This is a genomic window from Caulobacter sp. DWP3-1-3b2 (assembly GCF_049896325.1).
Taxonomy (GTDB): Bacteria; Pseudomonadota; Alphaproteobacteria; order Caulobacterales; family Caulobacteraceae; genus Caulobacter.
The window spans coordinates 1-56,083 of record NZ_JAFCUB010000021.1 but is presented as its reverse complement, the minus strand read 5'-3'; the positions used below and the strand labels follow the sequence as shown (position 1 = coordinate 56,083).

The window sequence follows — 56,083 nt, the reverse complement described above, 5'->3', positions numbered from 1 at the left end:
CGGTTCGCTCGGTCCGGACCATGCCGTATAGGCTTTCACCAGACGTTCCCGGCGGAAGGCCTGGGGAGTCTGGGCGCGCCAAAGGTTGTCACGCGGTTTCGTGACAAGACCAGCGTCGAGCGCCGCGCTTTTCAGCGTATCGGCCACCGGCAAGGCTGGAATCGCGCCGTCGGCGGTCGCGACGGCGGTGAGGAGCGCGGCGATTGTTGCGGCGCCGAGGAAGGGACGGGCGGCGTCGTGGATCAGGACGGGCTCATCGGCCGGGCGGTCGGCCAACAGGGCCAGCCCGGCTTGGACGGAAAGGGCGCGCGTCGCGCCGCCGGCCGTCGTCGTCCAACCTGAAAGGCCGTGTAACGCATCACTCAAAGCTTCGCGCGCGCCCGGATCGGCCACGATCACAAGGCTTTGCGCACCCGCGTTCAGCAACGCTTGGGCCGACCAACGCAACACGGGCTTGCCCGCCACGATACGCCACTGTTTGGCTTGGCCGGGGCCGGCGCGGGTCCCGGAGCCAGCGGCGACGATGACGGCGGAGAAGGTCATTGTGGCTGTTTAGCCGCATGCGGAAACTTGTCCAGCGATGTGGGCTTTACTGCGCCGCACAATATGCCTAAAAACAGTGCGGTGGGGATGCGTATAAAATGAGCAACACTCTCGCGGTCGGCAAGGTCGAGGTACCCGGACGCGTATGGATCGCGCCGATGACGGGTGTCTCGGATCTGCCTTTCAGGGAAACCGCCACCCGCCTCGGCGCGGCCTATGTGGCGACGGAAATGGTCGCCTGCGCGGAATTCGCGAGAGGTCGGCCCGACGCCGTGCGCCGCGCGGCGGTAGGTAAGGGCCTGCCGCTGATGGTCGTCCAACTGGTTGGCCGTGACCCCGTCTTCATGGGCCAGGGCGCGCGGTTGGCCGCCGACGCCGGCGCCCAGATCATCGACCTCAATTTCGGCTGTCCCTCCAAACAGGTCACCGGCGGCGTCGCCTCGGGCTCGGCCCTGATGCGCGAGCCCGACCTGGCCGAGGCCCTGGTGGCCGCCGCCGTTAAGGCCGTGGACGTGCCAGTTACCGTCAAGATGCGCCTGGGCTGGGATGACCACAGCCGCAACGCCGCCGACATCGCCCGCCGGGCGGTGGACGCCGGCGCCCAGGCCATCACCGTTCACGGGCGCACCCGCTGCCAGTTCTACAAGGGCGAGGCCGACTGGCAGGCTGTCGCGGCGGTCAAGGCTGCGGTCGGCGTGCCGGTGCTGGTCAATGGCGACATCGTCGACGGCGACACCGCCCGCCGGGCGCTCGAACAGTCCGGCGCCGACGGCGTGATGATCGGGCGCGGCGTTTATGGCCGTCCGTGGATCGCCCAGGCCATCGAGGCGGCCTTGCGCGGCGAAGGCTTCCGCGAACCGGATGCTGACGAGCGCCTGGCCATCGCCGTCACCCATTTCCGCCGCAGCCTGGACTTCTACGGCCAGAGCGTCGGCCTGAAGATGTTCCGCAAGCACCTTGCCTCCTACATCGAGGCCGCGCCGTGGCCCGACAGCGAGGAAGCGCGCCGGATCGCCCGCTCGGCCCTGTGCCGGCTGGAAGATCCCGCCGCGATCGAGGATGGCCTGGCCAACCTGTGGCTGGGCGACCGGAGGCTCGCCGCATGACCGATCATGCCCGCGTCGTCCCCACCAAGATCGCCGACAGCCTGAAGATCGCGGCCTTCGACCTCAGCCCCGAACCCGCCTTGGTCGTCGACCGGGAAGGCGCCTTGGTGGCGGTCAACGAGGCCGCCGAGGCGCTGTTTGGCCAAGGCCTGTCGCTGCTGGCCCGCGGCCGGTTCCGCGCCGCCCTGCCGCCGGGCTCGGTGCTGGTCTCGATGATGGACCGCGCCCTGTTCGAAGAGGCGCTGGTCCGCGAGCACGGCGTCGAGGTCAACCTGTTCGGCCAGCCGCCGTTCGAGGCGGACGGCGCCGCTGCGCCGCTGGGCGACGGCTCGGTGATGCTGACCCTGCACGTCAAGGGCGTGCTCGGGGTCGAGCGGGCCTCGGACGCCGCGGGTTTGCGCTCGGTCGTCGGCCTGGGTCGCATGCTGGCCCACGAGATCAAGAACCCCCTGGCCGGCATTCGCGGCGCGGCCCAACTGCTGAAGACCGGCGCCAGCGCCGCCGACCAGCCCCTGGCCCAGCTGATCGTCGACGAGACTGACCGCATCCGCCGCCTGGTCGATCGCATGGAGGCCTTCTCCGACGAGGTTCCCAGCCCCCGCGAGGCCGTCAATATCCACCAGGTTCTGGACCGCGTCCGCGCCCTGGTCGTCAACGGCGTCGCCGACGGCTTGGCGCTGGAGGAATATTATGATCCGTCGCTGCCGGATGTCTGGGGCGACGAGGACCACCTGATCCAGGTATTCCTGAACCTGGTCAAGAACGCCGCCGAAGCCGCCCACATGCGCGGCGACGGCCTGGGCATCCTGTCGATCCAGACCGCCTGGCGTCCCGGCGTCCGGGTGCGCGGCGCCGACGGCAAGGCCTCGGCGGGCGCGCCGATCGAAATCCGCGTCCAGGACAACGGTCCCGGTGTGCCCGACAGCCTGCGCGACCACCTGTTCCAGCCGTTCGTCACAACCAAGGCCAACGGCACGGGCCTGGGCCTGGCGCTGGTCACCAAGCTGGTGACCAGCCACGGCGGACTGATCGATTTCGAATCCGAGCCCGGCCGCACGGTGTTCCGCGTGCTGCTGCCCATGGCCACCGGAAAGCTTGCTTCCTCCACTGGAGACGCCCACGCATGAACGCCGCCAGCAAGAAAATCCTGATCGCCGACGACGACAGCTCGGTGCGTCTGGTGCTCAGCCAGGCCTTCACCCGGCTGGGCTATCAGGTCCGGGCGACGGGCAACGCCACCACGTTGCTGAAATGGGTGATGGACGGCGAGGGCGACCTGATCGTCACCGACGTGATGATGCCCGACGAGAACGTGTTCGACGTTCTGCCGCGCATCCGCAAGGAACGGCCCAAGCTGCCGATCATCGTGATGAGCGCCCAGAACACCCTGCTGACGGCGGTCAACGCCGCCGACGCGGGCGCGTTCGAATACATCTCCAAGCCCTTCGATCTGGACGACGTCACGTCCGCCGCCCGCCGCGCCCTGTCGCGTCCGGCCGACGCGGAGGCCTCCAAGGCCCAGGCCCGGGCCATGCGCGACGAGCGCCTGCCGCTGATCGGCCGCTCGGCCCCGATGCAGGAGGTCTATCGCACGATCGCCCGGCTGGTCGGCGCCGATCTGACGGTGCTGATTCTCGGCGAAAGCGGCACAGGCAAGGAACTGGTGGCCCGCGCCCTGCACGAACTGGGTCGCCGCCGCGACGGCAAGTTCGTGGTCATCAACCTGGCCGCCGTGCCGCGCGAGCGGGTCGAGACCGAACTTTTCGGACGCGGCGAGGGCGACCAGGGCCGGCTGATCGAGGCCGATGGCGGCACGCTGTTCCTCGACGAGATCGGCGACATGCCGCTGGACGCCCAGACACGCCTGCTGCGGGTGATCGACGGCACTGAGCCGGTGCTCAACCCCAAGACCGGCCGTCGGCCCAATGTACGGATCATCGCCGCCACCAACCGAGACCTGCGCGGCCTGATCCAACAGGGGCTTTTCCGGGAAGACTTGTTCTTCCGCCTCAACGTGGCCCCCGTGCGCCTGCCGCCGCTGCGCGACCGCACCGAGGACATTCCGGACCTGGCCCGCACCTTCCTGCTGCGCGCCGCCCGCGAGGGGCTGCCCTCCAAGACCATCGACTCCAGCGCCCTGGACCGCATGAAGACCCACGCCTGGCCGGGCAATGTGCGCGAGCTGGAAAACCTGATCCGCCGGATGTGCGCCCTCTATGCCGAGGAGCTGATCACCGCCCGCATCGTCGATCGCGAGCTGCAGGATCACACCCCCACCGCCCATGCCGACGAGGGCCCCGTCACCCTGGCCAGCCTGGTGGAGCGCCACCTGTCGTCGCACTTCGCCGATCAGCCGGATGGCGTGCCGGCGGCCGGGCTATATGACCGCGTGCTGCAGGAGGTCGAACGACCGCTGATCCAGCTGACCCTGTCGGCCACGCGCGGCAACCAAGTGCGCGCCGCGGAAATCCTCGGCCTCAACCGCAACACTCTGCGCAAGAAGATCCAGGATTTGGGCGTCGAGATGACGCGCGGGCGGCGATAGGCGCGCGTCACCCGCGTAATTCCGCGGAAAGCCGCTCTATCTGAAGCTTAATTGGCACATACCTGTTGAGTTTGGGGCACACCTCCCCTTAAACTTGTTGAATGGCGTCCGTTCCATCCGTGCTGGAGTTCGAAGGACCGCCGACCCGGTTCAGCCGGGCCTGGTGGCGCGAGCTGCTGCGATCGCGCTTTACGCTCGGCGGGGCCTACGGGCTGGCCGTCGCCCTGACCGCAACAGCGGTGGGGCTGGCCTCGTCGCCGCCGACCACCGGGCCGATCGGACCGGCCACCACGGTCATCCTGGCGGTGCTGGGCTTCAACCTCGCCTTGATCCTCTGCGTGGCCGGCATTGTCGGCTGGCGGCTCCTGGACCTGGTTGATGCGCGAGCCAGCGACGCTGGCGCGCGATTGCATCTGCGCTTCGTCGGCCTGTTCTCCGTCGCGGCCGTCGCCCCGGCCGTCATCGTGGCCCTGTTCTTCGGCGTGCTGGTCAACCGCGGCGTCGACGCCTGGTTCAGCCAGCGCGTGCGCACGGTGGTCGAAAACTCCGCCACCGTGGCCCGCTCCTATGTCGCCGAGCAGATCACCTATATCAGCCAGCATGTCGGGCCGATGGCCGGCACGCTGAACGAGGCGGCGCCGACCCTGGCCGACTCGCCTGTCGCCTTCGGCCACTTCCTGCGCAGCCTGGCGGACGACAACGGCTTCTCGGCCGCCTATGTGCTGGACCGCGACGGCCGCATCCTGGCGCGCGCCGAGAGCGATGACGCGCCGCCGTTCCTGGCCCCGCCACCGTCGAGCTTCAAATGGACGGACACCGGCGAGATCACCTCACAGCGCTTTGTCACGGAGGATCTGTTCCGGGCGCTTTACCGCCTCAAGGGCTTTCCCGACGCCTATCTCTACGTGGCCCGGCCGATCGACAAGGGCATCCTGGCCCACCTGATCGAGTCCGAGGAGTCGCTGATTTCCTATCGCGAGGCGGCGAAGAACCAGGATCGCATCCAGGTGATCTTCGGGCTCAGCTATATCGAGACCGCGCTTTTGGTCCTGGTCGCCGCCGTCTGGGTCGGCATCGCGGCCGCCAACTCGATCGCGGCCCCGGTTTCCGGCCTGGTACAGGCCGCTGGACGGGTGTCGGCGGGGGATCTGGACGCCCGGGTCGATGTCGAGATCGGGCCCGAGGAAATCCGCGCCCTGTCCGTGGCCTTCAACATGATGACCACTGACCTGCAGGCGCAGCAGGCGGCGCTGCGCGTCGCCAGCCTGGACGCCGAGTCGCGCCGGCAGTTCATCGAGACCGTGCTTTCAGGCGTCAGCGCCGGCGTGGTGGGCCTGGACGCCGAGGGGCGGATCACCGCCTTGAACCGCCGGGCCGGCGACCTTCTGGCGCTCGACGACAGCGCCGTGGGCCAATCCCTGGCCGAGGTTGCGGCGGAGCTGGAGCCGGTCGTGCAGGAGATCAGCGGGGGGCGCCCCAATGCCGAGGTCGAGATCGACGTGATCCGCGGCGGTGAGACCCGACGCCTGCGCTTCCGGGGGGCCGGCCACGCGGCCGAGAGCCTGGTGCTGACCTTCGACGACATCACCCGCCTGGTGGCCGCCCAACGCAACGCCGCGTGGAAGGACGTGGCCCGGCGCATCGCCCACGAGATCAAGAACCCGCTGACCCCGATCCAGCTGTCAGCCGAGCGCATTCGCCGCAAGTATCGCAAGGACATCACCAGCGATCTCGAGACCTTCGACCGCTGCACCGAGACCATCATCCGTCAGGTCGGTGACATCGGCAGGATGGTCGACGAGTTTTCGGCCTTCGCCCGCATGCCGGCCCCGCGCTTCGCGCCGGCCAATCTGGCCGAGATGCTGCGCCAGGCGGTGTTCGCCCAGCGCATCGTCGATAACGAGACCGACGTGATGATCGAGGAGCCGGGCGAGGACGTCTGGATCAGCTGCGACGCGCGGATGGTGGGTCAGGCCCTGACCAACATTCTCAAGAACGCCGGCGAGGCGGTTGGGGCGCGTCGTCTGGTGACGCCAGAGCCGGGCGGGCGGATCGTCGCCAGCCTGATCTCCGATGACGAGCATCTCTGCCTGGTGGTCGAGGACAACGGCGTGGGCCTGCCGGCCCGCGACCGCGATCGGCTGACCGAACCCTATGTCACGACCCGCGAGAAGGGCACAGGCCTTGGCCTGGCGATCGTCAAGCGGATCATGGAGGACCACGAGGGTGAGCTGGTCCTGACCGACGCGCTGCATGGAACCGGCGCCCGGGTCATACTGAGGTTCCCCACCACCGCGCGGCTCGCCGCCGCCAACGCACTGAGTGGCGTAGAGGAGATGATATGAGCGCTGACGTGCTTGTGGTCGACGACGAGGTCGATATCCGCGAACTGGTGGCCGGCATTCTCGAGGACGAGGGCTACGCCGTCCGCGTGGCCGCTGACAGCGACCAGGCCCTGGCCGCGCTACGGGCTCGCAAACCCGCTCTGCTGGTGCTCGACATCTGGATGCAGGGCGGGGGCATGGACGGGCTGGAACTGCTCGACATGGTCAAGGGCCTGGATCCCGACCTGCCGGTGATCATGATCTCGGGTCACGGCAACATCGAGACCGCCGTCAGCGCCATCAAGCGCGGCGCCTATGAGTTCCTGGAAAAGCCGTTCAAGTCCGACCGCCTGTTGCTGGTGGTGGAGCGGGCGCTGGAGGCGGCCAACCTCAAGCGCGAGAACCGCCGTCTGCGGGTGCAGAGCTTCAGCTCCGATGGCCTGATGGGCAAGTCGACGGCGGCCCAGGCCCTGCGCCAGCTGATCGCCAAGGTCGCCCCGGCCAACAGCCGGGTGCTGGTCTCGGGCCCGCCCGGCTCCGGCAAGGAGCTGGTGGCGCGGTTGATCCACGGCTCCAGCGCGCGACTACGCAACGAGTTCGTGGCGGTCAGCGCCGCGGGCATGGCGCCCGAACGTCTCGACGTCGAGCTGTTCGGCGAGGAAGGCGAGGGCGGTCGGCCGCGCAAGATCGGCGTGTTCGAGCGAGCCCACGGCGGAACGCTCTATCTCGACGAGGTGGCCGACATGCCGCGCGAGACCCAGAGCCGCATCCTGCGGGTGCTGGTCGAGCAGCGCTTCCGCCGGGTCGGCGGCGACACCGACGTGCAGGTGGATGTGCGGGTCATTTCATCGACCTCCCGCGAGCTGCGCGAGGAGATCGCCGCCGGACGGTTCCGCGAGGACCTGTTCCACCGCCTGAACGTGGTGCCGGTGCGCGTGCCGGGTCTATCGGAGCGTCGCGAAGACATCCCCGAGCTGATCGCCTATTTCGTCGAGCGCATCGCCGAGGCCACCGGCATGCAACGTCGCAAGCTGGGCGAGGACGCCCTGGCGACCCTGCAGGTCCAGGCCTGGCCGGGCAATGTCCGCCAGCTGCGCAACAATGTCGAGCGCATGCTGATCCTGGCGTCAGGCGAGCCGGGCGACCTGATCACCGCCGAGATGCTCAACACCCACGAGCAGCCGACGGGCGGCAATGCCGGGGCCATCGGGGCCGAGCGGATCATCGCCCTGCCGCTGCGCGAGGCCCGCGAGCTATTCGAGAGGGAATATCTGAACGCCCAGATCCTGCGGTTCGGCGGCAATATCTCGCGGACCGCCAACTTCATCGGCATGGAGCGCTCGGCCCTGCACCGGAAACTCAAATCTCTCGGTGTCGCGGGCGCACGGGTGGAAGAGGAAGAATAGGGCAGATGTCGCGCTTCGCCTATGTCAATGGCCGGTTCGTGCGTCACGGCGAGGCCGTCGTGCATATCGAGGATCGCGGCTATCAGCTGGCCGACGGCGTCTACGAGGTGTGGGCGGTGTTCGGCGGCAAGCTGGCCGACGCGGCGGGCCATTTCACCCGTCTCTGGCGCAGCCTGGACGCGCTTCAGATCTCCCGTCCGATGAGCGAGGCGGCCCTGACCGTCGTGCTGCGCGAGGCTATCCGCCGCAACCGGGTGGTCGAGGGCATGGTCTATCTGCAGGTCAGTCGCGGCGTCGCCTCGCGCGACCACGCCTTCCCCAATCCCGCCGTGCCGCCGGCCGTGGTGATCACCGCCAAGCGCGTCGACCGCGTGGCGGCCGAGGCCAAGGCCGCCAAAGGCCAGTCGGTGGTCACCGTCGCCGAGAACCGCTGGGGCCGCTGTGACATCAAGTCGATCGGACTGCTGCCCAACGCCCTGGCCAAGCAGGCGGCCCGCGAGCGTGGCGCGGTCGAGGCCTGGTTCGTCGACGAGCTGGGCCTGGTGACCGAGGGGGCCTCATCCAACGCCTGGATCGTCGACGCCGAGGGCCGCCTGCGGACCCGCGACACCCAGGCCAACATCCTGCGCGGGATCACCAGATCGACCCTGCTGGAGGTGATCGCCGACGCGGGCCTGCCGATCGCAGAGCAGCCGTTCACGGTGGAAGAGGCCAAGGCCGCCCGCGAGGCGTTCATCACCGGCGCTGGCACGCTTGTCCTGCCGATCGTCAGCGTCGATGGCGCGCAAATTGGCGATGGAAAGCCCGGCCCCATAGCAACGCGGTTGCGGCGTCTCTATATCGAGCGCGCCAAGGCTGCGGCGATCTAGATTTGAAATCTAGCTTTCGGGGCGTTAGCGCGCTTTCTTCGCGGATTGGTCATACCAACCGGCGAAAAATGCTCTAGTCTGAACTTGTTTGTGTGGGGGGCGCTTTGCCCTCCGAAACAATAAGAGGGGAATCCCCATGTCGACCGAGAAAAAACAAAACCTTCAAGACACGTTCCTGAACAGCGTGCGCAAGTCTAAGACGCCGCTGACCATCTTCCTGGTGAACGGCGTGAAGCTGCAGGGCGTTGTCAGCTGGTTCGATAACTTCTGCGTTCTGCTCCGCCGCGATGGCCAGTCTCAACTGGTTTACAAGCACGCCATTTCGACAATCATGCCGGCCCAGCCCGTGCAATTGTACGAGCCGAGCGCTGATCAAGACGACTGATACCCGGAGCGTGGCCCGCCGCGCTCCAATATTTGATTTAGGACCGTTTGACCAAATCCACCACCAAATCCATCGACCACGCGACGCCTGTCCTCAGGGCGTTCGTCATCCATCCCGTGCGTCCGACGCGCGGCCAGTCGGCTCTCGAGGCGCGCGATCCGAACGTGCGCCTCGAGGAGGCCGTCGGCCTGGCGCTGGCGCTGGACCTCAACGTCGTCGAGACGATGATCGCGCCCCTGCGCCTGGTCACCCCCGCCACCCTGTTCGGCAAGGGCAAGATCGAGGAGTTCGCGGCGATCTGCGAGGTCGAGAAGATCGACGTTGCGGTGTTCGACGACCAGCTGACACCCGTCCAGCAACGCAATCTGGAGCGGTCGCTCAACGTCAAGGTCGTGGACCGCACGGGCCTGATCCTCGAGATCTTCGCCCGCCGGGCGCGCACCCGCGAGGGCAAGCTGCAGGTCGAACTGGCCCGGCTGGACTACGAGCGCTCGCGCCTGGTCCGCACCTGGACCCACCTTGAGCGCCAGCGCGGCGGCACCGGCAACACCGGCGGCCCCGGCGAGACCCAGATCGAGCTCGACCGTCGTCTGATCAAGGACAACATCATCAAGCTGAAGCGCGAGCTGGACGAGGTGCGTCGCACCCGCACCCTGCACCGCTCTCAGCGCAAGAAGGTCCCGTATCCGACCGTAGCCCTGGTTGGTTACACCAACGCCGGCAAGTCGACCCTGTTCAACCGCTTGACCCATGCCACCGTCGTGGCCGAGGACATGCTGTTCGCGACGCTGGATCCCACCCTGCGCAACGTCAAGCTTCCCGACGGCCGGCCGGCGATCCTCTCCGACACCGTCGGTTTCATCTCAGACCTGCCGCATGAGCTGGTCGAAGCCTTCCGCGCCACCCTTGAGGAGGTGCAGCAGGCCGACGTGGTTCTGCACGTGCGCGATGTGGCTAGTCCCGACACCGACGCCCAGGCCCGCGACGTCCAGGCGGTGCTGGCCGAGCTGAAAGTCACGGCCGAGGACGGCAAGACCATCATCGAGGTCTGGAACAAGATCGACCTGGTCGACGGCGAGTCTCGCGAGATCCTCGATGGCCAGGCGCGCCGCGTCGGCGCTTCGGCGGTTTCGGCCGTCACCGGGGAAGGCTGCGCCGAACTGCTCAAGCGGATCGGAACCCTGATCGACGACACGCCGCCCGTCGCGGTGCGACTGGCGGCGGCGGACGGCGAAGCCCTGGCCTGGATCTATCGCAATGGCCGGGTCGAGAGCCGCGAGGACGAGTCTGAGGGTGGCGTGCGCCTGATCGCGCGTCTCGACGCCCAGGCCCTGGGTCGTTTCGAGCGTCAGTTTCCCGACGTCTGGATCATGGCCACCAGCGACTAATCGCCGAACGCCGTTCTTCCGGGGCTTGCCTGTCTCGCGGTCTCGGTGAAAGCTCTGCGCTTTGCAATCGAGAGGCGAGTCATGAGCACGAATTGGGATGGGGTGTCGGTGCCGGATGCGGCGACCGTGGTGGTCAAGAAGATCGAGGGTTTCGTCGCCCACCCCTATGACGACAACGGCGCGATCGCCGGGGGCACCTGGACGATAGGCTATGGCTCTATCCGGGACGGCGCCAACAAGCCGGTGACGCCCACCACCCCGAACATCACCGAGGCCCAGGCGGTCAAGCTGCTGCTGCGCGACATGACGGGCGCGGCCAAGGACGTTCACAATCGGGTCAAGGTGGATCTGCTGGTCTGGGAGGCTGCGGGCCTGATCTCCTGGACCTATAATCTGGGCGGCGGCAATCTCGGGGCCTCGACCATGCTGCGCAAGATCAACGCCGGCGACAAGGCCGCCGTGCCGCTGGAAATGCGCAAATGGATCAACCAGGAGGGCAAGCCCTTGGTCGGCCTGCTGCGTCGCCGCTGGGCAGAGGCGGCGATCTTCCTGGGCAAGGATCCGGTCAACGCCATCGTCCGCGCCTGGCGCGAGATCGACTCGCTGGACGACTGGCCGGCGTTCTGATCCATGCTCCCGCGAGTCGGGCTTGCAAAAGATTACGCTTGTGATCTTTAGAGTCTGTGTCGCGTGGGAGGATAGGCGTTGATCGTTGAAGGCAAGGCCTGGGGCTCGACGCCGCCGCCGAAGCGCGGCTGGGTGTTGTTTCGCTGGCTGGTGGTGGGTCTGTTGCTAGCCATTCCGCTGGTGTTGGGCGGCTTGGCCCTGAAGGATCATTTCGACCAGGCCAAGGCTCGGCCGATCCTGCAAGCCGATTGGGGGGCCGTCCATCACGCCCTGACCGCCAGGCTGCGTCAGGCGGGACCGATCGAGGTCGGGCAGGTCTGGGCCACCCATGATCGCCAGCTGTGCGGCGTGGTCAACGGCAAGAGCAGCTTCGGCGGCAAGACCGGCATGGTCCGGTTCTACGCCGTTGATCGCCAGCCGGTCCTGAAGTTCGAGGCCGGCGTAACGGGCTTCGAAGAGGCCTTCGAGCCCTGCATGAAGGACCACTGGCTGGTGGTGAAGGAAGGCTCGCAGGAGACCGGCTTTTGCGCGACCAAGGAAGGCGACAAGGTCTGCAATCGGATCAGGTTCTAGGACGCGGAGCTCCAGCTCATCCGCGCGTGGCCTTCTCCGCCGCCTTGGCCGCGTCCCACAACCCGTCCATCTCCGCCAGGTCCGACTGATCCGGCGCGCGGCCATCCTTGGCCAGCTCGGCCTCGATGAATCCAAAGCGGCGGACAAACTTGGCGTTGGTGGCGCGCAGGGCGTCCTCGGGCTCGATGTCCAGCTTGCGGGCCAGGTTGGCGATGACGAACAGGATGTCGCCCAGTTCCTCGCGGGCCTTGGCCTTGTCGCCGGCGGCGATCTCGACCTTCAGCTCGGCGACCTCTTCGGCCAGCTTGTCGAGCACCTCGTCGGTGGACGGCCAGTCGAAACCGACGCGAGCGGCGCGCTTGGTCAGCTTCACGGCTCGGGTCAGGGCAGGGAGCCCGGCTGGCACGTCGTCCAGCACGCCACCCTTGGCCTTGGCCTGGCGCTCCTGGGCCTTCAAAGCCTCCCAGCCGGCGTTCTGGTCGGCCTTGTCGGCATAGGCATGGTCGCCGAAGACGTGGGGGTGTCGGCGGATCATCTTGTCATTGATCGCCGTGGCCACGCCGGCCAGGTCGAAGGCGCCTTGCTCCTGGGCCATGCGCGAGTGGAACACCACCTGTAGCAGCAGGTCGCCCAGCTCTTCCTTCAGGTCGGCCAAGTCGCCGCGCTCGATGGCGTCGGCCACCTCATAGGCTTCTTCCACCGTATAGGGCGCGACGGTGGCGAAGGTCTGCTCCTGGTCCCACGGACAGCCGCCGTCGGGATCGCGCAGCTTGGCCATGATGTCGATCAGGGTGAAGAGCGGGTGCCCCTGATCCCGCGGCGAGTCATTCAGCGGCGGGCTTGGGCGCGAGGAGGGGTGAGACATGCGGTTCCGGGCTCGGGCTGGGGAGGGGCTCGGCCGCGTCCCGTTCGTCGAGCTGACGGCGGATCTCGGCATGGGCGGTCGCGTCCAGGCGATAGCGCAGGATGATCGCGCACACCAGCAGGGCCAGCACCGCCGGCACGAAGCCAAAGAGACCGATGAGCGCCGCATCGCCTTGGGCGCTGGGAGCCTTGGGGTCGAACCCGAGTTGGGCCAGCAACAGGAACACGCCGATCGCCAGGGCGTGGCCCAGCTTCACGGTGCCGTTGACGACGGCGTAGAGCAGGCCCGTGCGGTCGACGCCGCTGGCCAGCCGCTCCTCGTCGCCGATGTCGGCCATCATCGAACGCACCAGCAGCGGCGCGGCCGAATAGGGCAGGCCGGCCAGGATCAGCGACACCACGCCGATCACGCTGAAGCCGCGGGGGATGAACACCGAAGCCACCTGGAAGACGGCGTAGACCACGGCGGCGATGGCCAGGGCTCGGTGCTTGCCAAGCCTCTTGGCGACGGCCGGCCAGATCGGCGAGCCACCCAAGGCGGCGACGAAATAGACCAGCAGCATGATGCCGGCCGTCGCCTTGTCGAACCCCTTGATGCGCTCAAAGAAGAAGAAGAACAGCGCGCCGCTGATACCGGGCGCCAAGCCCATCAGCAGGTCGGCGAGCAGCAGTTTCTGCACCGACGGGCGCTTGATCAGGCCCAGATACTGCTTGAAGCCGGCCTCGTGCTTGACCGGCGGAACGTTCTTCTCGCCGACCACGGTCATGGCCAGCACGAAGGTCAGGGGCAGCAGGACAATGATGAACCAGCCCATGGCATGGATGCCGGCCGCATGGTCGCCCTTGAAGGCGATCGCCAGCAGTGGCGGCAACAGCAGCACCAGGATCATGCCGACCACATTGCCGGCGCTCCACCAACCATAGACTCGCGAGCGTTGCTGATAGTCGGGCGACAGCACCGCGCCCCAGGCGGTGTGCGACAGCACGGCCATGGAATAGCCGAGATAGCAGACCAGCAGGCTAAGCCACAGATAGAGCGGCCCGACCCCCGGCTTGGCCATGAACAGAGCGAAGGCGGCGATCATCAGCACCGGCGCGCCGGCCGCCAGCCAGGGCCTGAAGCGCCCGATGCGCGTGCGCGTGCGGTCCATCATCCCGCCAAGGATCGGGTCCAGGATGATGTCGGCCAGCCGCACCAGCAGGAAGGCCGAGCCCACCACCGACAGCGATAGGCCAAGCTCGCTGACATAGTATTCGGGCAGGTAGACCACCAGCGGCAGGCCCAGGGCCGCCAGCGGCAGGCAGGGCGCGGCGAAGGCCGCCAGGGTCCAGGATGAGCGCCGTCCGGTCATGCTTCCTCGCCACGCAGCGGGTTTGGCCCCGCGTTTATGATCGCCGATCAGACGCCGTGTCGGCGCCCCTGGCAAGTCGCGTGTGAAACGGGCGTTTCAGCGCACTTCACCGAACTGATCCTTGGAAAGACGCACGGCCGGCCTGTCGAAGGCTGTCTCTGCGTCCCGCCATGTTCCGCCATAGCGCGACCAGCGGATGTCGCCTTCGTGCCAGTCATAGGCGATCGGCGTGCGCCCGCCGGCCGGATCGACATCCTCGCCGGAGATGGGTCTTAGCCCCGCGTGTCGTCGGCCGCGGGCTTGCGGGCGAGGCTGAACATCAACCAGCCCAGCAGGGCCGACAGGATGGAGCCGGCCAGCACGCCGATCTTGGTCTCGTCCTGCAGGAGGGGGGTCTTGAAGGCCAGGTTGTTGATGAACAGGCTCATGGTGAAGCCGATGCCGCACAGGGCGGCGACGCCATAGAGCTGCAGCATCGACGCGCCGCTCGGGCGTTGAGCCCAGCCCAGCTTGATGGCCGCCAGGCTGAAGCCGAAAACGCCGATCTGCTTGCCGACGAACAGCCCAAGGGCCGCGCCCAGGGTGGCTGGCGCGACCAAAGCCGCCGGGCCAATGCCGCCCAAGGCGACTCCGGCGTTGGCGAAACCGAACACCGGCACGACCAGATAAGCGACCCACGGCGCCAGGCCATGCTCCAGGCGGTGCAACGGCGACTGTCGGTCTTCGGTCCGGGCCGGCGACCCCGTCCTGGAGATTTGGGTGATCGGGATGGTCATGGCCAGGATCACGCCTGACAGGGTGGCGTGGATCCCGGACTTCAGGAACATCACCCACAGCACCGCCCCGACCAGCAGATAGGGCCACAGCCTGTCGACCTTGAGCCGGTTCATCGCCACCAGCACCCCCAGGGCCAACGCTGCCCCGCCGAGCGCCCACAGGGTCAGGTGATCGGTGTAGAATATGGCGATGATCAGGATGGCGCCCAGGTCGTCGATGATCGCCAGGGCGGCCAGAAAGATCTTCAGCGAGGCCGGAACGCGCGACCCCAGCAACGACAGTACGCCCAGGGCAAAGGCGATGTCGGTGGCGGCGGGAATGGCCCAGCCGCGCAGGTTGTCAGGCGCATGGCGATTGATGGCCACATAGATCAGGGCCGGCACGACCATGCCCCCCAGGGCCGCGACGCCGGGCAGCACGCGCAGCGACCAGGTCGAGAGCTCGCCGTCGACCATCTCGCGCTTGATCTCCAACCCGACCAGCAGGAAGAACACCGCCATCAAGCCGTCATTGACCCAGTGGGCCACGCTCAGCCCGGCGATATCGACATGCAGGGCGTGGAAATAGCCGTCGGCCAGCGGTGAGTTGGCGACGAGCAGAGCCAGGGCGGCTGAGCCCATCAGCAGCAGACCGCCGGCGGATCTGGTCTGAAGAAAGGCCCGCAGGGCGGAGCGGGGGAGAGCGGTCGGCATCGGCGGGCCTCGCGAGAATCGACGGCGTGATCTTGGGGGCGTAGGAACGACGTGGCCAGCCAACAGTCCCTCGAACGGCTACAACCCCGCGATCCGCCCAATCGCGTCGATATCCAGCGATCGCTCCAGCACCTCCGCGATCTCGTCCAAGGCCGCGTCGACCTTGCACGCATGGTCGCCTGGCGATACCGCCACGCCCAGCGGCGCCAGCAGGGCCGCGCGGGCGTCGCCGCGTTCGAACAGGCCGTGGACATAGGCCCCCGCCACCCGGCCGTCGGCCGACACCGCGCCGTCCGCCACCCCGCCGTCGAACACCAGCATCGGCCGCGCCACGCCCGGACCGGTCGTGCGACCGATGTGCATCTCATAGCCGGAGAAGGCCGCGTCGCCGTCCAGCAACCGTCCCGAAGCCGCCCGCAGCACCTTGTCGCCGAGCAGCACGGTCTCGACGTCGAGCAGGCCAAGACCCGCCGCCGCGCCGGGCGGGCCCTCGATACCCTCGGGGTCGGACACGGTCCGCCCCAGCATCTGGTATCCGCCACAGACGCCCAGCACCCGGCCGCCGCGCCGGACGTGGGCCAGGATGTCGATGTCCCAACCCTGGGCGCGAAGGAAGGCCAGGTCGGCCAGGGTGGCCTTGGCGCCGGGCAGGATCACCAGATCGGCGTCGCCGGGCACGGGTGTTCCGGGCGGCAGGAAGGAAAAGTCGATGTCAGGATCGGCGCGAAGCGGGTCGAACTCGTCGAAATTAGCGATCCGCGACAGCATCGGCACGACGATCCGCGCGCGCCTGTCGCCGTCGGCGCGGGCCCGGCGCTCCAGCACCACGGCGTCCTCGGCGGGCAGGGCCCGAGCGGGGTGGACCCAGGGAACCATGCCCAGGTCCGGCCAGCCGGTGCGCGCCACGATCTCCCGCCGGCCCTCGTCGAACAGCGAAGGATCACCCCGGAACTTGTTGATGATGAAGCCCTTGATGCGGTCGCGGTCGGCGGCGTCGAGCACCAGGTGCGCCCCAGCCAAGGCGGCGATCACGTGGCCCCGGTCGATGTCTCCCACCAGGGCCACCGGCACGTCGGCGGCGTGGGCGAACCCCATATTGGCGATGTCGCCGGCCCGCAGGTTGGTCTCGGCCGGGCTGCCCGCGCCTTCGACCAGCACGAGATCAGCCTCGGCGGCGAGCAGGCGGTAGCTCTCGACCGTGGTGGCCAGCAGGTCGGGCTTGAGGCCCTGGAAGTCGCGGGCCTTATAGGTCCCGGCCATCCGGCCGCGAACGATGACCTGGGCGCCGACATCGCTCTGCGGCTTCAGCAGCACCGGGTTCATGTGCACGGTCGCGGGCGTGCGGCAGGCCAGGGCCTGCAGCGCCTGGGCCCTGCCGATCTCGCCGCCGTCGCTGGTCACTGCGGCGTTGTTGGACATGTTCTGCGGCTTGAACGGCCGCACGATCAGCCCGCGATTGGCGAACAACCGGCACAGCCCCGCCACCAGGGTCGACTTGCCCACGTCCGAACCACAGCCCTGGATCATCAGCGACGCCATGGCTGTCGGCTACCTTCGTGACTCGGCCGGTATGGTGGCTGGCAGGACGTATCAAGGGTTGCGACGGGCGTACATCCCATGCCTAGTGAAGCTTCCGTTGCTAGCCTGCTGGGAAGAGCTCGTTGAAGCGATATCTGTTGTTGGCGCTGGCCATGCTGGCGTCAGCGAGCCTTGGGGCGCGGCCAGCGGGGGCGGTCACGCCGACCAGCTGTCACGATCGCTATCTGGCGGGCCGAGCTATCCCGAAGCAGGTCGAAGGTTGGGTTTGCGCCGATTCCGCCCTCGCAGGCCTCGAACGCGCTGTCTTCAAGACCTTTGTCGATCAGCGGCGCGTGGATGAATGGGTCTCGATCGCGAGCGAGAATGACCTACGAATAGAGCTCATGAAGTGTCAGGACGCAAAGTGCGTTCGCTATCGCTACCAGGACCGCCTTGACGAGGTGGTGCAAGGCGCGCCGTTCCCCTTATCCCACGGCAGGTCTCTGCATCGCGTCGGCCATTATCCGCGTGCGACGATCTGGAGCCGGGATTTAGGCGGTGGCTGGAGGGTCTTCAAGTTCGACATCGACAACGGACCTCTTCCTGAATCACCGCCGGATAGCGGGGTCGTCCCAGGATTCTATGAGGGTCTTGAAATGTTCGTCGCCGAGATGGTGGATGGTAAGACACGCTATCGGGGTTCCGAGGGGAACGGCTTCGATATCCAGATCCAGAAGAATGGGTTGTGGACAGTCACGCAAATTGGCGAATGCCAATGCGGCGGCAGCCTCAGTTATACCGGCATCTATCGCTGACCATAGCTGGCGCCAACGCCTGGACCCCTCTATATCCCCGGTCACATGACCATCGATCACGACTCCCGCCTCCGGCGGCTGAAGTTCCGGGCCTGGCACCGCGGATTTCGGGAAGCGGACCTCATTCTGGGGCCGTTCGCGGATATCCATGGGCCGAACCTGACGCCTGAGCAGCTCGACACCTTCGAAACCCTGATGGAGGAGTCGGATCGCGAGATCTACGCCTGGATCGTTGGTCAGGAAGCGACGCCGGCCAGGTTCGACACCGATGTCCTGACCCTTATCAAGACCTTTCGGTATGAGGCCCACGCCGTGCGGCCGGTTGGGGACGGGGCCTGAACCTAGTTTTTTAAACCGCTCATCCCGGCGAATGCCGGGACCCAGGTGAAACCCACATGCCGACCCGGACGAATCTGGGTCCCGGCATTCGCTGGGATGAGCGGAATTTGAGTAACAGCAGTCACACCGGCGGCGTTGTCGCTGATCAATCTTTGAAGAGTTGCATGGCCTACGACGCCAAACAGATCGCCAAGGCCGCCGGGGGCCTGACCCTGGCCGGGGCGCCAGAGGGGTTTGACGCCCTGGTGATGGCCGACATCGCCCGGGCGCGCGGCGGGCTGACCGTCTTCGTGGCCCGCGACACCGCGCGGGCCAGCGCCTTCATCGACGCCCTGAAGTTCTTCTCCCCCGAGATCGAGGCCGTGCTGTTCCCGTCCTGGGACTGCCTGCCCTATGACCGCATCGGCCCCTCGGCCGGCGTGGCCGCCACGCGGATGGCCACCCTGCACCGCCTGGCCCAGGGCCTGGGCAAGGACAAGCCGGCCATCCTGGTCACCGCCGCGCCGGCCCTGCTGCAACGCGTGCCGGAGAAGGCCGTGCTGCAACGGGCCAGCTACGGGGCCAAGGTCGGGGGCGTGGTCGATGTGGCCGACCTGGAGCGCTATTTCGCGATCAACGGTTATGTGCGGGCCTCGACCGTCTCGGAGCGCGGCGAGTTCGCGATCCGCGGCGGGGTGATCGACGTCTATCCGCCGGCCGCCGAGGAGCCGGTGCGACTGGACCTGTTCGGCGACACGCTGGAAAGCATCCGGGCCTTCGATCCCGAGACTCAGCGCTCGACCAAGTCGCTGAAGACCGTCGAGCTGCTGCCGGTCAGCGAGGCCCTGCTCGACAAGGCGGGCATTTCGCGGTTCCGCGGCGGATATATCCGCGAGTTCGGCGCGCCGGGCGACGACGCCCTCTACGCAACGGTCAGCGAAGGCGGCCGCCGGGCCGGCCTCGAGCACTGGCTGCCGCTGTTCTATGAGCGGATGGCGACCCTGTTCGACTATCTGCCGGACGGGGCCCTGGTCGGGGTCGACCACCAGGTCACCGAGAGCCGCGACGAGCGCCTGGCGATGATCGCCGACGCCTATGACGCCCGCGCCTCGGCCGACCGCAAGTCGGCCTATCGCCCGCTGAAGCCCGACGCCCTCTACCTGACCGCCGCCGAGTGGGATCAGGCGCTCGACAACCGCCCCAACCGCAAGTTCACGCCCTTCCAGCCTCAAGGGCTCGACGTCATCGACATGGGCGCGAAGCTCGGTCGCACCTTCGCCGCCGAGCGGGCCCAGGACAGCGTCAACCTCTTCCAGGCCACCGCCGAACACGCCACCACCCTGGCCGGGCAGGGGAAACGCGTGCTGTTCGCGTCGTGGTCGGAAGGCTCGTCCGAGCGCCTTGGCATGATGCTGGCCGATCATGGCCTGACCAGGATCCACTTCGCCGCCTATTGGCAGGCCGCCAAGGCCGCCGATCCCAAGGTCCCGCAGCGCGTGGTCCTGCCGCTCGACAACGGTTTCGAGACCGACACGCTTGTCGTGATCTCCGAGACCGACATCCTCGGCGACCGCCTGGCCCGGCCGCGCAAGAAGCGTCGCGCCGCCAATTTCCTGGCCGAGGCCAGCGCCCTGACCCCTGGCGACCTGGTCGTCCATATCGACCACGGCATCGGCCGCTACGAAGGCCTCAAGACTCTCGATGTGCAGGGCGCGCCGCACGACTGCCTGGACCTGCTGTATGGCGGCGAGAGCAAGCTCTATCTGCCGGTCGAGAACATCGACCTGCTGACCCGCTACGGGGCCGACGGCGAGAACGTCCAGCTGGACAAGCTGGGCGGCGCAGCCTGGCAGGGGCGTAAGTCCAAGGCCAAGGAACGGCTGCGGATCATGGCCGAGGGCCTGATCCAGATCGCCGCCGCCCGCCAGCTGAAGTCGGTGGAAGAGACTGAGCCGCCGCACGGCGTGTTCGACGAGTTCTGCGCCCGCTTCCCCTATGAGGAGACCGACGACCAGCTGTCGGCCATCGCCGACGTGCTGGAGGACCTCGGCTCGGGCAAGCCGATGGACCGGCTGATCTGCGGCGACGTGGGCTTTGGCAAGACCGAGGTCGCCCTGCGCGCGGCTTTCGTGGTGGCGATGAGCGGCAAGCAGGTGGCCATCGTCTGCCCGACGACGCTTCTGGCCCGCCAGCACTACAAGACCTTCAAGGACCGCTTCCAGGGCTGGCCGGTCAAGATCACCCGCCTGTCGCGCCTGGTCACCGGCAAGGAGGCCGCCGAGACCCGCGAGGGCCTCGCCAATGGCCAGCTGGAGATCGTGGTCGGCACCCACGCCATCCTGTCCAAGCAGGTGTCGTTCAAGGACCTGGGTTTGGTCATCGTCGACGAGGAGCAGCATTTCGGGGTCAAGGCCAAGGAGAAGCTCAAGGAGCTGCGGGCCGACGTCCACATGCTGACCCTGACCGCCACGCCCATCCCGCGCACCCTGCAGATGGCGCTCAGCGGCATCCGGGAAATGTCGATCATCGCCACCCCGCCGGTCGACCGCCTGGCGGTGCGCACCTATATCAGCCCCTTCGATCCGGTGACCCTGCGCGAGGCCCTGCTGCGCGAGAAGTATCGCGGCGGCCAGGCCTATTATGTGGTGCCGCGCATCAAGGACCTGGAGGAGATCGAGAAGTTCCTCCGCGTCCAGGTGCCCGAGGTCAAATATGTGGTGGGCCACGGCCAGATGGCCCCGACCCAGCTGGAAGACGTGATGACCGCCTTCTATGAGGGCCAGTACGACGTGCTGCTTGCGACGACGATCGTCGAGAGTGGGCTCGATATTCCCTCGGCCAACACCCTGATCGTCCACCGCGCCGACATGTTCGGCCTGGCTCAGCTCTACCAGATCCGCGGCCGGGTCGGCCGGTCCAAGGCGCGGGCCTACGCCTATCTGACCACGCCCAACGAGAAGACCATCACCCTATCGGCCGAGAAGCGGCTGAAGGTGCTGCAGTCGCTGGACAGCCTGGGCGCCGGCTTCCAGCTGGCCAGCCACGACCTGGACCAACGCGGCGGCGGCAACCTGCTGGGCGACGAGCAGAGCGGCCACATCAAGGAGATCGGCGTCGAGCTGTACCAGCAGATGCTGGAGGACGCCGTCGCCGAGCTGCGCCAGCGCCAGGGGGCCGAGGCCCTCAGCGAGGATCGCGGCTGGTCGCCGCAGATCAATACCGGCGCTGCGGTGATGATCCCCGACGAATATGTGCCCGACCTGAACGTGCGGCTGTCGCTGTATCGCCGCCTTTCGGAAGCCGAGAAGTCCGCCGACCGCGAGGCCCTGGCCGCCGAGCTGATCGACCGCTTCGGTCCGCTGCCGCCCGAGACGGATAGCTTGCTCAAGGTCGTCGCCATCAAGGGCCTGTGCCGCGAGGCCAATGTCGCCAAGATCGACGTCGGCCCCAAGGGCGCGGTCGCCAGCTTCCGCAACGACATCTACGCCAATCCGATGGCGCTGATGCAGTTCGTGGCCAAGAACAACATCGTCTGGAAGGTGCGTCCCGACCAGAAGGTGGTGATCAAGGGCGAGTGGGACACGCCCGCCAGGCGGCTCGACGCGGCGGAGAAAATCCTCGTGCAGTTGGTCAAGCTGGCCAAGGACGCCTGAGCCGGCGATTGGGGACATGCGCATGTCCCCCGTCAGCAGACGTTAATGCTCGGTGGATAGGAAGCAAAGTCTCGCGATTTCAACGCGTTGAATTTTCTCGACCTGATTTTATGCTCCCCCTGTCAGACCGCCCGCATACTGGTCTCACCTGAAAGCACGGGGAGGGCGCACGTACGGCGACCGAGGCGGCTTTCAGGGGTGGTCGAGCGGGAAGGCTTGTCCGCCGTGTCTCCGTCAAGGAGACGCCTTGGGTTGGAGTTGGGGCAGGTTCATTCAGGTGACGAAGCCCCGGCGCTCAGGGTCGGCGGACAGGCTGGCAGGTGCGGGCTGAAATCGCCCGCACGGTCCGGAGGGGTTAGCCGCCCTTCCGCCCGCCGGGGGCCAACTTCGGAAGCGGGTTAAGACCCCGCGCTTCGATGGCTCCCGTCTGAAGGCCACGCGAAGCGTCCGACCTTGTCGAAACGGTACATCTACTCAAAGCTATTCCGGGCGAGGCCCGGGCGCTTCGCACCCTTCCCAATTCGCCTCACAGCCAGATTGGCGTGAGATCACACCGACTTGCCCCCACCTGGCGACTTCGTCGCCTGTCGCGGCGAGGGGGCGGAAAGACCGCAAAGCGGTCAGGTGGGGGCAAGTGGGTGAGCCCCTAAACCTTCTTCGCCCGTCCCGCCCGGACATTGTCGATGGCCAGTTTCAGCGCTTCCATGTCGGCTCCGGCGATCATCTTGTCGCCGACAAAGAAGGCCGGCGTGCCTTCGATGGCCAGGGCCTCGGCCAGGGCGTGGGTGTCGGCCAGGTGCTGGGTGGTGGTGGCGTTGGTCGCCACGGCCTGGGCCTTGGCGACATCAATGCCGACCTCGCCGGCGATGCGAATCACGGCGGCGGCGTCCAGGCTCTTCTCGGCCATCAGGCGCTGATGCAGAGCGATGGTCTTGCCCTGGTCCTTGGCCCCCAGGACCATGCGGGCGGCGACCTCGGAATCATGGCCGAAGATCACGAAGTCCTTGAACACGAACCGCACGTCGGGGTTTTGCTGGATCAGCGCCACCACCTGCGGCGCGGCCAGCTTGCAGTAGCCGCAGCGGTAGTCGAAGAACTCGACCACGGTGATCGAGCCATTCGGATTGGCCACGAAGTCACGTGGATCGCGCTCCAGCGCCTGGCGATACTTGCCGATGACGTCCTTGGCCTTCTCGGCGGCTTGGCCGGCCTGCTTTTCCTGCAGCTTGGCGCTGACCTCCATCAGCACTTCGGGATTGGCCAGGAGATAGGCATGGACCTTCTCGCCGAAAGCCTTGTCCGGCTTGGCCGGGCCGCAGGCGATCAGGGAAAGGGCGGCGAGGGACGCGGCGGCCAGCGCCAGCGGACGTTGAAAGGGCATGGAGGTCTCTGGAAAGGGCGGCGACTAGCGGCGCAGGCCCGAGGTGACGGCGCCTTCCTTGGCCAGGTCCTTGAGGTCCTGGTTGGAAGGGTTGGAGGTCAGGACGATGTCGGTGGCGCGACGCCATTCGACACTGTCCTTCTTCAGCAGTTCCCGGGCTCGCATGGCGAAGACGCGGGCCTCCTGGGTGGCGCCCATGTTGAAATACTGCTCGGCGGTGGCCAGGCGGGCCTCGCCGTCCTCGCCGCGCTGGTCATAGGCCTGGGCCAGCAGGCGCCAGGCCACCGAATTGTCGCTCTCGTCGATCAGCGAGCGCTTCAGTTCGGCGATGCCCTCCTCGACCTTCTTGGGGTCGCTCTGGCCGATCAGGGTCTGGCCCAGATTGACCCGCAGCAAGGCGGCGTCAGGCTTCAGCGCCACCGAGCGGCGCTGGGGCTCTTCGGCCTCCTTGACACGGTTAAACTCGAACAGGATCTGGCCCTTGAGCTCCCAGAGATAGGGATTGTTCGGGTTCTCGGCGATCAGGCCTTCCAGGATTTTCAGGGCCCGGTCGGGCTCCTTCATCTGGTAATAGGCGATGGCCCGGGCATAGCGGGCTGGAAAGCCGCGATCGTTTTCCTTGTACTTGACGATCGCCACGCCGGGATTGATGAAGCCCTCCAGCTTGGCCTTCATGATCTCGTGTTCGGCCAGGGACTCCGGATCATCGACGGCGTTGTAATGCGCTTGCTTCTCGACCCGGCCGCGCAGGGCGTCGATCCGGTCGCCCGACAGCGGGTGGCTGCGGAAATAGGCGAAACGCCGCGACTGGTCGAAGACCTCCTGATAGCGGAAATTGTCGAAGAACTCGACCAGGCCGCGACCCGACTGGCCGGTGGCCTCCAGAAAGCCCGCGCCGGCCTGGTCGGCCCGGGACTCCTGGTCTCGGCTGTAGCCCAGGGCCCCCAGGGCGCCGAAATACTGGGCGTTGCCCATCAGCACGGCCCCGGCGTCGGGGGCGCCGGCCAAGGCGGCCAGCACGCCCAGGCCCATGGTCAGGATCATCGGCTTGAGGCCGGCCTTCATCATCTCGTCGGAGCGCAGCGGGTGAGCGCCGGCCAGGTGGCCGGTTTCGTGGGCAATGACGCCCTTCAACTGGTTGGGCGTCTCGGTCTGAAGGATCAGGCCGGTGTTGAGACCCATCATCAGGCCCTGGGTGGCGAAGGCGTTCAGTTCCTTGTCGCCGACCAGCAGGATACGCACCGTCTTTGGGTCCAGGCCCGCCGCCGCATAGATCGGGTCGGCGTCGCGGTGCAGGATTTCCTCGATCTCGGTGTCGCGGATCAGGGAGGCGCCGTTCTGGGCGCTAGCCGGCGTGGCCGGCGTCAGCGTGGCCGCGAGCAGGATCAGCGCCGAAAGCGCCGAGCCGGTTCGCAGACCGTTCTTGCCGGAAGCCGCCCAACTGCGGGAGGTCATCGAAGCTCTCCTGATCGCGCCCCCGCGCTCAAACAGCAGTCTAACGCGGTTCTCGGCGACCTGGAAACAGCGGTCGATCGAGTTCCCCACGGAGATAGTGATGAAGGCCGGCGGGACCAGGGCCCCGCCGGCCTTCATCACGGCTTATCAGCCGCGACGCCACCAGCCGCGCTTGGGCTTTTCAGGCGGGGTCAGGATCTCGGACGGATCGGGCTCGACCGCGACAGGCGTCTCAGCGGGCTCGATAGCGACCGGCTCGGGCTCTGGGGTTGGAGCGACGACCTCGACGTCGGCGGCCACCATCGGCGTGTCCTCGATCACCGGAGGGGCGATCGGGGTGGCTTCGGCGACCGGCGTTTCCGCCACGGCTTCGACCTCCACGGTTTCGGCCTCCACGGTTTCAACGACCTCGTCGGTGGTCTTGCGACCCCGGCTGCGCGGACGGCGCGCCTTCTTCGGCGCGTCTTCCTGCGGCGGCAGTTCGACCCAGATATCGGCCGGCGGACCTTCGATCACCGCCGGGGCCAGCGGCGCCGGCTCCAGATCGGCGACATCGACCCGTTGAGCGGGAGCCCGTTCGACGCTCGAGGCGTCGGCCACCTGTTCGGTGCGTTCGCCACGGCCTCGCCCACGGCGACCACCGCGTTCGGCGCGTTCGGCGCGTTCGGGACGCGCGGCGGTTTCCGCGACAGGCGCGGCGACCGCTTCCGCCGCCTCTACGCGCTCGGGACGATCGGCTCGCTCAGGGCGACGCTCGCCGCGGCCGCCATCCAGGGTTTCGGGATCGTGCCAGACAAAGGCGTTCTCGCCGAACGGCACCCGCGGTCGGGCCCAGGTGAAGGCGTCGGCCGGACGATCGCCGTCCTCGCGGCCGCCACGACGACCGCCACGGCGACCGCGACGGCGACGACGGCGGCGGGACTCCTCGTCCTCGCCCTCGATGTCGCCCTCGGCGCGTTCGACGCCGTCGGCGTCTTCCTCGTCCTCGACGCCGGCCGCTTCGGCCGGGGCCTCTTCAGCGTCGTCTCGACGACCGCCGCGACGCCGGCGCTTACGACCGCGACGGCCGTTGGCGTCATCCTCAGCCGGCTCGGCGCGGGCCGGACGGGCAGGGCGCGGCTCGGCGCTCTCCTCATCCGAGGGCTCGACCTCGGCTTCGATCTCTTCTTCGTCCTCGTCCTCCTCGTCGTCGAACGCCTCGTCCTCATAGACGGGGTCCGGCTCGATCGGGGCGAAGATCTGCGGGGCCGGGCGTTCGCCCAGCTCGGTGCGGTCGATATCGTGCTCGGCCTGGTGCAGGGCGTCATCGACCAGCACGGTGACGAACAGCGCGTGGGTCTGTTGCAGGCGCAGCAGATAGGCGCGCTTTTCGTTCAGGATGTAGATCCCGACCGGGCGGCTGACCTTCAGGGTGACGGCGCCGCCGCCCTTCAGGGCCTCGACCTCGACAGCGCGAAGCGCCGCCAGGGCGCTGGACTCGACCGAGCGGACGCGGCCGGTGCCGTCGCAATGTTCGCAGACGTGGGTGGTGCCTTCCAGCACGCCGGTGCGGCGGCGCTGGCGGCTGATTTCCATCAGGCCAAAACCACTGATCTTGCCCATCTGGATGCGGGCGCGATCGTCCTTGAGCGAGTCCTTCAGGACCTTTTCAACGGCGCGGTTGTTCTTGCCTTCATCCATGTCGATGAAGTCGATGACGATCAGGCCGGCCAGGTCGCGCAGACGCAGCTGGCGGGCGGCTTCTTCCGCCGCTTCCAGGTTGGTCTTCAGCGCGGTGGCTTCAATGTTGCGCTCGCGGGTCGCCTTGCCCGAGTTGACGTCGATGGCCACCAGGGCTTCGGTCTGGTTGATCACCAGATAGCCGCCCGACCGCAGGGGCACGGTTGGCGAATAGATCTGGGCCAGATGGTCCTCGATCTTGTGATTGACGAACAGCGGCGCCGGCTCCCGATACGGGAACACCTTCTTGGCCTGGCTGGGCATCAGCATGCGCATGAACTCGCGCGCTTCCTTGTAGCCAGCCTCGCCCTCGACCCAGATGCCTTCCAGCTCCTTGTCATACATGTCGCGAATGGCGCGTTTGACGAGGTCTTCTTCCTCGTAGATCAGCGCCGGGGCGATCGAGTGCAGCGTGTTGTCGCGGATGTTTTCCCACAGACGCAGCAGATATTCGTAGTCGCGCTTGATCTCGGCCTTGGTGCGCTTGGCGCCCGCCGTGCGGACGATCAGGCCCATGCCCTGCGGGACGTCCAGCCCCTGCACGACGCTCTTGAGACGCTTGCGGTCGGTGACCGTGGTGATCTTGCGACTGATGCCGCCGCCGCGGGCGGTGTTGGGCATCAGGACGCCGTAGCGGCCGGCCAGCGACAGATAGGTGGTCAGGGCCGCGCCCTTGTTGCCGCGCTCTTCCTTGACCACCTGAACCAGCATGATCTGCCGGCGGCGGATCACGTCCTGGATCTTGTACTTGCGCATCAGGCGGCGCTTGCGGCGCGCCAGTTCTTCCTCGACGGCGTCGTCCTCGTCATCGACGGCGTCGCCTTCGTTGCCGCCATCACGGCCATGGTGATGGTCATCCTCATCATCGTGAGAATCGTCGCGCATCAGCGCTTCGCGGTCGGCGACCGGGATCTGGTAATAGTCTGGGTGAATCTCGTTGAAGGCCAGGAAACCGTGACGGTTGCCGCCATACTCGATGAACGCAGCCTGCAGGCTGGGCTCAACGCGGGTCACCTTGGCGAGATAGATATTTCCGCGGAGCTGTTTGCGGGTCCGGCTTTCAAAATCGAATTCTTCAACCCGGGTACCATCCACGACCACCACACGCGTCTCTTCGGCGTGGGCGGCGTCGATCAACATCTTTTTCGACATAAAGGGTATCTCCACGGCGCACGGCGAGCGCTGGGCTCGGGCGCCGATATGAATGAAGGGCGCGCACGTCACCGCCCGTCGCACCGCCAAGGCGGTTGCGGAAGGTCGGTCGCCAGAGGCGGTCGGGTGCGGCGCAGCCCATGAGGTTTCTGTGTTCCTTAAACGCGCCGGGGGGCGCGGATCGGAGGGAGCGTCGACGCCAGGGTTGGCTTAAGGGTCCGACGCGGGCCCTGCGGGACGATCCAGACGAAGGCTTCGTGCCTCACGCTGGTAATCGCGCCCAAACTCAATTCAGTCCGGCGATTCCGGCCACGGACGTGATTTGCACCCTAAGGGGATGCAAGTGTCCGCGAGATAGGAACCACTCGCGCTTACCGCCATGACGATCAGGGCGTTCAGCGCGCGGACCATAGTGTAGCAACAACGCATCACAAAAGAAAAGCACTCGACTGAAGCCGTTCGCGCGGCCATGTCGCATCGTGGGTTAACGGTTTCTCTACTCGAAGATGCAGATATCGTGGTTTGGTTAGGTTGAACGCCGCGGGGCGAACGGGCGGGCATGGCTAGGGTTTTGATCTCGGCGGCAAGAACGGGTTGGGCGCGCGCGGCGATGATCGTCGGCGGCTTAGCGCTGGCTGGCGTCGCGGTGGCTATGGCCCAGGGGCCCGCGCCGGCCGCAGGCGTGCAAAAGGTCCGCTTCGGCGGCGACCGCAACGAGACCCGCATCGTCATCGATCTGGATCGCGCGGCCTCCGGCAAGCTGTTGGCCGACGGAACCGGAGATCGCCGCGTGGTGATCGGCCTGCCCAACGTCACCATCGCCGGTGATCTGCAAGGTACGGGGCAGGGGCTTGTCGAGCGCTGGTCGATCGACGAGGCTGCGGGTGGCGCGCGCCTTCGCCTCGACCTCAAGGCCAATGCCGAGGTTCGCCGCCGTTTCCTGTTGCCCCCCGGCGACGGGACGTCGGCCTATCGCTATGTCATCGATCTCAAAGCGACCGATTCAGTGGGCGCGGCCCAGTCGCCGGCGCTTCGACCAACCCTCGTGTCAGCATCGGTCAAGGCCTCAGCCCTCCGCCTGAAGAAGGTGATCGTCATCGACGCCGGCCACGGCGGCAAGGACCCTGGCTCGTCGGGCGCCACCACCGCCGAAAAGGACGTCACCCTGGCCGCCGCCAAGGCGCTGAAATCCCGGCTGGAAAAATCGGGCCGCTACACCGTGGTCCTGACCCGTCAGTCCGACACCTTCGTTCCCTTGGAATCGCGGGTGCAGATCGCCCGCCGCGCCGACGCCGACCTGTTCATCTCGCTGCACGCCGATTCGGGCCCCGACGCCACGACCCGCGGGGCCAGCGTCTACACCCTGTCGGAAAAGGGCACCGAGCGCGTGGCGCGGGTGCTCGAGAAGGACGACTGGCTGATGAAGGCCAACCTGCCTGGGCGCGACCGCGCGGTCAGCCAGATCCTGCTGGACCTGTCGCAACGCGCCACCAAGAACCGCTCCGCCGCCTTCGCCGAGACCCTGCTGCAATCGGTCGGGGAAGAGACGACCTTGCTGCGTCGCAGCCACCGTGACGCGGGCTTCATCGTGCTGCTGGCGCCGGACATTCCCGCCGTCCTGCTCGAAATGGGCTTCATCACCAATATCGATGATGAGCAGTTGCTTCAGACCCCAGCCGGTCGTGGCAGACTGATGGACGCCGTGGCCAGCTCGATCGAGTCCTATTTCGCCGCCCAGACCCGGCTGGCCGCGCGCTAGCCAGGTTCGCGAGGATGGCGAGAGCCGTTGGCGCCTCGCCCGATGCGCGCTAGAGCCTTGGTAGGGAAGACGCGTCGGACCTGGCCCGGCCCTGCGACCGCAAAACCGCTTACGTTTTTGCTGATCGCGCTCTAGAGGATTCGAACGGAGCGGGCGAAAGTGCGTCGCCCGACGGAGGCTGCGTGGATCTGAAGCCCAGAGACCGATGGATCGCCATCGCCGGCGTCACGGTGCTGTCCGCGATCGCCGTGGCCGGCTTCGCTATCGCGATCTACGCGGCCTGGCTGTTCCACGACATGCCCGACGCCGGTGAACTGCAGGACTATCGTCCGCCGACCGCGACCCGCGTTTACGCCTGGGACGGCACGCTGATCGGCGAATATTCCAAGGAACGCCGGATCTTTGTCCCCTACGACCAGATTCCGCCGCAACTGGCCCAGGCCTTTCTTGCGGCCGAGGATCATAACTTTTTCAAGCACGGCGGCGTCGATGTCAGCGGCTTCTCGCGCGCCATGCTCAACAATGTCGGCAACGCCGCGCGGGGCCGACGCCTTGAAGGCGGCTCGACGATCACCCAGCAGGTGGCCAAGAATGTCCTGCTGACCAGCGATGCGACGGTGGGACGCAAGTTCAAGGAAGCGATCCTGGCGCATCGTCTGGAGCAGTCGCTCGACAAGCAGCAGATCCTCGAGCTGTACCTCAACGAAATCTGGCTGGGCTACCGCTCGTTCGGCGTCGGCGCGGCGGCCTACAACTATTTCGGCAAGTCGCTGCCCGAACTGAGCCTGGCCGAATGCGCCTATCTGGCCGCCCTGCCCAAGGGACCGGATAATTATCATCCCATCCGCAACAAGGGCAAAGCCAAGGCCCGCCGCGACTGGATCCTGGGGCAGATGGCCGACCTCGGTTGGGTCAGCCAGGACGACGCTCGCAAGGCGATGGCCGAGGATCTGGTCGTCCAGGCCGCGCCCAGCCGAGCCAAGTATCGCGACGCCGACTATTTCGTCGAAGAGGTCCGGCAACGCGGCGTCGCCACGCTGGGCCCGCGTCTTAGCGAAGGCGGCTACTACATGCGTACGACGCTGGATCCCAAGCTGCAGACTGCGGCGCGGGTGGCCTTGATGGAGGGACTGGAAAAGTACGACCGCCGCCATGGCTGGCGCGGGGCCTGGGGCCACGTCGAGACGATCGACACCGACTGGGAAAGGGCCATCAAGCTGAAGCCCCCGTCCGAACGGACCAACTGGCGCGCCGCGCTGGTCACATCGTCCGCGGGCGGCGTGCGCTTGGCCAAGGACGGCGGCGAGGGGGCGATCGTTGGCGAGGACATGGCTTGGGCAAACGCCACCAATGGCTTGAAGGCCGGCGATCTGGTGTTCGTGGAGAGAGCCGACACCGGGGGCTATCGTTTGAGACAGATCCCCGCCGTCAACGGCGCCTTGGTCGCCATGGAGCCCTATAGCGGCCGGGTAATCGCCTTGGTCGGCGGTTACAGCTTCTCCCTGTCCAATTTCAACCGCGCCACCCAGGCGATGCGCCAGCCCGGCTCGGCCTTCAAGCCGTTCGTCTATGCCACGGCCCTTGAGAACGGCTACACGCCGGCCAGCGTCGTGGTGGATAGCGCCATCACCTTCAAGGGCGCCAATGGCGAGGATTGGAGCCCGGAGAACTATCACAAGAAGTTCTACGGAGCCCTGCCGCTGCGCAAGGGGCTGGAGCAGTCGATCAACGCCATGACCGTGCGCCTGGCCCAGAGCGTCGGCATGAGAAAGATCATCGACATGGCCAAGCGCACGGGCGTCACCCGTGACATGGCGCCGGTGCTGGCCATGGCGCTGGGGGCGGGGGAGACCACGCCCTTCAAGCTGACCACGGCCTACACGCCCTTCGTCAATGGCGGCCGTCGGGTCGAGCCGCACCTCATCGAACTGGTGCAGGACCGCGAGGGCAAGGTGATCTTCCGCGCCGACAAGCGCGACTGCGTGCGCTGCGACGCCGGCTTCAACGGCGACGAGAGCCCGCGCATCCCGGCCTTGGGCGAACAGGTCATGGATCCGATCACCGCCTACCAGGTGACCTCGATGCTGCAGGGGGTGGTCCAGCGCGGCACTGCCGCCCAGGCCAGTTCGCTGGGTTATCCGTTGGCCGGCAAAACCGGCACCACCAATGAGTATCGCAGCGCCTGGTTCATGGGCTATTCGCCCAGCCTGGTGGTTGGAGTGTTCATTGGCTTCGACGATAACCGATCGCTGGGCGAGGGCGAGACGGGTGCGACCGGCCCCGTGCCGATCTTCATGGACTTCATGCGCGAGGCGTTGAAAGGCCAGCCGAAGACCGAGTTCAGGGCCCCCAAGAACGCCAAGTTCGCCATGGTTCGCGGCGTCCGCGAGGCGTTTCGACCCGGCACCGAGCCGAAGTTCACGGCTCCCACCGCCGCCAGTGGACCGCAGCCCTACGGAGCGGCTTGGCCCGACGGCAAGGTCGGCCCGACACCGACGCCGGGCCCCGGCAAGCCGCCGAGCCAGGCTCCAGACATTGGTGGCCTCTACTAAATCCAGTCGGTCATTGCGCCGACTCCTGTCGCGGGCTATGTCCCGCGCCCTTAAACACTGTCACGGAGTTACGTGATGAGACCGGATGTCGAGGCCTCAGCGGCTGACATCGAGCAGTCCATTGGACTGCTCAGGAGGCGTCTTTGACTGGGATGTCGCGCTTCGCAAACTCGATGAACTGAACGCCCGGGTCGAAGACCCGACCCTGTGGGACCGGCCTTCCGAGGCCCAGGCGGTGTCGCGTGAACGCGCGGCCCTTGCCGCCCGCGTCGAGGCCGTTCAGGTGCTGGTGACCGGACTGAAGGACGCCTTGGAATATGCCGAGCTAGCCGATATGGAGGGCGACGACGCCCTGCTGGAGGACGCCCGCGCCCAACTCAAGGCGCTGAAGGATACGGCCGGCCGCGCCGAGCTCGAGGCCTTGCTGTCGGGCGAGGCCGACGGAAACGACTGCTATGTCGAAATCAATTCCGGGGCCGGTGGGACCGAGTCCTGCGACTGGGCCGGCATGCTGCTGCGCATGTACAGCCGCTGGGCCAACGCCCACAAGATGACGGTCGAACTGGTGGAAGAGACCTCCGGCGATCAGGTCGGCATCAAGTCGGCCACCCTGCTGGTCAAGGGCACGAACGCCTATGGCTGGCTGAAGACCGAGGCCGGCGTGCACCGCTTGGTGCGCATCAGCCCTTATGACGCCGCCGCCAAGCGCCATACCAGCTTCGCCTCGGCTTGGATCTATCCGGTGGTCGACGACGCCATCGAGATCGACATCAACCCGTCCGACGTGCGCACCGACACCTACCGGGCCTCAGGCGCGGGCGGCCAGCATATCAACAAGACCGACTCGGCGGTTCGCCTGACGCACATTCCGACAGGCATCGCCGTGGCCTGTCAGGCCGGTCGCTCGCAGCACCAGAACCGCGAGGAAGCTTGGAAGATGCTGCGGGCCCGGCTCTACGAGGCCGAGCTGCAGAAGCGGGAAGCCGCCCAGCAGGCGTTGGAGGACCTCAAGACCGACATCGGCTGGGGTCACCAGATCCGCAGCTACGTGCTGCAGCCTTACCAGATGGTCAAGGACCTGCGGACCAATGTCGAGACGTCCGACACCCAGGGGGTGCTCGACGGCGATCTGGACGAGTTCATGGGCGCGTCCCTGGCTCAGCGGGTCGGGGCGACGCGGGACGCCTGATCTCAGTCCTGCTGGCGTCGCCATGGCGTCAGCGGGATTTGTCAGCGTCGCAGTCGGCGACCAAGATCGGGCCTTGGCTTTCTGGACCGAGAAGTTGGGCCTGCGCGTCGCCACCGATCAGCTGGTGGGGCCGGGCAAGCACTGGATAAAGCTGAGAATTCCCGGGGCCGAGGCCGGTCTTGCGCTGTTCACGCCGGACGGTCAAGAGGATCGCGTCGGCAAGTTCTTCAACGGCTCGTTCACCTGCGACGACGTCGAGCACGCCTATCGCAAGATGAGCGAAAAGGGGGGGCGTCTTCGAGGGGCCGCCCGAGAAGCAGCCTCGGGGGACGTTCGCCAAGTTTCGCGATCTGGACCGGCGACACCTTCGTGCTGTCCAGCCGCTGAGGCTCTGACGAGAGCATTTTTCGAGCGAAGTGGTTCCGGTTCGCGTGAAGAAAAATGCCTCAAAACAGAAGATTAGAGCTCACGGCCTGACGCAGTCAGGTCGGGAAATGCTCTAGCCGGCGGGCTTGGCGATCGGCGCAGGAGCGGCGAGCGCCTGGGGCGTGGGAGCAGGCTGCGGCTGCGCGGCCGGACGCTGGAATTTCAGGCTGCGGCCCTGGAAGAAGGCGCCGGTTTCCATCGCCAGTTGCTCGTGGGTGATGTCGCCGTCGATGTAGGAGGTGCCGTAGAGGCGGACCTGCTTGGCGGTGACGGCGCCGACCACCCGGCCGCGCACTTCCACCGCTTCGGCATAGATCGAGCCCTCGATGTGGCCCGTCTCGCCGACGGTCAACCGACCGACCCTGACGTCGCCGCGCACGATCCCGTCAATCTGCAGTTCGCCGTCCCCGGTGATGCCGCCTTCGATGGTGATGTCGGGAGAGATCAACGAGGCAACCTTGGGCGGGGCCTTGCGGGCCGCTGGCTCGGCGGCTGGAGCCATGGACATGGGCAACGGCTCGATGCGCGCCGGACCCTTGGACGCCTTAGCTTGCTTGCTGAACATACTCACCAGCCTTCAAGAAACGGTTCGGGTTCTGAGCCCGACCATTGACCCATACCTCGTAATGCAGATGCGGACCGGTCGATCGACCCGTCGAGCCCATGGCCGCGATGCGCTGACCGATCGCCACGCGCTGGCCGACCTTGACCGAAGTGGCCTGGAGGTGGGCGTAGCGGGTCTTGAAACCGTTGCCGTGGTCGATCTCGACCACATTGCCATAGCCCGAGCGCACGCCGGTGAAGGACACGACGCCGGGGGCCGTGGCCATGATCGGCGTGTAGAAGGCGCCCGGGAAGTCCAGGCCCGAATGGAAGGCCGGACGGTGGGTGAAAGGGTCGAACCGCACGCCGTAGCTGCTGCTCAAGGCCGGATTGTTGGTCGGGCGGTAAAAGGGTAGCTTCTGCGAGGCGGCGCTGAGCTGGCGCATGTCCGACATGTCGGTGGCGGCGTGCTGGATGCGGCTGGCGAAGTCTTCGTCAACATCGAGCACGGCGGCCAGGGCCCGCGGGTCCTTGGCCTCGATCAGCGGGCCACCCAGCGACGAGCCGTTGCGGCCTGTGAACGACCCCGCGTCGAGGCCGGCCATCCGCATGGCCAGGCGCAGGCGCTCGGCACGGCTCTTGGCGAAGGTCTCGGCGGCGTCGATCAAGCGTTCCTGATCCATCCGCGTTGCCTGGATGCGCTCGATCGGCGAGGCGCCGAGCACGTGCGGCTTGACGACCTGCAGCGCCTGGGACGCGCCGGGGACGCCTCGGAAATCACTGACCAGGAAGGCCAGGGCGGCATGTCGCTTCTCAACGGAATTAGCCAGCTCGTCGAGCGAGCCGCTGTTGGCCGACAGCTGAACCATCGCGCTGTTCAAACGGGCCTGGCGGTCGGCGTTGAGGCGCTCGTAATAGGCCTTCTGCTTGATGACCATCTGGTCGGTCGAGCTGACGGAGAGGGCGCTGACCATCATGGCCGCGGTGCAGACGCCCATCCAGAGGGCCGCGCCGGCGATCACCGTGGCGCACATAAGCTGCTTGCCGGTGGAGAAGACATAACCGCGCATCTCGCCGCCGGAGCGCACGTACAGATGGCGTTCCGGAAACAGATCTTCCAGGGATTGTCGCAGTCGCTTGAAGCGCGTGATCGCCATCGCCCTAGGAAACCCCCGTTTTCAAGGTCTCGGCGATATGCAACGAGAAAGCCGAAGCGTGCAAGACACTTCGCGCCCGGGTGAACCCGCAGCGTGACATTCCTCATGCAATTCAAGTGATAACGCGGTCAGAGACATCTTGTCATCGTCTGAGCGTCTCAGTGTTGCGATCAGCGCACGGTTGATGCGCCAAAGCCACACGGTTATTTCAGGGCCCGCGCCGCCGTCAGCACGGCCTTGATGTGGTTGGGCACCTTGACCTTGCGCCAGGTTTGGCGAACCACGCCCTCGCGGTCGATCAGGAAGGTCGATCGGTCGATGCCCATATACTTGCGGCCGTACATGCTTTTTTCCACCCAGGCGCCGTAGGCCTCGACGATCTCGCCGGTGGTATCGGCGGCGAGATCGACGGTCAGGTCATGCTTCTTGCGGAACTTGGCGTGGGAGGCGGCGCTGTCCTTGGAAATCCCGACGATCAGAGCGCCAACCTTGGCGAACTCCTCGACCTCGGACGAGAACTGCAGGGCCTCCGATGTGCAGCCTGCCGTGTCATCCTTCGGATAGAAGTAGAGCACGACGTTCTTGCCCTTCAGGGCCGCCAGGCTGACGCGGCCGGTGTCGGTGGCCAGATCGAAGTCGGGGGCCTTATCGCCGGGTTCAAGCATCTGTCTCTCCACAATCCTGTCACCCCGGATAGCGGCCTCGCCGCTTCCGGGTTGTTACACCGGCTTTATCAGCACGATCTTCTTCTTTCCCGCCGCCAGCTTGACCACCCCATCGATCAGGTCGGCCGAAGTGACCAGGCGGTTGGCGTCGGGCTCGGCCTTGTCGTTGAGCTTGACGCCGCCGCCTTGGGCCAAGCGGCGGGCTTCGCCGCGCGAGGCGGCCAGGCCGGCGTCGGCGAACAGGTTGGCCAGGACGATGCCGACTTCGAGGTCCGCGACAGGCACCTCGAAGGTTGGCAAATCGACCGACAGCGCGCCTTGCTCGAAGGCCTTCTCGGCCGCGTCTCGGGCCTTGCGGGCTTCTTCCTCGCCGTGCGCCATTCGCGTGGCCTCGTCGGCCAGCACCTTCTTGGCCTCGTTGATCTGCGCGCCCGGCAGGGCTTCCAGCCTGGTGATCTCGGCCAGCGGCAGGTCGGTGAACAACTTGAGAAACCGGCCCACGTCCGCGTCCTCGGTGTTGCGCCAGAACTGCCAATAATCGTAGGGGCTCAAGGCGTCCGCGTTCAACCAGACGGCGCCGGCGGCGGTCTTGCCCATCTTCGCGCCGGAGGCCGTGGTCAGCAGTGGCGTGGTGAGGCCGAACGCCGGTTGCTGATCAACGCGACGGATCAGCTCGACCCCGTTGAGGATGTTGCCCCACTGGTCCGAGCCGCCCATCTGCAGCACGCAGCCGCGCTTGCGGTTGAGTTCCAGGAAGTCGGTGGCTTGCATCAGCATGTAGTTGAATTCGAGGAACGTCAGCGGTTGTTCGCGATCCAGCCGCAGCTTGACCGAGTCGAAGGCCAGCATCCGGTTGACCGTGAAGTGCGTGCCGTATTCGCGCAGGAACTCGATATAACCCAGCTTGCTCAGCCATTCGTCGTTGTCGACCATCACTGCATCGGTCGGACCCTCGCCGAACGTCAGGAACTTCTCGAAGACGCGCTTGATGCTGGCGATATTGGCCTGGATGCCGTCATCGCTAAGCATCTTGCGGCTTTCGTCCTTGCCCGAAGGGTCGCCGACCTTGGTGGTCCCGCCGCCCATCAGCACGATCGGCTTGTGGCCGGTTTGCTGGAGGCGCCGTAGCATCATGATCGAGATCAGATTGCCCACGTGCAGGCTCGAAGCCGTGGCGTCGAAACCGACATAGGCCGTGATGATCCCGCCGGCGGCCGCGGCGTCCAATTCGTCCGGGTGAGTGATCTGGTGAATGTAGCCGCGCGCCTGCAGCGTCTGGAGGAATTCCGACTTGAAGGACGCGGCGGCGGACATGGCTCGACTCTCTAATTCTGGTGACCGCGCGTCTAGCACGGGCGCGGCGTTCTGTGGCGAGGGTTTCATCGGCGGGTCTCCTGGGATTTTGATCCGGAGACGTTCGCCTTGAGCTGACGCGTCGCCGGGTGAGGCGGGCGCATCGACGTGATCGGTCGGCGTTTCCGCTAGGACAGCGGGCGATAATAGGCGCGGGTCGTGAGGCGCGGGGTGATCATGGGGTCTAGCTAGCCGCCGCGACCCGTGGCAGTCAACCAGCCCATGCGTATCCTGGGATTCATGACCGGCACCTCGCTCGACGCCGTCGACATGGCGGTGCTCGACACCGACGGCGAGGACATCCAGGCCTTCGGCCCGGCCGGCGAGCGCAAGCTGCGCGAGGCGACTCGCGAGCTGCTGTTGGAGACCACGGCGATCGCTCGCGGCTGGGCGCGGGATGAGCCCGAGCCTTCGATCTTCGCGGAGGCCCGGCGGGCCGTCGCCGACGAGCACCTGCAGGCCGCCGAGAGCTTTCTCGCCGAGCACGGGCTCACCTGGACCAATTTCGACCTGCTGGGCGTCCACGGCCAGACCGTGCTGCACGAACGGCCGACAGCCGAACGGATTGGCCGCACGGTGCAACTGCTCGACGCCGAGCACATGGCCAAGGTCAGCGGCCGGCCGGTGGCCTTCGACTTCCGCACCGCCGACGTCGCGGCCGGCGGGGAGGGGGCGCCGCTGGCCCCGATCTATCACGCCGCCCGGACCCGGGCCTCGAGCCTGGCCGCGCCAGTGGCGGCGCTGAACCTGGGCGGGGTGGCCAATGTCACCTTCGTGAAGGCGGATGGCGACTTGCTGGCGTTCGACACCGGACCGGCCAATGGCATGATCGACCTGGTGGTCCAGGCCCGTGGGGCAGGGCGGTTCGACGAGGGTGGGCGGCTGGCCATGGCCGGGACGGTTCATCGGGACGTGCTCGCGGCCTTGCTGGCCCGACCCTATTTCGCCTCCAGGCCGCCCAAGTCGCTGGACCGCTTCGACTTCCCGGTCGAGATCGTCGATGTCCTGTCCTTGGAGGACGCCGCCGCGACCCTGACCGCCTTCACCGTCGCCAGCGTGGCGCGGGCCTATGACTGGCTGCCGGTCGAGGCGCGGCCGAGACGGTTGATCGTGGCGGGCGGCGGACGTCACAACGCGCACATGATGCTGGGCCTGTCGGAAGCCCTCGCCGGCGTCTCCGAGGTGGTCTCGGCCGACGCCCTGGGCTGGCGCGGCGACGCCATCGAGGCCGAAGCCTTCGCCTTCCTGGCGGCCCGGACGGCGCGGGGCCTGCCGATCAGCTTTCCGGGGACCACCGGGGTGGCAAGCCCGATGACGGGCGGACGGATCGTTCGGCCTTAGCCCATAAGGTTGTCCCCCCGTGGGGGAGGCGGTCGGTGGGGGAGGTTTGGGGTCTTTGATCGCAGGTCTGGCCGTCATCCGATCGCTCCCCCACCGTCGGCTTCGCCGACACCTCCCCCACGGGGGAAGAACTTCACGCGGGCTGCCGCTGAAGAGATGGAATGGGTCGCGGAGCGCCGGACGACGTCCGGAGTGTGTGAGTTTAGTCCCGTTTCGACGAGCCCGAGCGCTGCGCGGGGCTTGGAGCCTCGCACCTCCGGCCTGCCGGTCGCGAAGGTCAAGCTCGCAGCGTCCTAATGCAGCTTCAACCGTCCCGCCACCCGCTGCTGCAGCAACCGGGCCATGGCCAGGACAACGGTCTTGGGCGTGCCCATGATCGCCCGATGATGATCCAGGTGCAGCGAGATATAAGCCCACTTGGCGATCAAGCCCTCGACGAAGAAGTTGGGGCCGCCCAGCCCGCCCATCAGTGCGCCGACCCCCCTGTTCTCGCCCAGCGACACCAGCGAGCCGAAATCCCTGTAGATGAACGGCGTCTCGATCCGTCGCTGGCCGAGGCGGGCGATCAGGGCCTTGGCTAGGTAGCTGGCCTGCTGGTGCGCGGCCTGGGCGCGGGCGGGGATCAGTTTTCCGTCGACCCAAGGCGCGGCGGCGCAGTCGCCCAGCGCCCATACGTCGGCGACCGAGGTCTCCAAGTGGTCATTGACCACGAACTGGTTGCCGCGATTAGTCTCCAGGCCGTAGGCGGTATTGGTGTCGGCCGCCTTGACCCCGGCCGCCCAGACGATCAGGTCGGCCGACGTCTCGCCCAGGCTGGTCTCCAATCGATCCGCATGAACGGCCAGGACCTTGGCCCCCGTCAGCACCCGCACGCCCTTGCGCTCCAGGGCGATGGTGGCTTGGTCGGAGATCTTCTCGGGCAGGCCGCCCAGGATGCGCGGCGCGGCCTCGACGATGGCGATGTCCAATCGGAAGCGCTGCTCGGCGCCGATGCTTTCCAGCAGCTCACGGTGGGCCTCGATCAACTCGGCCGACAGCTCGACCCCGGTGGCGCCGCCGCCGACGATGGCCACGCTCATGATCTTCTCGGGCGAGAACGAGGCCTTCATGAAGGCGGCCAGCAGGCGGGTGTGGAAGGCCTCGGCGTCTTCGGTGCGCTCCAACAGATGGGCCTGCTCGGCGCCCGGCGTGCCGAACAGGTTGGAGCCGCTGCCGATCGCCAGCACGCCCCAGGTGAAGGTGACGCTCCGCTCATCCACCAGCACCTTGCCGCCTTCGCCGAGAATGGGCTTCAGGGACAGCCGCTTGGCGATGGGGTCGAAGTCGTTCAGTTCGCCGAGCAGGAAGCTGAAGTGATTGCTGCGGCCGAGGATTGAATAGGACAGGCCCTCTTGGTGGGCGTCGAGCGTGCCGGCGGCCACCTCGTGCAGGGTGGGTTTCCAGATATGATAGCTGGAGCGGTCGATCAGCAGCACCCGTTCCTTGCCGGCCTGGCGCCCGAGCTTGCGTCCTAGACGCGCCGCCAGTTCCAGCCCGCCAGCCCCGCCGCCGACGATGACGATGTCGTAGTGCATGCCCGCCATCCCAGTAATTCCTTAGCTGGTGAATATAAGGTCAAGCTGGACGGATGTCAGGCCAGGTCAGCACGAGGCGTCGAACCTGACGCGGCTCACGCGAGCAGCGGCCCTGTGGCGGGCGATGTCGAGGTTCGCTCCTTGGGAAGCGGCAGGCATGGGAGGTCACGGCCGGTCCGGCCGCGCCGTTCTGCAGTCCCAAAAGCGGTCGGATGGTTAGGCTCACCGTCATTCTCCGCAAACGTCGTTCGGCGAAGAATGAAGGTGAGTTGTCCGGAGACGCAAGCGTCGTGGTACCGGTAACCTGTGGTTACCTGGCGCAAGGCCTAAGGGATCGGGGTCATCGCCAGGCGCTTGTCGAGATAGTCGCCGACGCTCCGCTCGACGCTGGGAAGGTGCTCGGCCCAGAAGTGGGTCGCCTTGTCGACCACCTCATAGTCGATGACGATGCCCTTCTGGGTGCGCAGCTTGGAGACCACGCGCTCGACCTCGACCGGCGGCACGACGGTGTCGGCCGCGCCGGTCAGGATCAGGCCCGAGGCCGGGCAGGGGGCCAGGAAGCTGAAATCGTACATGTTGGTTGGCGGCGACACGGAGATGAAGCCATCGGTTTCGGGACGGCGCATCAGCAGCTGCATGCCGATATAGGCGCCGAAGCTGTAACCCGCGACCCAGGTCTGGGCGGCGGCCGGGTTGTTGGACTGCAGCCAATCCAGGGCCGTGGCCGCGTCGGCCAACTCGCCGATGCCGGCGTCGAACTCGCCCTGGCTGCGGCCCACGCCGCGGAAATTGAAGCGCAGGGTCGCGAAACCGCGCTTCATGAACAGGTGGTACAACTGCACCGAGACCGGATGGTTCATGTGCCCGCCCGCCTTGGGGTGGGGGTGCAGGATCAGGGCGATCGGCGCGTTGGCGGTCTTGCCCGGCGAATAGCGGCCCTCGATACGGCCGGAGGCTCCGGTCAAGATCACGTCAGGCATACTAAGATCCCTATCCAAAAAGGGGCGCGAGGTCCGGCTCCTCGCGCTCATAGGAGCGAAGGAATACTTGACCGCTGCGCTTGGTCTTCCTAAATCCGTACCGCGCGCCTTGGTCTTCGATCGAGACCTCCGGGCGCGAAGTCGCGGCTTGTAGCACACGCCTAAGCCGATGCGCGGTCAATCCGCAAGGAGATAAGGCGCATGCGCCTGAGCACCAAGGGACGATACGCGGTCATGGCCATGACCGACCTCGCGCGCCGCCAAGCGGAGGCCGAGGGTGGCCGGGCCGTGGCCCTGGCCGAGATCGCCGCCCGCCAGCAAATTTCGCTGTCCTATCTGGAGCAACTCTTCGCCCGCTTGCGCCGCAAGGGACTGGTGGTCAGCGCCCGGGGACCGGGCGGCGGCTATCGCCTGGCCCGCGAGGCCAGCGACACCGCCATCGCCGATATTGTGCTGGCCGTCGACGAGCCCCTGCGGGCCACCCGCTGCGGCCTGTCAAAGACTGGCGGGACGAGCAAGGGCGCTCCAAAGGGCTGCATGGCCGGCGGCGCCCAGTGCCTCACCCATGACCTGTGGGAGGAGATGGGCCGCCAGATCCACGGCTATCTTGCCAGCGTGTCGATCGCCGACGTGCTGAACGGCAAGCTCAAGGACAGGGCGCCCAACCCGGAAAAGTCGGCGCGGGAGATGGCGGTCGCGTGAGCAAGCCCAGCGTCTATCTCGACTACAACGCCAGCGCGCCGCTCCGCCCCGAGGCGCGCGAGGCGATGCAGCGCGCCTTCGATCTGGGCGGTAACCCCTCGTCGGTGCACGCCGTTGGGCGGACCGCGCGGGATCTGGTCGAGGCCGCCCGCGCCCAGGTTTCGGCGCTGGTCAACGTCGTGCCGGGCTCGCTGACCTTCGTCAGCGGCGGCACAGAGGCCAACGCCCTGGCCATCGGCAGCGCCGCCTTCGCGGGGTTCGACCGAGTCCTGGTCAGCGCCGGCGAGCACGACGCCGTCACCCAGACCGCCGCCGCCTCCGGCCTGCCGGTCGAGGTGATGCCGATCGACACCAACGGCGTCGCAGACCTCGACTGGCTGCGCGAGGCCCTGTGCAAACCCGGCCGCGCGCTCGTCTGCCTGATGTTGGCCAATAACGAGACCGGCGTGATCCAGCCTGTTGCTGAAGCGTCGGCCCTGGTGCGCGACGCTGACGGCTGGCTGCATGTCGACGCCGTCCAGGCGGCCGGGAAGATCGCCATCGACTTCACCGCCCTGGGCGCCGACACGATGGCCCTGTCGGCCCACAAGCTGGGTGGGCCGCAAGGCGTCGGCGCGCTGGTGGCCGGCACGCGCGCCACCCTGGTGCGCCAGCAGCACGGCGGCGGCCAGGAACGCGGCCGCCGGGCCGGCACCGAGAACGTCGCCGGGATCGCCGGGTTCGGCGCCGCCGCGGTCGCGGCTGCCCGGGACTTGCCCCTGATGGCCGATCAAGGCACATGGCGTGACGCCCTGGCCGAACGGGTCAAGGCGGCTGGCGGCGTGATGCTCGGGGAGGGCGCGCAACGCCTGCCCCAAACTCTCTGTCTCGCCGCCGAAGGCTTCGACTCGCAGATTCAGGTGATGGGCCTCGATCTGGCGGGCGTGATGGTCAGCGCCGGCAGCGCCTGCTCGTCGGGCAAGGTCAAGGCCAGCCGCGTGGTGGAAGCCATGGGCCGGTCCGACCTGGCCCCCTTCGCGCTGCGCGTCAGCGGCGGCTGGGCCACGACCGAGCAACACTGGATTTCCTGCGGCGACGCCTGGCTCGCCGCCTATTCGCGTATCGGCGCCCGTCGCCGGGAGGTGGCTTGATGGCCGCAGTTAGAGAAACCGTCAAAACCGTCGCCGCGCTTGAGAAATACGAGCACGGCTTCACCTCGGACATCGACCAGGAGTTCGCCCCCAAGGGCCTCTCCGAGGACATTGTGCGCTTCATTTCGGCCAAGAAGGACGAACCACAGTGGATGCTCGACTGGCGGCTCGAAGCCTACCGCCGCTGGCTAGAGCTGGAAGCGCCGACCTGGGCCAAGGTCGACTTCCCCGCGATCGATTACCAAGACAGCTACTATTACGCCGCCCCGACCCAGAAGGCCGGCATCGCCAGCCTCGACGAGGTGGATCCCGAGATCCTGGCCATCTACGCCAAGCTCGGTATCCCGTTGAAGGAACAGGAAGTCTTGGCCGGCGTGGTCGGCGCGCCGCGCTACGCCGTGGACGCGGTGTTCGACAGCGTGTCGGTCGTCACCACCTTTAAGAAGGAGCTGGCGGCAGTGGGGGTGATCTTCTGCTCGATGAGCGAGGCGATCCGCGAGCATCCCGAACTGGTTAGGCAATATCTCGGCTCCGTCGTGCCGACCTCCGACAACTACTATGCCTGCCTCAACAGCGCGGTCTTCAGCGACGGTTCGTTCGTCTATATCCCGCCGGGCGTGCGCTGCCCGATGGAGCTGTCGACCTATTTCCGCATCAACGCCAAGGACAGCGGCCAGTTCGAGCGCACCCTGATCATCGCCGACAAGGGGGCCTATTGCTCCTATCTTGAGGGCTGCACCGCCCCGATGCGCGACGAGAACCAGCTTCACGCCGCCGTGGTCGAGCTGGTTTTGCTCGACGACGCCGAGATCAAGTATTCCACCGTCCAGAACTGGTATCCGGGCGATCCGGTGACCGGCAAGGGCGGCATCTACAACTTCGTCACCAAGCGCGCCGACTGCCGCGGCGATCGTTCCAAGGTGTCGTGGACCCAGGTCGAGACCGGCTCGGCCATCACCTGGAAATACCCGTCTTGCGTCTTGCGCGGCGAGGGATCGTCGGGCGAGTTCTACTCGATCGCCGTGACCAACGGCCATCAGCAGGCCGACACCGGCACCAAGATGATCCACCTGGGGGCAAATACCCGCTCGCGGATCGTCGCCAAGGGCATCAGCGCCGGCAAGTCGACCAGCACCTATCGCGGCCTGGTCTCGGCCCACCCCAAGGCCAAGGGCGCCCGCAACTTCACCCAGTGCGACAGCCTGCTGATCGGCAAGACCTGCGCGGCCCACACGGTCCCGTACATCGAGGCCCGCAACGGCCAATCGGTGTTCGAGCACGAGGCCACCACGACGCGGCTGTCGGACGACCAACTGTTCTACGTGATGCAGCGCGGGCTGTCGCAGGAAGAGGCCGTGGCCCTGCTGGTCAACGGCTTCGTCAAGGACGTGCTGCAGCAACTCCCCATGGAATTCGCCGTCGAAGCCCAGAAGCTGGTGGCGATTTCGCTGGAAGGCTCAGTCGGGTGATCTTGCAGGGCGTTTTCGACATCGAAAAGGAAGCGACCAGCTGGACGCAGGACGGTTCGTTCCGAGGTGCTGACGGCAAAGCAGTGCGCGCTTATGACGACGTCGTTCTGTTGCGCGACATCGTGCCTGAGAACGACCCAAAGTCCCCCTACATCGTGCCCGCCGGTACCACCGGCACCATCCTGTTCTTTAACGAGCGCGCCGACGGCGTCGCGCAACCCGAACTCGACTGGGATCCGGTCGCCGTGGTTTTCGGCTATGAGGACCAACGCCATCTCCGCCTGCACATGACGAACGAAGAAAAGTACCCGCGCTGATGCTCTCCATCCAGAACCTCCACGCCAATGTCGGCGACAAGCTGATCCTCAAGGGGCTGACGCTCGACGTGCCGGCCGGGCAGGTGCACGCCATCATGGGGCCGAACGGGGCGGGGAAGTCGACGTTGTCCTATGTGCTGACCGGCCGGGGCGGCTATGAGGTCACCGAAGGCACGGCAAGCCTGAACGGCGAGGACCTGCTGGCCCTTGCGCCCAATGAGCGGGCCGCCAAGGGGGTGTTCCTGTCGTTCCAGTATCCGCTGGAGATCCCCGGCGTGCCGGCCCTGACCTTCATCCGCACCGCCCTGAACGCCCAGCGCCGGGCGCGCGGCGAGGACGAGATCGCCGCCCCGGCCTTCCTGAAGCTGGCCCGCGAGAAGGCCGCCTCGCTGAAGATCGACTTCGACATGCTAAAGCGCGGCCTCAATGTCGGCTTCTCGGGTGGCGAGAAGAAGCGGATGGAAATCCTTCAAATGGCGATGCTTTCGCCGAAGTTCCTGATCCTCGACGAGACCGACAGCGGCCTCGACATCGACGCCCTGAAGATCGTCTCCGAAGGCGTCAACGCCCTGCGCGCCCCCGATCGCGGCATGCTGGTCATCACCCACTACCAACGCCTGCTGGACTACATCAAACCCGACCGCGTCCACGTGCTGGCCGCCGGTCGGATCGTGGCTTCGGGCGGGCCGGAGTTGGCCTTGCAGCTCGAGGCCGAGGGGTATGACAAGTACACGGTGGCGGCGTGATGCTTCCGTCCGTATCACGGGACAAGTCCTCCCCCATTGTGGGAAGCGATCGCGGAGCGATCGGTGGGGGGAGTCTTAGGCTCGCTCGATCCAGAATGCGGTCGCATGCCGATCACTCCCCCCTCCGTCGGCTAAGCCGACACCTCCCCCATGGGGGGAGGACTTTCGCATGACCCTCGCCACCGCCCTGAAGACCGGCGACCTGACCCAGCTGCCGTCGCGCCGCGACGAGGACTGGCGCTGGACCGACCTGCGCGGCCTGATCCGCGCCTTGCCGCCCGCCTCGCCGGTGGTGGACGGCGACGTCGCCGCCGGGCCGTTCGACGGCCTGGCCACGGGCGAAATCCTGTTCGTCAACGGTCGCCAGCGCCATGCCGCTCAGTCCGGTGCGGGTGACGTCGTCGCACTGCGCTTCGTCTCGGCGAGCGATGGCACGGCCCACGCCGCCGCCTATGCGGTCGTCGTCGAGCCCGACACCACCCTGATCCTGCTGGAAAGCCACGAGGGCCGGGCCGGGGCGTACATGTCGGATGTCACCCTGGATATCGCGGTGGGCGAGGGCGCCCGCGTCGAGCGTATCGTGATGATCGACGACCATGCCGAGGCCATCAACATCGTCACCACCGAGGTCGACCTCGCCCCCGGCGCGACCTTCCACCAGACCGTTCTAACCGCCGGCGCCCGTCGCCAGCGGATCGAGACCCGGATCAACCACCCCGGCGCCCACGCCCAGGTGCGGCTGGACGGCGTCTATGTCCTCGCAGGCCAGCGCCACGCTGACCAGACCACCGTGGTTACCCACGGCGGCGCTGACGGCGTCACCAACCAACTGACCAAGGGCGTCGTCGCCGATCAGGCGCGCGGCGTCTTCCAGGGCCGGATCGTTGTCCAGCCCGGCGCCGACCAGACCGACGCCCGCATGGGTCACCACGCCCTGATCCTGTCGGACATGGCCGAGGTCGACGCCAAGCCCGAGCTGCTGATCTTCGCAGACGACGTGTCCTGCGCCCACGGCAACACCATCGGCGCCCTGGATGACGAGGCGATCTTCTACGCCCGCCAGCGCGGCATCCCCGAGGCCGAGGCCCGGGCGATGCTGACGGAGGCCTTCCTGGGCGAGGTGGTCGAGCGCATCGAGCATGAGGGTGCGCGCGCCGTGGCGGCGGCCTGGGTCGCTAGAAAGCTGGGAAGAAGCGCATGAAGTTCGCCTCCGCATTCCTTCTCCCCTTGCGGGAGAAGATGTCGGCGCAGCCGACGGATGAGGGGTCGAGCGGACCTTTCCGCCGCTCGCAGCTGAACCGCCTTTCGACCCCTCATCCGACCCGCTTCGCGGGCCACCTTCTCCCGCAAGGGGAGAAGGAATAATGGCCTTCGACGTCGAAGCCATCCGCGCCCAGTTTCCGATCCTGGCGCGCCAGGTGCACGGCAAGCCGCTGATCTATCTGGACACCGCCGCCAGCGCCCAGAAGCCGGACGCGGTGCTGGACGCCATGGTTGGCCTGGCCCGCACCAGCTACGCCAACGTCCATCGCGGCCTGCACACGCTCGCCAATGAAACGACGCAGGCCTATGAAAATGCGCGGGAAACCGTGGCAAAGTTCATCAATGCCGAGCCGTCGGAAATCGTCTGGACCAAGAGCGCCACCGAGGCCGTCAACCTGGTCGCCGACACTTTCGGCCGCTCGCTCAAGGCCGGCGACGAGATCGTGCTCTCCGAGATGGAGCACCACGCCAACATCGTGCCATGGCACTTCCTGCGCGAACGCTATGGCGTGGTGTTGAAGTTCATCCCGGTCACCGACGACGGCCGGCTGGATCTAGCGGCCTATGAAGGCCTGCTGTCCGAGCGCACCCGGATGGTCGCCGTCACCCACATGTCGAACGTGCTGGGCACAGTCAATGACGTGCTACGGATCGTGGATCTGGCCCACGCGGCCGGGGCGCTGACCCTGATCGACGGCTGCCAGGGCGTGGTCCACACCAAGGTCGACGTGAAGGCGCTGGACGCCGACTTCTACGTGTTTTCCGGCCACAAGCTGTACGGCCCGACCGGCATCGGCGTGCTGTACGGCAAGGCCGAGCGGCTGGCCGCCTTGCCGCCGTACCAGGGCGGCGGCGAGATGATCGGCTCGGTTTCGATGGACCTCATTACCTATGCCGACCCGCCGCACCGCTTCGAGGCGGGCACGCCCGCTATCCTCGAGGCCGTCGGGCTTGGCGCGGCCATCGACTGGCTGAACGGCATCGACCGCGACGCGGCCTTCGTCCACGAACACGCCCTCTACCAGAGGGTGATCGACCAGCTGGACGGCGTCAATGGCGTGCGGATCCTCGGCACGGCGCCTGGCAAGGGGGCGGTGCTGAGCTTCGTGGTCGAGGGCGCCCACGCCCATGACGTGGCCCAGGTGCTGGACCGTTACGGCGTCGCCGTGCGGGCCGGCACCCACTGCGCTGAGCCGCTGATGACGCGATTTGGCGTGACGTCGAGCGCCAGAGCTTCCTTCGCCCTATATAACACCGAGGCCGAGGCCGACGCGTTCGTGAGCGCGCTGGCCAAGGCCCGCAGTTTCTTCAGTTGAGCGACATGACCGACCAAGCTGTCTGCAAGATCCCTCAGGCCGAGCTCGATCGGCTGACCGACCAACTCGTCGAGAAGCTGAAGACGGTGTTTGACCCGGAAATCCCGGTCGACATCTACGAACTCGGTTTGATCTACAAGGTCGACGTCAGCGACGATCGCGACGTGGCCATCGACATGACCCTGACCGCCCCAGGGTGCCCGGTGGCCGGCGAGATGCCGGGCTGGGTGCGCGACGCGGTCATGGAGCTGGAAGGCATCAAGTCGTGCCATGTCGACTTGGTCTTCGAGCCGCCGTGGGATCCCTCGCGGATGAGCGACGAGGCCAAGCTTCAACTGAACATGTTCTGAGGTTAGCCTTCAAACACCGCTCATCCCGGCGCATGCCGGGACCCAGATGCAATAGCTTTGAGACTAGCGCCAGGAACGCAGAGCTCATCCAGTCAGCCCAGCGTTTTGGGATCTGGGTCCCGGCATTCGCCGGGATGAGCGGATAGAGTAGGATCGCGATATGGAAGCCGCTGTTTCTTTCCGCCCCCGTCGCCCCCGCCCCAAGGTCGTCACCCTGACCCCGGCCGCCGCCGCGCGGGTCAAGGAGATCATGGACCGGAAGTCGGTCGAAGAGCCGGGCAAGCCCTATGCCGGCCTGCGGGTGGGCGTGAAGAATGGCGGCTGCGCGGGCTCGGAATACATCTTCGAATATGCCGCCGAGCGGGGGCCGATCGACGAGGTGGTCGAGGATCAGGGCGTCACCATCCTGATCGACCCCAAGGCCGTGCTGTTCCTGATCGGCACCACGATCGACTACGAGACCACCAAGCTGTCGTCGAAGTTCGTGTTCAACAATCCGAACGAAACCGACGCCTGCGGCTGCGGCGAGAGCGTGACGATCCAGCCGGCGGCCGAGCTGAACGACTGATGCTGGCCCGGACGCCGTCCTGCGTCGAATGCGGCCTGGCCTGGGGCGCGCCGGCGTTTCGCCACGAGGACGAGGCGCCGCTCTACTGGTCGGACACCGGTCTCATCTGCTCGGCGCCGTGCGCCCAGAAGCACTTCGCCAAGCGGCGGACTGAGAGGATGTTGGTCGCGGTCCCGGTAAACTGCCCGGTTGAAATCCAGGCCTCAGATACAGGCTTGAGCCAGCGCACAGGCGCCGGCGAACAGTGGGATGCCTGTCGCGACTAGCCCCACGAGCAGGGCGCTAGGCGCGGCGATCAGACCCCACTTTCCCAGACGTCGGAACACGGTGATCATTGCCGCCACCCAGCCAACGAAGGTCAGCACTACGATAGCCGCCAGTATCCAAGTGCGAGCGTTTGGTTCGGTATCCGCGCCGATGAGCCCGCCGCCCAACCAGGTTACAGCGAAAAGCATCGCGGCGGCGCCGTAAGGACCGGCCAATAGACGGGTTCTGTACCAGTTGGGATTAGGAGCGATCATGCGGTCGTCGCCACCGTCACATTCCTCCGCCCATTCCACTCCACCAGCACCGACGACTTGACCGGCTCGCCGCGCGCCTGGGCGATCAGTTGGTTGGTGCGGGTTTCGATGACCTCCTCCATCCTAGCCATGAACTCGGCCTTCGAAAGGCCCGGAGCGATCGGCGGCAGGAACTCGACCGTGGCCTGGCCGGCGGTCTTGGCCTTGTCCTGCTGCTTCCAAAAGCAGCCCAGGTTTGTCGCCACCGGCACGACGGGCAGGCCGAAATCCTGGCTCATATAATAGACGCCGGTGCGGTAGCGGAACCGCTCGCCCGGCGCGGCCAGGTGGCCCTCGGGGTAGATCAGGATGCGGCGGCCCTCGGCGGCGACTTGGGCGGCGCTCTCCGACAGGGCCTTGCGGGCCTCGGGCCCGCCGCAGCTGTCGACGACGATGGCGCCCAGCTTCTTGAGGATCGCGCCGACCAGCGGGAACTTCTCCAGATGGTCGCCGGTGACGAAGCTGAGGTTCTCGACATTGGCGAACATCACGAAGCCGTCGCCCCAGCTGTGGTGCTTGGCGGCGATGATGAAGGCGCCCTGGGGCAGGTTCTCCTGGCCCTTGAGGTCGATCTTGACGCCGGCGATCGCGCGCAGCGCCCAGATCATCCGCTGACTGTAGAGCCGCAGGGCGAAGGCGACCGGCTTGCGGCCCGGGAGCAGGGCGGAGAGGGCGGCCGACAGGCCGTAGAAGATCGACAGAACCCAATAGTAGATATTGAACAGCGCGCTGCGCATGGGTCTTGATCCTTAGCGAGCCGACAGCACGGCCTGGACGGCCGCGGTCATCAGGGGGGCGTGGGCGGAGAGGGCGTCGTCGCCCAGGCGGCCATAGGCCTTGTTCTGGGCGGTCTGGGTGATCACGCCGATGGCCATGGCGGCAATGACGCGCGGGTCGGCCGGAGGAAGTTGCGCGTCCATCATCGCCCGCTTGATAAGGGCCTCGACCATGGTCACCGGGTCGCGGCCGTCTTCCTGGTAGTAGGGCAGGAAATGGTGAAGCTGCAGCAGGTGGAACGAAAACAGCAGCCAGTCCTCGTCGGCCACCGTGCAATAGGCTCGGACCACGGCGGCAGCCTTGGCCTGAATGCCGACGGCCAGGTCTGCGTTGACGGTGATCAGGTCCGATAGTCGGCGGTGGGTGGCCATGAACAGGCCTAGGGCCAGTTCGTCCTTGCTCTTCCAGTGGCGGTAGATCGCACCTTCCGACACCCCGGCCTTCGCGGCGATCAGCTTGGTGGTGGCCGCATCGACACCGCGCTCGACGAAGACCTCGAGGGCGGCGCGTTCGATCTTGGGCTTGGCGTTCATGGGCCGAAGCTAACATGGTAGCGACTTGGCGCAAGTGATTACTCACATTGCCGCCGCGACATTGACCAGAGCGGGCGGGCGGGCCTAAGCCGGGCGATGGTTCAAACGGTCCTGATCTATTCGATGGGCGAGGTGATCGGCGACGGGCTGATCAAACTGCCTTTCATCGCCGGCCTGCGCGCGGCCTTTCCGGACGCCCGGATCACCTGGTGCGCCGGCAAGGGCGAGACGGTCTATGCCGGCCCGCTAAAAGCCGTGGTCGATGGCTATATCGACGAGATCCTGACCACGGGTCGCACCGGCGCGAAGCTGGCGGACCTGCTGCCCTGGGCCAAGCCGTTCAGCGGCCGAACCTTCGACCTGGTGATCGACACCCAGGAAAACCTGCGGCGCAGCCTCGTGGCGCGGCGGGCGTCGCGCGGCGGACGCTTCGTCTCGGCCGCAGTCCAGGCGCGCAAGGCCGGCTGGCCCGTCGCCGTGGTTGATCGTCTGGCGAGACTGCTGGCCCTGGCCACCGACGGCTCCGGCGCGCCTCGCCCCTTGGTCCTAAGCCACCCCGACCCTCTGGCCGCCGCCAAGGCGTTGCTGCCAGAGGGCCCGACCTATATCGGCCTGGCGCCGGGCGCCGGCGGCAAGGACCGACGCTGGCCGCTGGAGCGCTATGTGCAGTTGGCGCGAAACCTCGAGGCCTCGGGACGCAAGGCGGTGTTGTTCTTCGGTCCCGACGAGGCCGCCGACGCCCAGGTCGCTCGTCACGCCATACCCACAGCCCTGATGCCCGAATGGAACCGCACCGACGACTATCCGACCGTGAAGGGGCCATTGTTGGCCATCGCGTTAGCGGGACGGCTCACGGCCGCCGTGGCCAATGACGCGGGCCCAGGTCACATGCTGGCGGCTGGCGGCGTACCCCTCCTGTCTCTGCAGCAGGACCACCGCAAGGCGGTGAAATTCCGCCCCGCGGCTCAGCGGCTTGAGCTGCTCGTCGCGGAAGACTACGGACAGGGCATGGCCGCTTTGCCGCTCGATGTTGTGGACGCGGCCCTGCAGCGCCTGATCGCCGGAGTTTCTTGATGCCCATTCTCGCGCCCGTCTCGGCCGGCGAACTGATCGACAAGATCACGATCCTGCGCGTCAAGGCGACGCGGATCGGCGACGCGGCCAAGGAGGCCAATGTCAGGGCCGAGTTGGGCCTGCTGGAAGCCACCGCGACGCGGGAACTGCCGGCCTCGGCGGAACTGAAGCGTTTGACCGCCGAGTTGACCGAGATAAACGCTGCCTTGTGGGACATCGAGGATGGCAAGCGCGACTGCGAGCGCCGCCAGGATTTCGGCCCGGACTTCGTCCAGCTGGCGCGCCGGGTCTATATCGATAACGACCGCCGCGCCGCCGTGAAGCGCGATATCAACGCCCTGGCCGGGTCCGAGATCGTCGAGGAAAAGAGCCATAAGCCATATTTGGCGAATTAGGGCGCCTACGTCCCCCTGAACGCCGCCGGGCGCTTTTGCAGGAACGCGCCGACCCCCTCCAGGAAGTCATCGGTCTTGCCCGCAGCCTTCTGCGCGTGGCGCTCGGCGTGGAGTTGGCCCACCCAGTCTGCGTCGAGACTATCCCAAACCAATTTGCGGATCGCCGAGAGGGCGGCCGGGCCGGCGGCCAGTTCCTGGGCGATGGCGGCGGCGGTCGGCATCAGTTCGGCGTCAGGGACGCAGCGATTGATCAAACCCCAGTCCAGCGCCTTGGCGGCCGGGATCTTGTCGCCCAGCAGCATCATCTCCATGGCGCGCGCCTTGCCCACCAGGCGCGGCAGCAGGTAGGTCGAGCCGCCATCAGGCACCAAGCCGATGCGGCGGAAGGCCTGCAGGAAATAGGCGCTCTGCGCCGCCACGACGATGTCGCCGAGCAAGGCGATGGAGCAGCCGACACCGGCCGCTGGGCCATTGATCGCCGTGACGATCGGCAATGGGAAGTCGCGAAGCAGGGTGACTAGCGGATTGTAGGTGCTTTCCAGCGCCGAGCCAGCGTCGGGCTTGCCGTCGACGTCGGCCTCGCGGCCCGCCGCGCCGCCGCCAGACAGGTTGGCGCCGGAACAGAAGCCGCGGCCTTCGCCCGTCAGGATCACGGCGCGGGCCGAAACCCTGCCTGCGGCGATCGAGCCGAAGGCGTGGGCCAACTCGCGGGCCATGTCCAGGCTGGCGGCGTTCAGGGTGGAGGGATCGGCGAGGGTGACGACGGCCACGCCATCGGCAGCCTCAAGCCGGATCTTCTCGTAGGTCATGGCGTCCTCCCAAGGCTGTCGCTTGTTGGCCTGAGTCTAGGCGCGACTAACCTTGGGGAACACCAGCGGAATTACGCCGCGTTGGCGGATTCCTGCTTGGCCTCGGCGGCGGTGACGCGGTTGCGGCCGCCGCGCTTGGAGGTGTAGAGCGCCGCATCGGCCCGCTCCATGACCGAGTGGCCGGTCTCGCCCGGACGACGCTCGGAGAAGCCTGACGAGATGGTGATGGCGCCCAGGTCCTCGTTGGTCGAGCGGCGCTTTAGCATGCGCGAGGAGACCTCGACGCGAATGTCTTCCAGGGTGCCGGCGACGATCGAGGCTGATTCCCGAGGGAAGATCATCGCGAACTCCTCGCCGCCGTAGCGGGCGGCGAAGCGGGGCGGGGCGGCGACGCGGCCGATGACGCTCGCGACATAGCGGATGACCTGGTCGCCAGTCTGGTGGCCCCAGGTGTCGTTGAAACGCTTGAAATGGTCGATGTCGAGCACGGCCAGGCAGATGGTGGTGCCAGCTTCGTCGGCCTCCGAACAGGCGCGTTCGAACTCTTCGTCGAAGGCCTTGCGGTTGGCCAGATTGGTCAAACCGTCGGTCGTGGCGTCGCGGCGCACCTGTTCCAGATGCTCGCGCAGGCGATCGACCTCGGCGGTCGATTCGGCCAGGCGGGTCTCGAGCGACTCGTTTTCCTTCTGGACCCGGCGCGTGGCTTCCGACAGGTCGGTGACCACGGTCTTGATGCGGTCGAGGTCGTCGGAGCCGTCCAGGGCCTTGGTCGCGGTGGCCAGGGTCTTGGAGTAGGCGGTGTTGGAGCTTTGGGCGTTCTGGATGGCCTTGGAGACCGACTCCAGTTCCTTGCTCAGCAGGTCGCCGGCGTCGCGGATCTGTTCGTTCAGCTTGGCCTTGGGCAGGTAGGCGGCGGCCAGTTCCTCGCTAAGCAGTTCGGTCAGCGGCTCGCCCAGCGAAATCAGTCGGGTCAATTCCCGGGCCAGGGCGCCATCGGGATCGGCGACATAGTGGGTCCACAGTTCGAAATTCAGAGCGGTCGGCCAGACCTGGTGACGTTCCATCAGGGCCAGCGCTCGGCCGGCGATCTTATAGGCCTCTGGGCCGCGCAGTGTGATCTCGACGTCGGACATTTCTTATCCTCGAACAGCGCGGCGTCCGCCCCGGACGCGCGCTAGGTGCAGCCATCTAAGCTGAAGAGTTCAAACGAGCCGTTAAGAACGAACGACGTTCACTTGCGTGTTCTTCGTGTCGCCGCCATGGTGAACGCTGATAAGATGAGCCGTTCGGCCGCTTGGAGGAACCTGACCGTGAATGCGCCCGCCAACCTCGACCTTGAATCTCACAAAGCCACGCTGTCGCGGGCGCTGGACTTGCAGAGGGCCGCGCACCTGCGACAAGGCGCCCCAACGGCGCAAGGTCGCATCGAATGGCTGGACCGTTGCATCGGACTGCTGGTCGATCACCAGGGCGAGATCGCTGATGCGCTGAACGCCGATTTCGGGTCGCGTTCGAAGGACGCCACGGGCCTGACCGACATCGCTGCCTCGATTGGCCCGCTCAAACACGCCAAGGAAAACCTGACCAAGTGGATGCGCCCGGAAAAGCGCAAGACCACGCCGGCGATCCTCGGCCTGTTTGGGGCCAAGGCGGAGGTCTTGTACCAGCCCAAGGGCGTGGTGGGGATCATCAGCCCGTGGAATTTCCCGATCAACCTGACCTTCGCGCCGCTGGCCGGGGTGCTGGCGGCCGGCAACCGGGCGATGATCAAGCCCTCGGAATTCACGCCGATCACCTCCGAGCTGATGAAGACGATGTTCGCCAAGGCGTTCAGCGAAGATGAGATTGCGGTAATCACCGGCGGACCCGACATCGGCCAGGCCTTTACCAGCCTGCCGTTTGACCACCTGATCTTCACCGGCGCCACCTCGGTGGCGCGCCACGTGATGCGGGCGGCGGCCGAGAACCTGGTGCCGGTGACCCTGGAACTGGGCGGCAAGAGCCCGGTGATCCTGTCGCGCGGCGCCGACATGGCCGTGGCGGCCGGGCGCATCATGGCGGGCAAGACCCTTAACGCCGGCCAGATCTGCCTTGCGCCCGACTATGTGCTGGCCCCGGCCGACCAGATAGACAGCTTCGTGGCCGAGGCCAAGGCCGCCGTGGGCCGCAGCTTCCCCACCCTGAAGGACAATCCCGACTACACCGCTGTGGTCGCCCAGCGTCACTATGACCGCATCAAAGGCCACGTCGACGACGCCCGGGCCAAGGGGGCGACGATCGTCGAAATCAACCCGGCCGGCGAAGACCTCAGCCAGCAGGAGCATCGCAAGATTCCGCCGACCCTGATCCTCAATCCGACCGATGACATGACGGTGATGCAGGACGAAATCTTTGGCCCACTGCTGCCGGTCAAGACCTATGGCAAGGTTGAGGAGGCGGTGGACTATATCAACAGCCATGACCGGCCGCTGGGTCTCTACTGGTTCGGCACCGACGACGCCGAACGCGACATGGTGCTGAACCGCACCACCAGCGGCGGGGTGACGATCAATGACGTGATCTTCCATGTCGCCCAGGAAGACCTGCCGTTCGGCGGGGTCGGCCCTGCCGGCATGGGCAGCTATCACGGTCGCGACGGCTTCATGGAGTTCAGCCACAAAAAGGCGGTGTTCCAGCAGCTGAAGAAGGACATCGGCCCGATGCTGGCGCTTCGGCCGCCATACGGGGCGGCAATCCGAAAATATTTGGCGGGCCAGATCAAGCGGTAAGAAAGGCCCTCCCCCCGTGGGGGAGGCGATCGCGCAGCGACCGGTGGGGGGAGGTTTTGGATCGTCGATCGCAGGTCCGGCCGTCATCCGATCACTCCCCCCACCGTCGGCTTCGCCGACACCTCCCCTACGGGGGGGCTTAGAACACACGGCTTCGTCGCCTGACAGGATGGCCCGAAAGGGGGTTGAGGAGGCGCGGAGCGGCCGGGCCAAGCCCGGATGACCGTGGGTTTAGAGTTTGCGTTTCGGCGTGGACCGACCGCTCCGCGAAACCGTTTGTCTCGAGGGACGGCGATTGAGGGCTT

At 66.8% G+C, this 56,083-nt stretch carries 50 protein-coding genes (1 of these 50 cut by a window edge); 30 read left to right on the top strand and 20 right to left on the bottom strand.

The genetic code is table 11. The features are described from left to right. Positions 1-543 carry the 5' end (the start) of a bifunctional 2-C-methyl-D-erythritol 4-phosphate cytidylyltransferase/2-C-methyl-D-erythritol 2,4-cyclodiphosphate synthase gene (locus ACP7AG_RS13935; protein WP_426031547.1) on the bottom strand. It extends 609 nt beyond the left edge of the window, so only the first 543 of its 1,152 coding nucleotides appear in the window; the start codon lies at positions 541-543; its stop codon lies beyond the left edge, outside the window. Between the two features lie 98 nt (positions 544-641). Between ACP7AG_RS13935 and dusB the strand changes: the two genes are divergently transcribed. From dusB to ACP7AG_RS13885, 10 genes are all read left to right on the top strand, one after another. After that, positions 642-1,649 (top strand): tRNA dihydrouridine synthase DusB, encoded by a 1,008-nt coding sequence (gene dusB / locus ACP7AG_RS13930; RefSeq protein WP_426031545.1) that lies wholly within the window; start codon positions 642-644, stop codon positions 1,647-1,649. Beyond that, the gene (locus ACP7AG_RS13925; RefSeq protein WP_426031543.1) at positions 1,646-2,776 is read left to right on the top strand and encodes a two-component system sensor histidine kinase NtrB; all 1,131 of its coding nucleotides are present in this window, start codon (positions 1,646-1,648) and stop codon (positions 2,774-2,776) included. Before dusB ends, ACP7AG_RS13925 begins: the two co-directional genes overlap by 4 nt. Continuing rightward, the gene (locus ACP7AG_RS13920) at positions 2,773-4,194 is read left to right on the top strand and encodes a sigma 54-interacting transcriptional regulator (RefSeq protein ID WP_426031541.1); all 1,422 of its coding nucleotides are present in this window, start codon (positions 2,773-2,775) and stop codon (positions 4,192-4,194) included. Before ACP7AG_RS13925 ends, ACP7AG_RS13920 begins: the two co-directional genes overlap by 4 nt. Positions 4,195-4,295: 101 nt before the next feature. Next, positions 4,296-6,539, top strand: a complete 2,244-nt coding sequence (locus ACP7AG_RS13915; protein ID WP_426011561.1) for an ATP-binding protein — start codon at positions 4,296-4,298, stop codon at positions 6,537-6,539. Further along, entirely contained in the window at positions 6,536-7,924 is a 1,389-nt protein-coding gene (locus ACP7AG_RS13910) for a sigma-54-dependent transcriptional regulator (RefSeq protein ID WP_426011560.1), read from the top strand. Before ACP7AG_RS13915 ends, ACP7AG_RS13910 begins: the two co-directional genes overlap by 4 nt. Before the next feature lie 5 nt (positions 7,925-7,929). After that, complete coding sequence (locus tag ACP7AG_RS13905) at positions 7,930-8,793, top strand: D-amino-acid transaminase (RefSeq protein WP_426011559.1); 864 nt, start codon at positions 7,930-7,932, stop codon at positions 8,791-8,793. A gap of 136 nt (positions 8,794-8,929) precedes the next feature. Then, complete coding sequence (gene hfq, locus ACP7AG_RS13900) at positions 8,930-9,178, top strand: RNA chaperone Hfq (RefSeq protein WP_012286640.1); 249 nt, start codon at positions 8,930-8,932, stop codon at positions 9,176-9,178. Between the two features lie 47 nt (positions 9,179-9,225). Further along, positions 9,226-10,566 (top strand): GTPase HflX, encoded by a 1,341-nt coding sequence (hflX, locus tag ACP7AG_RS13895; RefSeq protein WP_426031539.1) that lies wholly within the window; start codon positions 9,226-9,228, stop codon positions 10,564-10,566. A gap of 81 nt (positions 10,567-10,647) precedes the next feature. Then, on the top strand, positions 10,648-11,193 hold the full coding sequence (locus ACP7AG_RS13890) for a lysozyme (RefSeq protein ID WP_426031537.1): 546 nt from the start codon (positions 10,648-10,650) through the stop codon (positions 11,191-11,193). A gap of 78 nt (positions 11,194-11,271) precedes the next feature. After that, positions 11,272-11,766: a hypothetical protein gene (locus ACP7AG_RS13885; protein WP_426031535.1), complete on the top strand. Its 495-nt coding sequence runs from the start codon at positions 11,272-11,274 to the stop codon at positions 11,764-11,766. Between the two features lie 16 nt (positions 11,767-11,782). Here ACP7AG_RS13885 and mazG read toward each other — a convergent pair whose 3' ends face one another. The 4 genes from mazG to ACP7AG_RS13865 all read right to left on the bottom strand — a co-directional run bounded on the left by mazG (position 11,783) and on the right by ACP7AG_RS13865 (position 16,990). Further along, a complete protein-coding gene (gene mazG, locus ACP7AG_RS13880; RefSeq protein ID WP_426031533.1) occupies positions 11,783-12,631 on the bottom strand; it encodes a nucleoside triphosphate pyrophosphohydrolase in 849 nt (282 codons plus the stop codon). Further along, positions 12,591-13,982, bottom strand: coding sequence for an MFS transporter (locus ACP7AG_RS13875; RefSeq protein ID WP_426031531.1), 1,392 nt, complete (start codon positions 13,980-13,982; stop codon positions 12,591-12,593). Before ACP7AG_RS13875 ends, mazG begins: the two co-directional genes overlap by 41 nt. Positions 13,983-14,254: 272 nt before the next feature. Further along, positions 14,255-15,451, bottom strand: coding sequence for a Na+/H+ antiporter NhaA (nhaA, locus tag ACP7AG_RS13870; RefSeq protein WP_426031529.1), 1,197 nt, complete (start codon positions 15,449-15,451; stop codon positions 14,255-14,257). Between the two features lie 78 nt (positions 15,452-15,529). Further along, on the bottom strand, positions 15,530-16,990 hold the full coding sequence (locus ACP7AG_RS13865) for a cobyric acid synthase (RefSeq protein ID WP_426031527.1): 1,461 nt from the start codon (positions 16,988-16,990) through the stop codon (positions 15,530-15,532). 122 nt (positions 16,991-17,112) lie between these two features. On the opposite strand from ACP7AG_RS13865, the gene ACP7AG_RS13860 reads away from it, so the two are divergent. The 3 genes from ACP7AG_RS13860 (at position 17,113) to mfd (ending at position 21,755) form a co-directional block, all read left to right on the top strand. Next, positions 17,113-17,784 carry a hypothetical protein gene (locus ACP7AG_RS13860; RefSeq protein WP_426011551.1) on the top strand — a complete coding sequence of 224 codons (672 nt, stop codon included), beginning with the start codon at positions 17,113-17,115 and terminating at the stop codon, positions 17,782-17,784. Positions 17,785-17,829: 45 nt separating this feature from the next. Then, positions 17,830-18,123: a succinate dehydrogenase assembly factor 2 gene (locus ACP7AG_RS13855; RefSeq protein WP_426011550.1), complete on the top strand. Its 294-nt coding sequence runs from the start codon at positions 17,830-17,832 to the stop codon at positions 18,121-18,123. 164 nt (positions 18,124-18,287) lie between these two features. Further along, entirely contained in the window at positions 18,288-21,755 is a 3,468-nt protein-coding gene (mfd, locus tag ACP7AG_RS13850) for a transcription-repair coupling factor (RefSeq protein WP_426031525.1), read from the top strand. 646 nt (positions 21,756-22,401) lie between these two features. On the opposite strand, the gene ACP7AG_RS13845 is transcribed toward mfd, so the two are convergent. The 4 genes from ACP7AG_RS13845 to ACP7AG_RS13830 form a co-directional block, all read right to left on the bottom strand. After that, complete coding sequence (locus tag ACP7AG_RS13845; protein WP_426031523.1) at positions 22,402-23,136, bottom strand: DsbA family protein; 735 nt, start codon at positions 23,134-23,136, stop codon at positions 22,402-22,404. Between the two features lie 24 nt (positions 23,137-23,160). After that, the gene (locus ACP7AG_RS13840; protein ID WP_426031521.1) at positions 23,161-24,591 is read right to left on the bottom strand and encodes a M48 family metalloprotease; all 1,431 of its coding nucleotides are present in this window, start codon (positions 24,589-24,591) and stop codon (positions 23,161-23,163) included. Between the two features lie 147 nt (positions 24,592-24,738). After that, positions 24,739-27,462: an Rne/Rng family ribonuclease gene (locus ACP7AG_RS13835; RefSeq protein ID WP_426031519.1), complete on the bottom strand. Its 2,724-nt coding sequence runs from the start codon at positions 27,460-27,462 to the stop codon at positions 24,739-24,741. Further along, on the bottom strand, positions 27,386-27,604 hold the full coding sequence (locus ACP7AG_RS13830; RefSeq protein WP_426011545.1) for a hypothetical protein: 219 nt from the start codon (positions 27,602-27,604) through the stop codon (positions 27,386-27,388). Before ACP7AG_RS13830 ends, ACP7AG_RS13835 begins: the two co-directional genes overlap by 77 nt. A gap of 417 nt (positions 27,605-28,021) precedes the next feature. Here ACP7AG_RS13830 and ACP7AG_RS13825 point away from each other — a divergent pair, with 417 nt between their 5' ends. The 4 genes from ACP7AG_RS13825 to ACP7AG_RS13810 all read left to right on the top strand — a co-directional run bounded on the left by ACP7AG_RS13825 (position 28,022) and on the right by ACP7AG_RS13810 (position 33,425). Further along, entirely contained in the window at positions 28,022-29,221 is a 1,200-nt protein-coding gene (locus ACP7AG_RS13825) for an N-acetylmuramoyl-L-alanine amidase family protein (protein ID WP_426011544.1), read from the top strand. 182 nt (positions 29,222-29,403) lie between these two features. Further along, positions 29,404-31,773, top strand: a complete 2,370-nt coding sequence (locus ACP7AG_RS13820; protein WP_426031517.1) for a penicillin-binding protein 1A — start codon at positions 29,404-29,406, stop codon at positions 31,771-31,773. 75 nt (positions 31,774-31,848) lie between these two features. Continuing rightward, positions 31,849-32,962 (top strand): peptide chain release factor 2 gene (prfB, locus tag ACP7AG_RS13815; RefSeq protein WP_426011542.1). Its coding sequence is split into 2 segments (ribosomal slippage): positions 31,849-31,917 and positions 31,919-32,962, totalling 1,113 coding nucleotides; the frame shifts between segments, so codons are not numbered across the junction. Between the two features lie 73 nt (positions 32,963-33,035). Next, on the top strand, positions 33,036-33,425 hold the full coding sequence (locus ACP7AG_RS13810) for a VOC family protein (protein WP_426011541.1): 390 nt from the start codon (positions 33,036-33,038) through the stop codon (positions 33,423-33,425). 36 nt (positions 33,426-33,461) lie between these two features. Here ACP7AG_RS13810 and ACP7AG_RS13805 read toward each other — a convergent pair whose 3' ends face one another. From ACP7AG_RS13805 to tyrS, 4 genes are all read right to left on the bottom strand, one after another. Beyond that, positions 33,462-33,953, bottom strand: a complete 492-nt coding sequence (locus tag ACP7AG_RS13805; RefSeq protein WP_426011540.1) for a bactofilin family protein — start codon at positions 33,951-33,953, stop codon at positions 33,462-33,464. Next, positions 33,934-35,088, bottom strand: coding sequence for a peptidoglycan DD-metalloendopeptidase family protein (locus tag ACP7AG_RS13800; protein WP_426031515.1), 1,155 nt, complete (start codon positions 35,086-35,088; stop codon positions 33,934-33,936). The genes ACP7AG_RS13805 and ACP7AG_RS13800 overlap by 20 nt, the downstream gene beginning before the upstream one ends. A 203-nt stretch (positions 35,089-35,291) precedes the next feature. Further along, positions 35,292-35,753: a peroxiredoxin gene (locus tag ACP7AG_RS13795; protein WP_426011538.1), complete on the bottom strand. Its 462-nt coding sequence runs from the start codon at positions 35,751-35,753 to the stop codon at positions 35,292-35,294. Positions 35,754-35,807: 54 nt separating this feature from the next. Further along, the gene (tyrS, locus tag ACP7AG_RS13790) at positions 35,808-37,136 is read right to left on the bottom strand and encodes a tyrosine--tRNA ligase (RefSeq protein ID WP_426031513.1); all 1,329 of its coding nucleotides are present in this window, start codon (positions 37,134-37,136) and stop codon (positions 35,808-35,810) included. A gap of 192 nt (positions 37,137-37,328) precedes the next feature. Here tyrS and ACP7AG_RS13785 point away from each other — a divergent pair, with 192 nt between their 5' ends. Further along, on the top strand, positions 37,329-38,447 hold the full coding sequence (locus ACP7AG_RS13785; protein ID WP_426031511.1) for an anhydro-N-acetylmuramic acid kinase: 1,119 nt from the start codon (positions 37,329-37,331) through the stop codon (positions 38,445-38,447). 293 nt (positions 38,448-38,740) lie between these two features. Here ACP7AG_RS13785 and ACP7AG_RS13780 read toward each other — a convergent pair whose 3' ends face one another. Both ACP7AG_RS13780 and ACP7AG_RS13775 read right to left on the bottom strand, forming a co-directional pair. Beyond that, the gene (locus ACP7AG_RS13780) at positions 38,741-40,021 is read right to left on the bottom strand and encodes an NAD(P)/FAD-dependent oxidoreductase (RefSeq protein WP_426011535.1); all 1,281 of its coding nucleotides are present in this window, start codon (positions 40,019-40,021) and stop codon (positions 38,741-38,743) included. A 326-nt stretch (positions 40,022-40,347) separates the two neighbouring features. After that, positions 40,348-41,001, bottom strand: coding sequence for an alpha/beta hydrolase (locus ACP7AG_RS13775; RefSeq protein WP_426011534.1), 654 nt, complete (start codon positions 40,999-41,001; stop codon positions 40,348-40,350). A gap of 201 nt (positions 41,002-41,202) precedes the next feature. Between ACP7AG_RS13775 and ACP7AG_RS13770 the strand changes: the two genes are divergently transcribed. The 9 genes from ACP7AG_RS13770 (at position 41,203) to ACP7AG_RS13730 (ending at position 48,862) form a co-directional block, all read left to right on the top strand. Beyond that, positions 41,203-41,703, top strand: coding sequence for an Rrf2 family transcriptional regulator (locus ACP7AG_RS13770; protein ID WP_426011533.1), 501 nt, complete (start codon positions 41,203-41,205; stop codon positions 41,701-41,703). Then, positions 41,700-42,833: a cysteine desulfurase family protein gene (locus ACP7AG_RS13765; protein ID WP_426031509.1), complete on the top strand. Its 1,134-nt coding sequence runs from the start codon at positions 41,700-41,702 to the stop codon at positions 42,831-42,833. The genes ACP7AG_RS13770 and ACP7AG_RS13765 overlap by 4 nt, the downstream gene beginning before the upstream one ends. After that, positions 42,833-44,302 carry a Fe-S cluster assembly protein SufB gene (gene sufB, locus ACP7AG_RS13760; RefSeq protein ID WP_426031507.1) on the top strand — a complete coding sequence of 490 codons (1,470 nt, stop codon included), beginning with the start codon at positions 42,833-42,835 and terminating at the stop codon, positions 44,300-44,302. Before ACP7AG_RS13765 ends, sufB begins: the two co-directional genes overlap by 1 nt. After that, the gene (locus ACP7AG_RS13755; RefSeq protein ID WP_426031506.1) at positions 44,299-44,619 is read left to right on the top strand and encodes a hypothetical protein; all 321 of its coding nucleotides are present in this window, start codon (positions 44,299-44,301) and stop codon (positions 44,617-44,619) included. Before sufB ends, ACP7AG_RS13755 begins: the two co-directional genes overlap by 4 nt. Then, positions 44,619-45,365 carry a Fe-S cluster assembly ATPase SufC gene (gene sufC / locus ACP7AG_RS13750; RefSeq protein WP_426031504.1) on the top strand — a complete coding sequence of 249 codons (747 nt, stop codon included), beginning with the start codon at positions 44,619-44,621 and terminating at the stop codon, positions 45,363-45,365. The genes ACP7AG_RS13755 and sufC overlap by 1 nt, the downstream gene beginning before the upstream one ends. Positions 45,366-45,534: 169 nt before the next feature. Beyond that, positions 45,535-46,566, top strand: coding sequence for a Fe-S cluster assembly protein SufD (gene sufD, locus ACP7AG_RS13745; RefSeq protein ID WP_426031502.1), 1,032 nt, complete (start codon positions 45,535-45,537; stop codon positions 46,564-46,566). A gap of 163 nt (positions 46,567-46,729) precedes the next feature. Continuing rightward, positions 46,730-47,944: an aminotransferase class V-fold PLP-dependent enzyme gene (locus ACP7AG_RS13740; protein ID WP_426031500.1), complete on the top strand. Its 1,215-nt coding sequence runs from the start codon at positions 46,730-46,732 to the stop codon at positions 47,942-47,944. Positions 47,945-47,949: 5 nt separating this feature from the next. Continuing rightward, a complete protein-coding gene (locus ACP7AG_RS13735) occupies positions 47,950-48,294 on the top strand; it encodes an SUF system Fe-S cluster assembly protein (RefSeq protein WP_426031498.1) in 345 nt (114 codons plus the stop codon). A gap of 160 nt (positions 48,295-48,454) precedes the next feature. Further along, positions 48,455-48,862, top strand: coding sequence for a HesB/IscA family protein (locus tag ACP7AG_RS13730; RefSeq protein WP_426031496.1), 408 nt, complete (start codon positions 48,455-48,457; stop codon positions 48,860-48,862). A 203-nt stretch (positions 48,863-49,065) separates the two neighbouring features. On the opposite strand, the gene ACP7AG_RS13725 is transcribed toward ACP7AG_RS13730, so the two are convergent. The 3 genes from ACP7AG_RS13725 to ACP7AG_RS13715 are packed head-to-tail and all read right to left on the bottom strand — an operon-like array spanning position 49,066 to position 50,732. Then, a complete protein-coding gene (locus tag ACP7AG_RS13725; RefSeq protein WP_426031494.1) occupies positions 49,066-49,383 on the bottom strand; it encodes a hypothetical protein in 318 nt (105 codons plus the stop codon). Beyond that, a complete protein-coding gene (locus tag ACP7AG_RS13720; RefSeq protein ID WP_426031492.1) occupies positions 49,380-50,159 on the bottom strand; it encodes a lysophospholipid acyltransferase family protein in 780 nt (259 codons plus the stop codon). The genes ACP7AG_RS13725 and ACP7AG_RS13720 overlap by 4 nt, the downstream gene beginning before the upstream one ends. Before the next feature lie 12 nt (positions 50,160-50,171). Next, entirely contained in the window at positions 50,172-50,732 is a 561-nt protein-coding gene (locus ACP7AG_RS13715) for a TetR/AcrR family transcriptional regulator (protein WP_426011522.1), read from the bottom strand. Positions 50,733-50,828: 96 nt separating this feature from the next. On the opposite strand from ACP7AG_RS13715, the gene ACP7AG_RS13710 reads away from it, so the two are divergent. Both ACP7AG_RS13710 and ACP7AG_RS13705 read left to right on the top strand, forming a co-directional pair. Then, the gene (locus ACP7AG_RS13710; protein ID WP_426031490.1) at positions 50,829-51,806 is read left to right on the top strand and encodes a glycosyltransferase family 9 protein; all 978 of its coding nucleotides are present in this window, start codon (positions 50,829-50,831) and stop codon (positions 51,804-51,806) included. Beyond that, entirely contained in the window at positions 51,806-52,201 is a 396-nt protein-coding gene (locus ACP7AG_RS13705; RefSeq protein WP_426011520.1) for a DUF6165 family protein, read from the top strand. Before ACP7AG_RS13710 ends, ACP7AG_RS13705 begins: the two co-directional genes overlap by 1 nt. A 5-nt stretch (positions 52,202-52,206) precedes the next feature. On the opposite strand, the gene ACP7AG_RS13700 is transcribed toward ACP7AG_RS13705, so the two are convergent. Continuing rightward, on the bottom strand, positions 52,207-53,010 hold the full coding sequence (locus ACP7AG_RS13700; protein WP_426031488.1) for an enoyl-CoA hydratase/isomerase: 804 nt from the start codon (positions 53,008-53,010) through the stop codon (positions 52,207-52,209). 71 nt (positions 53,011-53,081) lie between these two features. Further along, a complete protein-coding gene (locus ACP7AG_RS13695) occupies positions 53,082-54,143 on the bottom strand; it encodes a diguanylate cyclase domain-containing protein (RefSeq protein WP_426031486.1) in 1,062 nt (353 codons plus the stop codon). A gap of 177 nt (positions 54,144-54,320) precedes the next feature. Here ACP7AG_RS13695 and ACP7AG_RS13690 point away from each other — a divergent pair, with 177 nt between their 5' ends. After that, a complete protein-coding gene (locus ACP7AG_RS13690) occupies positions 54,321-55,778 on the top strand; it encodes a coniferyl aldehyde dehydrogenase (RefSeq protein ID WP_426031484.1) in 1,458 nt (485 codons plus the stop codon). Positions 55,779-56,083: the final 305 nt, after the last annotated feature.

What these genes read in the sequence shown, in the direction of transcription:
- ACP7AG_RS13800 (WP_426031515.1), bottom strand. Translation starts at nt 35,088, where the DNA reads ATGGCGATCACGCGCTTCAAGCGACTGCGACAATCCCTGGAAGATCTG.
- sufC (WP_426031504.1), top strand. Translation starts at nt 44,619, where the DNA reads ATGCTCTCCATCCAGAACCTCCACGCCAATGTCGGCGACAAGCTGATC.
- dusB (WP_426031545.1), top strand. Translation starts at nt 642, where the DNA reads ATGAGCAACACTCTCGCGGTCGGCAAGGTCGAGGTACCCGGACGCGTA.
- ACP7AG_RS13875 (WP_426031531.1), bottom strand. Translation starts at nt 13,982, where the DNA reads ATGACCGGACGGCGCTCATCCTGGACCCTGGCGGCCTTCGCCGCGCCC.
- ACP7AG_RS13925 (WP_426031543.1), top strand. Translation starts at nt 1,646, where the DNA reads ATGACCGATCATGCCCGCGTCGTCCCCACCAAGATCGCCGACAGCCTG.
- ACP7AG_RS13775 (WP_426011534.1), bottom strand. Translation starts at nt 41,001, where the DNA reads ATGCCTGACGTGATCTTGACCGGAGCCTCCGGCCGTATCGAGGGCCGC.
- ACP7AG_RS13855 (WP_426011550.1), top strand. Translation starts at nt 17,830, where the DNA reads ATGACCATCGATCACGACTCCCGCCTCCGGCGGCTGAAGTTCCGGGCC.
- ACP7AG_RS13835 (WP_426031519.1), bottom strand. Translation starts at nt 27,462, where the DNA reads ATGTCGAAAAAGATGTTGATCGACGCCGCCCACGCCGAAGAGACGCGT.
- sufB (WP_426031507.1), top strand. Translation starts at nt 42,833, where the DNA reads ATGGCCGCAGTTAGAGAAACCGTCAAAACCGTCGCCGCGCTTGAGAAA.
- ACP7AG_RS13905 (WP_426011559.1), top strand. Translation starts at nt 7,930, where the DNA reads ATGTCGCGCTTCGCCTATGTCAATGGCCGGTTCGTGCGTCACGGCGAG.
- ACP7AG_RS13710 (WP_426031490.1), top strand. Translation starts at nt 50,829, where the DNA reads ATGGTTCAAACGGTCCTGATCTATTCGATGGGCGAGGTGATCGGCGAC.
- ACP7AG_RS13735 (WP_426031498.1), top strand. Translation starts at nt 47,950, where the DNA reads ATGACCGACCAAGCTGTCTGCAAGATCCCTCAGGCCGAGCTCGATCGG.
- ACP7AG_RS13785 (WP_426031511.1), top strand. Translation starts at nt 37,329, where the DNA reads ATGCGTATCCTGGGATTCATGACCGGCACCTCGCTCGACGCCGTCGAC.
- tyrS (WP_426031513.1), bottom strand. Translation starts at nt 37,136, where the DNA reads ATGAAACCCTCGCCACAGAACGCCGCGCCCGTGCTAGACGCGCGGTCA.
- ACP7AG_RS13865 (WP_426031527.1), bottom strand. Translation starts at nt 16,990, where the DNA reads ATGGCGTCGCTGATGATCCAGGGCTGTGGTTCGGACGTGGGCAAGTCG.
- ACP7AG_RS13840 (WP_426031521.1), bottom strand. Translation starts at nt 24,591, where the DNA reads ATGACCTCCCGCAGTTGGGCGGCTTCCGGCAAGAACGGTCTGCGAACC.
- ACP7AG_RS13845 (WP_426031523.1), bottom strand. Translation starts at nt 23,136, where the DNA reads ATGCCCTTTCAACGTCCGCTGGCGCTGGCCGCCGCGTCCCTCGCCGCC.
- ACP7AG_RS13795 (WP_426011538.1), bottom strand. Translation starts at nt 35,753, where the DNA reads ATGCTTGAACCCGGCGATAAGGCCCCCGACTTCGATCTGGCCACCGAC.
- nhaA (WP_426031529.1), bottom strand. Translation starts at nt 15,451, where the DNA reads ATGCCGACCGCTCTCCCCCGCTCCGCCCTGCGGGCCTTTCTTCAGACC.
- ACP7AG_RS13720 (WP_426031492.1), bottom strand. Translation starts at nt 50,159, where the DNA reads ATGCGCAGCGCGCTGTTCAATATCTACTATTGGGTTCTGTCGATCTTC.
- ACP7AG_RS13715 (WP_426011522.1), bottom strand. Translation starts at nt 50,732, where the DNA reads ATGAACGCCAAGCCCAAGATCGAACGCGCCGCCCTCGAGGTCTTCGTC.
- ACP7AG_RS13825 (WP_426011544.1), top strand. Translation starts at nt 28,022, where the DNA reads ATGGCTAGGGTTTTGATCTCGGCGGCAAGAACGGGTTGGGCGCGCGCG.
- ACP7AG_RS13705 (WP_426011520.1), top strand. Translation starts at nt 51,806, where the DNA reads ATGCCCATTCTCGCGCCCGTCTCGGCCGGCGAACTGATCGACAAGATC.
- ACP7AG_RS13805 (WP_426011540.1), bottom strand. Translation starts at nt 33,953, where the DNA reads ATGTTCAGCAAGCAAGCTAAGGCGTCCAAGGGTCCGGCGCGCATCGAG.
- mazG (WP_426031533.1), bottom strand. Translation starts at nt 12,631, where the DNA reads ATGTCTCACCCCTCCTCGCGCCCAAGCCCGCCGCTGAATGACTCGCCG.
- ACP7AG_RS13740 (WP_426031500.1), top strand. Translation starts at nt 46,730, where the DNA reads ATGGCCTTCGACGTCGAAGCCATCCGCGCCCAGTTTCCGATCCTGGCG.
- ACP7AG_RS13890 (WP_426031537.1), top strand. Translation starts at nt 10,648, where the DNA reads ATGAGCACGAATTGGGATGGGGTGTCGGTGCCGGATGCGGCGACCGTG.
- ACP7AG_RS13780 (WP_426011535.1), bottom strand. Translation starts at nt 40,021, where the DNA reads ATGCACTACGACATCGTCATCGTCGGCGGCGGGGCTGGCGGGCTGGAA.
- ACP7AG_RS13830 (WP_426011545.1), bottom strand. Translation starts at nt 27,604, where the DNA reads ATGGGCTGCGCCGCACCCGACCGCCTCTGGCGACCGACCTTCCGCAAC.
- ACP7AG_RS13770 (WP_426011533.1), top strand. Translation starts at nt 41,203, where the DNA reads ATGCGCCTGAGCACCAAGGGACGATACGCGGTCATGGCCATGACCGAC.
- sufD (WP_426031502.1), top strand. Translation starts at nt 45,535, where the DNA reads ATGACCCTCGCCACCGCCCTGAAGACCGGCGACCTGACCCAGCTGCCG.
- ACP7AG_RS13915 (WP_426011561.1), top strand. Translation starts at nt 4,296, where the DNA reads ATGGCGTCCGTTCCATCCGTGCTGGAGTTCGAAGGACCGCCGACCCGG.
- ACP7AG_RS13910 (WP_426011560.1), top strand. Translation starts at nt 6,536, where the DNA reads ATGAGCGCTGACGTGCTTGTGGTCGACGACGAGGTCGATATCCGCGAA.
- ACP7AG_RS13725 (WP_426031494.1), bottom strand. Translation starts at nt 49,383, where the DNA reads ATGATCGCTCCTAATCCCAACTGGTACAGAACCCGTCTATTGGCCGGT.
- ACP7AG_RS13700 (WP_426031488.1), bottom strand. Translation starts at nt 53,010, where the DNA reads ATGACCTACGAGAAGATCCGGCTTGAGGCTGCCGATGGCGTGGCCGTC.
- ACP7AG_RS13695 (WP_426031486.1), bottom strand. Translation starts at nt 54,143, where the DNA reads ATGTCCGACGTCGAGATCACACTGCGCGGCCCAGAGGCCTATAAGATC.
- ACP7AG_RS13920 (WP_426031541.1), top strand. Translation starts at nt 2,773, where the DNA reads ATGAACGCCGCCAGCAAGAAAATCCTGATCGCCGACGACGACAGCTCG.
- mfd (WP_426031525.1), top strand. Translation starts at nt 18,288, where the DNA reads ATGGCCTACGACGCCAAACAGATCGCCAAGGCCGCCGGGGGCCTGACC.
- ACP7AG_RS13730 (WP_426031496.1), top strand. Translation starts at nt 48,455, where the DNA reads ATGGAAGCCGCTGTTTCTTTCCGCCCCCGTCGCCCCCGCCCCAAGGTC.
- hfq (WP_012286640.1), top strand. Translation starts at nt 8,930, where the DNA reads ATGTCGACCGAGAAAAAACAAAACCTTCAAGACACGTTCCTGAACAGC.